The organism is Rhizobium sp. AN68, assembly GCF_030758035.1.
Taxonomy (GTDB): Bacteria; Pseudomonadota; Alphaproteobacteria; order Rhizobiales; family Rhizobiaceae; genus Agrobacterium; species Agrobacterium tumefaciens.
In genome coordinates this window covers 2,717,450-2,775,120 of record NZ_JARWMI010000003.1, presented here as the reverse complement: position 1 = coordinate 2,775,120, position 57,671 = coordinate 2,717,450, and the positions used below count along the sequence as shown (strand labels likewise).

Annotated in this window: 52 protein-coding genes, 2 pseudogenes and 1 riboswitch (2 of these 55 running past the window's edge); of the genes and pseudogenes, 30 read left to right on the top strand and 24 right to left on the bottom strand. The window is 57.5% G+C overall.

Annotation, left to right across the window (positions count from 1 at the left end; all coding sequences use genetic code 11):
• Both addA and trxA read left to right on the top strand, forming a co-directional pair.
• Positions 1-1,451 carry the end of a double-strand break repair helicase AddA gene (addA, locus tag RBH71_RS26415; RefSeq protein ID WP_003516333.1) on the top strand. Its footprint begins 2,107 nt before the window's first position, so 1,451 of the gene's 3,558 nt are visible here — the last part of the coding sequence; its start codon lies off the left edge, out of view; the stop codon is at positions 1,449-1,451.
• A 77-nt stretch (positions 1,452-1,528) separates the two neighbouring features.
• The gene (trxA, locus tag RBH71_RS26410; protein ID WP_003516334.1) at positions 1,529-1,849 is read left to right on the top strand and encodes a thioredoxin; all 321 of its coding nucleotides are present in this window, start codon (positions 1,529-1,531) and stop codon (positions 1,847-1,849) included.
• A gap of 49 nt (positions 1,850-1,898) precedes the next feature.
• Here trxA and RBH71_RS26405 read toward each other — a convergent pair whose 3' ends face one another.
• The 8 genes from RBH71_RS26405 to RBH71_RS26370 all read right to left on the bottom strand — a co-directional run bounded on the left by RBH71_RS26405 (position 1,899) and on the right by RBH71_RS26370 (position 10,152).
• Complete coding sequence (locus RBH71_RS26405) at positions 1,899-3,278, bottom strand: bifunctional folylpolyglutamate synthase/dihydrofolate synthase (protein WP_173739217.1); 1,380 nt, start codon at positions 3,276-3,278, stop codon at positions 1,899-1,901.
• An 85-nt stretch (positions 3,279-3,363) separates the two neighbouring features.
• Entirely contained in the window at positions 3,364-4,257 is an 894-nt protein-coding gene (gene accD / locus RBH71_RS26400) for an acetyl-CoA carboxylase, carboxyltransferase subunit beta (protein ID WP_003516336.1), read from the bottom strand.
• 27 nt (positions 4,258-4,284) lie between these two features.
• Positions 4,285-5,124: a tryptophan synthase subunit alpha gene (trpA, locus tag RBH71_RS26395; RefSeq protein WP_003516338.1), complete on the bottom strand. Its 840-nt coding sequence runs from the start codon at positions 5,122-5,124 to the stop codon at positions 4,285-4,287.
• A 4-nt stretch (positions 5,125-5,128) separates the two neighbouring features.
• Positions 5,129-6,349: a tryptophan synthase subunit beta gene (gene trpB / locus RBH71_RS26390; RefSeq protein ID WP_003516339.1), complete on the bottom strand. Its 1,221-nt coding sequence runs from the start codon at positions 6,347-6,349 to the stop codon at positions 5,129-5,131.
• A 1-nt stretch (position 6,350) separates the two neighbouring features.
• Positions 6,351-7,013: a phosphoribosylanthranilate isomerase gene (locus RBH71_RS26385; protein ID WP_003516340.1), complete on the bottom strand. Its 663-nt coding sequence runs from the start codon at positions 7,011-7,013 to the stop codon at positions 6,351-6,353.
• Between the two features lie 102 nt (positions 7,014-7,115).
• A complete protein-coding gene (locus RBH71_RS26380; protein ID WP_003516341.1) occupies positions 7,116-7,883 on the bottom strand; it encodes a M48 family metallopeptidase in 768 nt (255 codons plus the stop codon).
• Between the two features lie 68 nt (positions 7,884-7,951).
• A complete protein-coding gene (locus tag RBH71_RS26375; protein WP_003516342.1) occupies positions 7,952-9,184 on the bottom strand; it encodes a polyhydroxyalkanoate depolymerase in 1,233 nt (410 codons plus the stop codon).
• Positions 9,185-9,309: 125 nt separating this feature from the next.
• Positions 9,310-10,152: a fumarylacetoacetate hydrolase family protein gene (locus RBH71_RS26370; protein ID WP_003516343.1), complete on the bottom strand. Its 843-nt coding sequence runs from the start codon at positions 10,150-10,152 to the stop codon at positions 9,310-9,312.
• Between the two features lie 127 nt (positions 10,153-10,279).
• Here RBH71_RS26370 and RBH71_RS26365 point away from each other — a divergent pair, with 127 nt between their 5' ends.
• Positions 10,280-10,882, top strand: coding sequence for a nitroreductase family protein (locus RBH71_RS26365; RefSeq protein WP_111802475.1), 603 nt, complete (start codon positions 10,280-10,282; stop codon positions 10,880-10,882).
• A 103-nt stretch (positions 10,883-10,985) separates the two neighbouring features.
• Here RBH71_RS26365 and gyrB read toward each other — a convergent pair whose 3' ends face one another.
• The 5 genes from gyrB to RBH71_RS26340 all read right to left on the bottom strand — a co-directional run bounded on the left by gyrB (position 10,986) and on the right by RBH71_RS26340 (position 16,312).
• Complete coding sequence (gene gyrB / locus RBH71_RS26360; RefSeq protein WP_003516345.1) at positions 10,986-13,421, bottom strand: DNA topoisomerase (ATP-hydrolyzing) subunit B; 2,436 nt, start codon at positions 13,419-13,421, stop codon at positions 10,986-10,988.
• 155 nt (positions 13,422-13,576) lie between these two features.
• The gene (locus RBH71_RS26355; RefSeq protein ID WP_003516346.1) at positions 13,577-13,942 is read right to left on the bottom strand and encodes a helix-turn-helix domain-containing protein; all 366 of its coding nucleotides are present in this window, start codon (positions 13,940-13,942) and stop codon (positions 13,577-13,579) included.
• Entirely contained in the window at positions 13,939-14,508 is a 570-nt protein-coding gene (locus RBH71_RS26350; protein ID WP_003516347.1) for a Smr/MutS family protein, read from the bottom strand. Before RBH71_RS26350 ends, RBH71_RS26355 begins: the two co-directional genes overlap by 4 nt.
• Positions 14,505-15,617: a murein transglycosylase A gene (locus RBH71_RS26345; RefSeq protein WP_003516348.1), complete on the bottom strand. Its 1,113-nt coding sequence runs from the start codon at positions 15,615-15,617 to the stop codon at positions 14,505-14,507. The genes RBH71_RS26350 and RBH71_RS26345 overlap by 4 nt, the downstream gene beginning before the upstream one ends.
• Positions 15,614-16,312 carry a Tim44/TimA family putative adaptor protein gene (locus RBH71_RS26340; RefSeq protein WP_003516349.1) on the bottom strand — a complete coding sequence of 233 codons (699 nt, stop codon included), beginning with the start codon at positions 16,310-16,312 and terminating at the stop codon, positions 15,614-15,616. Before RBH71_RS26340 ends, RBH71_RS26345 begins: the two co-directional genes overlap by 4 nt.
• 141 nt (positions 16,313-16,453) lie before the next feature.
• Between RBH71_RS26340 and RBH71_RS26335 the strand changes: the two genes are divergently transcribed.
• Together RBH71_RS26335 and secB are read left to right on the top strand one after the other, a co-directional pair.
• On the top strand, positions 16,454-17,011 hold the full coding sequence (locus tag RBH71_RS26335; RefSeq protein WP_003516350.1) for an FxsA family protein: 558 nt from the start codon (positions 16,454-16,456) through the stop codon (positions 17,009-17,011).
• A 99-nt stretch (positions 17,012-17,110) separates the two neighbouring features.
• On the top strand, positions 17,111-17,593 hold the full coding sequence (gene secB, locus RBH71_RS26330; RefSeq protein WP_003516359.1) for a protein-export chaperone SecB: 483 nt from the start codon (positions 17,111-17,113) through the stop codon (positions 17,591-17,593).
• Positions 17,594-17,713: 120 nt separating this feature from the next.
• Here secB and dnaQ read toward each other — a convergent pair whose 3' ends face one another.
• Genes dnaQ through RBH71_RS26305 form a run of 5 tightly spaced genes read right to left on the bottom strand, consistent with a single transcriptional unit; the run spans position 17,714 to position 21,321 of the window.
• Positions 17,714-18,415 (bottom strand): DNA polymerase III subunit epsilon, encoded by a 702-nt coding sequence (gene dnaQ, locus RBH71_RS26325; RefSeq protein WP_003516361.1) that lies wholly within the window; start codon positions 18,413-18,415, stop codon positions 17,714-17,716.
• The gene (gene coaE, locus RBH71_RS26320) at positions 18,408-19,016 is read right to left on the bottom strand and encodes a dephospho-CoA kinase (protein ID WP_003516365.1); all 609 of its coding nucleotides are present in this window, start codon (positions 19,014-19,016) and stop codon (positions 18,408-18,410) included. The genes dnaQ and coaE overlap by 8 nt, the downstream gene beginning before the upstream one ends.
• The gene (locus tag RBH71_RS26315; protein WP_003516366.1) at positions 19,016-19,876 is read right to left on the bottom strand and encodes a shikimate dehydrogenase; all 861 of its coding nucleotides are present in this window, start codon (positions 19,874-19,876) and stop codon (positions 19,016-19,018) included. The genes coaE and RBH71_RS26315 overlap by 1 nt, the downstream gene beginning before the upstream one ends.
• Positions 19,869-20,468, bottom strand: a complete 600-nt coding sequence (locus tag RBH71_RS26310; RefSeq protein WP_003516368.1) for a Maf-like protein — start codon at positions 20,466-20,468, stop codon at positions 19,869-19,871. The genes RBH71_RS26315 and RBH71_RS26310 overlap by 8 nt, the downstream gene beginning before the upstream one ends.
• Positions 20,469-20,499: 31 nt before the next feature.
• The gene (locus tag RBH71_RS26305) at positions 20,500-21,321 is read right to left on the bottom strand and encodes a pyruvate, water dikinase regulatory protein (RefSeq protein WP_003516369.1); all 822 of its coding nucleotides are present in this window, start codon (positions 21,319-21,321) and stop codon (positions 20,500-20,502) included.
• Between the two features lie 407 nt (positions 21,322-21,728).
• Here RBH71_RS26305 and hemE point away from each other — a divergent pair, with 407 nt between their 5' ends.
• From hemE to RBH71_RS26265, 8 genes and pseudogenes are all read left to right on the top strand, one after another.
• Entirely contained in the window at positions 21,729-22,763 is a 1,035-nt protein-coding gene (gene hemE / locus RBH71_RS26300; protein WP_111802466.1) for a uroporphyrinogen decarboxylase, read from the top strand.
• Complete coding sequence (gene hemJ, locus RBH71_RS26295) at positions 22,760-23,305, top strand: protoporphyrinogen oxidase HemJ (protein WP_003516373.1); 546 nt, start codon at positions 22,760-22,762, stop codon at positions 23,303-23,305. The genes hemE and hemJ overlap by 4 nt, the downstream gene beginning before the upstream one ends.
• Positions 23,306-23,490: 185 nt before the next feature.
• Positions 23,491-24,756, top strand: a complete 1,266-nt coding sequence (gene rho, locus RBH71_RS26290) for a transcription termination factor Rho (RefSeq protein ID WP_013637014.1) — start codon at positions 23,491-23,493, stop codon at positions 24,754-24,756.
• Positions 24,757-24,841: 85 nt separating this feature from the next.
• Positions 24,842-26,172, top strand: a pseudogene (gene mnmE / locus RBH71_RS26285) (tRNA uridine-5-carboxymethylaminomethyl(34) synthesis GTPase MnmE).
• 62 nt (positions 26,173-26,234) lie between these two features.
• Positions 26,235-28,118, top strand: a complete 1,884-nt coding sequence (mnmG, locus tag RBH71_RS26280; protein ID WP_111800716.1) for a tRNA uridine-5-carboxymethylaminomethyl(34) synthesis enzyme MnmG — start codon at positions 26,235-26,237, stop codon at positions 28,116-28,118.
• An 11-nt stretch (positions 28,119-28,129) separates the two neighbouring features.
• Positions 28,130-28,747: a 16S rRNA (guanine(527)-N(7))-methyltransferase RsmG gene (gene rsmG / locus RBH71_RS26275; protein ID WP_003516381.1), complete on the top strand. Its 618-nt coding sequence runs from the start codon at positions 28,130-28,132 to the stop codon at positions 28,745-28,747.
• A gap of 19 nt (positions 28,748-28,766) precedes the next feature.
• Positions 28,767-29,561, top strand: a complete 795-nt coding sequence (locus RBH71_RS26270) for a ParA family protein (protein WP_003516382.1) — start codon at positions 28,767-28,769, stop codon at positions 29,559-29,561.
• A 31-nt stretch (positions 29,562-29,592) separates the two neighbouring features.
• Complete coding sequence (locus RBH71_RS26265; protein WP_003516383.1) at positions 29,593-30,474, top strand: ParB/RepB/Spo0J family partition protein; 882 nt, start codon at positions 29,593-29,595, stop codon at positions 30,472-30,474.
• Positions 30,475-30,536: 62 nt separating this feature from the next.
• Here RBH71_RS26265 and RBH71_RS26260 read toward each other — a convergent pair whose 3' ends face one another.
• Positions 30,537-30,737 carry a DUF1674 domain-containing protein gene (locus RBH71_RS26260; protein WP_003516384.1) on the bottom strand — a complete coding sequence of 67 codons (201 nt, stop codon included), beginning with the start codon at positions 30,735-30,737 and terminating at the stop codon, positions 30,537-30,539.
• A gap of 119 nt (positions 30,738-30,856) precedes the next feature.
• Between RBH71_RS26260 and htpX the strand changes: the two genes are divergently transcribed.
• From htpX to purH, 4 genes and pseudogenes are all read left to right on the top strand, one after another.
• Positions 30,857-31,822 (top strand): zinc metalloprotease HtpX, encoded by a 966-nt coding sequence (htpX, locus tag RBH71_RS26255; protein WP_065662925.1) that lies wholly within the window; start codon positions 30,857-30,859, stop codon positions 31,820-31,822.
• The gene (locus tag RBH71_RS26250; protein WP_323687550.1) at positions 31,819-33,204 is read left to right on the top strand and encodes an RsmB/NOP family class I SAM-dependent RNA methyltransferase; all 1,386 of its coding nucleotides are present in this window, start codon (positions 31,819-31,821) and stop codon (positions 33,202-33,204) included. Before htpX ends, RBH71_RS26250 begins: the two co-directional genes overlap by 4 nt.
• Before the next feature lie 151 nt (positions 33,205-33,355).
• Positions 33,356-34,996, top strand: coding sequence for a heparinase II/III family protein (locus tag RBH71_RS26245; RefSeq protein WP_080581008.1), 1,641 nt, complete (start codon positions 33,356-33,358; stop codon positions 34,994-34,996).
• 153 nt (positions 34,997-35,149) lie between these two features.
• Positions 35,150-36,765, top strand: a pseudogene (gene purH, locus RBH71_RS26240) (bifunctional phosphoribosylaminoimidazolecarboxamide formyltransferase/IMP cyclohydrolase).
• Between the two features lie 94 nt (positions 36,766-36,859).
• Here the strand turns inward: purH and RBH71_RS26235 are convergent.
• Both RBH71_RS26235 and RBH71_RS26230 read right to left on the bottom strand, forming a co-directional pair.
• Entirely contained in the window at positions 36,860-38,392 is a 1,533-nt protein-coding gene (locus RBH71_RS26235; RefSeq protein WP_003516393.1) for a UxaA family hydrolase, read from the bottom strand.
• A 43-nt stretch (positions 38,393-38,435) separates the two neighbouring features.
• Positions 38,436-39,128 (bottom strand): FadR/GntR family transcriptional regulator, encoded by a 693-nt coding sequence (locus RBH71_RS26230; RefSeq protein ID WP_003516394.1) that lies wholly within the window; start codon positions 39,126-39,128, stop codon positions 38,436-38,438.
• Between the two features lie 254 nt (positions 39,129-39,382).
• Between RBH71_RS26230 and RBH71_RS26225 the strand changes: the two genes are divergently transcribed.
• The 9 genes from RBH71_RS26225 to RBH71_RS26185 all read left to right on the top strand — a co-directional run bounded on the left by RBH71_RS26225 (position 39,383) and on the right by RBH71_RS26185 (position 48,755).
• Positions 39,383-40,948, top strand: a complete 1,566-nt coding sequence (locus RBH71_RS26225) for a sugar ABC transporter ATP-binding protein (protein WP_162632421.1) — start codon at positions 39,383-39,385, stop codon at positions 40,946-40,948.
• A gap of 8 nt (positions 40,949-40,956) precedes the next feature.
• A complete protein-coding gene (locus RBH71_RS26220) occupies positions 40,957-41,979 on the top strand; it encodes an ABC transporter permease (RefSeq protein ID WP_003516396.1) in 1,023 nt (340 codons plus the stop codon).
• Positions 41,980-42,053: 74 nt separating this feature from the next.
• A complete protein-coding gene (locus RBH71_RS26215) occupies positions 42,054-42,995 on the top strand; it encodes an ABC transporter substrate-binding protein (protein ID WP_003516397.1) in 942 nt (313 codons plus the stop codon).
• 121 nt (positions 42,996-43,116) lie between these two features.
• Positions 43,117-44,130: an aldo/keto reductase gene (locus RBH71_RS26210; protein ID WP_003516398.1), complete on the top strand. Its 1,014-nt coding sequence runs from the start codon at positions 43,117-43,119 to the stop codon at positions 44,128-44,130.
• A 4-nt stretch (positions 44,131-44,134) separates the two neighbouring features.
• Positions 44,135-44,956, top strand: coding sequence for an amidohydrolase family protein (locus RBH71_RS26205; protein WP_003516399.1), 822 nt, complete (start codon positions 44,135-44,137; stop codon positions 44,954-44,956).
• A gap of 3 nt (positions 44,957-44,959) precedes the next feature.
• Positions 44,960-45,970, top strand: coding sequence for a zinc-binding alcohol dehydrogenase family protein (locus RBH71_RS26200; protein WP_003516400.1), 1,011 nt, complete (start codon positions 44,960-44,962; stop codon positions 45,968-45,970).
• Positions 45,967-47,100 (top strand): mannitol dehydrogenase family protein, encoded by a 1,134-nt coding sequence (locus RBH71_RS26195; protein WP_003516402.1) that lies wholly within the window; start codon positions 45,967-45,969, stop codon positions 47,098-47,100. Before RBH71_RS26200 ends, RBH71_RS26195 begins: the two co-directional genes overlap by 4 nt.
• A gap of 11 nt (positions 47,101-47,111) precedes the next feature.
• Positions 47,112-47,441 carry an L-rhamnose mutarotase gene (locus tag RBH71_RS26190; protein ID WP_003516404.1) on the top strand — a complete coding sequence of 110 codons (330 nt, stop codon included), beginning with the start codon at positions 47,112-47,114 and terminating at the stop codon, positions 47,439-47,441.
• Between the two features lie 36 nt (positions 47,442-47,477).
• Positions 47,478-48,755, top strand: a complete 1,278-nt coding sequence (locus RBH71_RS26185; RefSeq protein WP_003516405.1) for an L-fuconate dehydratase — start codon at positions 47,478-47,480, stop codon at positions 48,753-48,755.
• On the opposite strand, the gene cobD is transcribed toward RBH71_RS26185, so the two are convergent.
• Positions 48,737-49,783: a threonine-phosphate decarboxylase CobD gene (cobD, locus tag RBH71_RS26180; protein ID WP_003516407.1), complete on the bottom strand. Its 1,047-nt coding sequence runs from the start codon at positions 49,781-49,783 to the stop codon at positions 48,737-48,739. The two genes, RBH71_RS26185 and cobD, sit on opposite strands and share 19 nt — an antisense overlap.
• Here cobD and cbiB point away from each other — a divergent pair.
• Complete coding sequence (cbiB, locus tag RBH71_RS26175; RefSeq protein WP_003516408.1) at positions 49,782-50,747, top strand: adenosylcobinamide-phosphate synthase CbiB; 966 nt, start codon at positions 49,782-49,784, stop codon at positions 50,745-50,747. The two genes, cobD and cbiB, sit on opposite strands and share 2 nt — an antisense overlap.
• Here cbiB and RBH71_RS26170 read toward each other — a convergent pair.
• Positions 50,734-52,191: a cobyric acid synthase gene (locus RBH71_RS26170; protein WP_003516410.1), complete on the bottom strand. Its 1,458-nt coding sequence runs from the start codon at positions 52,189-52,191 to the stop codon at positions 50,734-50,736. The genes cbiB and RBH71_RS26170 overlap by 14 nt on opposite strands.
• 1 nt (position 52,192) lies before the next feature.
• The gene (gene cobO / locus RBH71_RS26165) at positions 52,193-52,810 is read right to left on the bottom strand and encodes a cob(I)yrinic acid a,c-diamide adenosyltransferase (RefSeq protein ID WP_035252400.1); all 618 of its coding nucleotides are present in this window, start codon (positions 52,808-52,810) and stop codon (positions 52,193-52,195) included.
• 127 nt (positions 52,811-52,937) lie between these two features.
• Positions 52,938-53,153, top strand: a riboswitch (cobalamin riboswitch).
• A 154-nt stretch (positions 53,154-53,307) separates the two neighbouring features.
• Between cobO and RBH71_RS26160 the strand changes: the two genes are divergently transcribed.
• The 3 genes in view from RBH71_RS26160 to cobN are tightly spaced (at most 5 nt apart) and all read left to right on the top strand, a layout consistent with a single transcriptional unit that may run on beyond the window.
• Positions 53,308-53,694 carry a DUF1636 family protein gene (locus tag RBH71_RS26160; RefSeq protein ID WP_003516414.1) on the top strand — a complete coding sequence of 129 codons (387 nt, stop codon included), beginning with the start codon at positions 53,308-53,310 and terminating at the stop codon, positions 53,692-53,694.
• Positions 53,691-54,728, top strand: coding sequence for a cobalamin biosynthesis protein CobW (gene cobW, locus RBH71_RS26155; protein ID WP_003516415.1), 1,038 nt, complete (start codon positions 53,691-53,693; stop codon positions 54,726-54,728). The genes RBH71_RS26160 and cobW overlap by 4 nt, the downstream gene beginning before the upstream one ends.
• 5 nt (positions 54,729-54,733) lie before the next feature.
• Positions 54,734-57,671, top strand: partial view of a cobaltochelatase subunit CobN gene (gene cobN, locus RBH71_RS26150; RefSeq protein WP_003516420.1) — the 5' portion only. It continues 413 nt past the right edge of the window; only the first 2,938 of its 3,351 coding nucleotides appear in the window; the start codon lies at positions 54,734-54,736; its stop codon lies off the right edge, out of view.

Genomic DNA, 57,671 nt, shown 5'->3' with positions numbered 1-57,671 from the left:
CGCTTTCGCAAGACGAGAACGGCCGCTTCTTCGCAGTCGCCAACAAGCTCAAGAACTTCATCGCGCTTTCGAAAACGGCAACGGTGCATGATTTCTTCGCTGCGGTTCTGACCCTGCATGACGGGCGCAAAAAGTTCCTGGGTCGTCTCGGCAACGAGGCGAGCGATGTTCTGGACGAGTTCCTGTCCTTTGCGCTTGACCATGAAAGGACCGGCTTGCCCGGCCTGCAAGCCTTCCTATCCGTTCTGGAAACGGATTCGCCGGAGGTGAAACGCGAACAGGACAAGGATCGCGGTGAAGTGCGGATCATGACCGTGCACGCCTCCAAGGGTCTAGAAGCGCCGGTTGTTTTTGTGGTCGATGGCGGTTCGAAAGCCTTCAACCACAGTCATGTCCCGAAACTGCGCTTCGTTGAAGCAGACGGGGATGCCTTCCCCGTCTGGCTGCCTGGCAGCGGTTTTTCCAATCATCTCATTCGCGCCGATGAGGAACGCCTGAAGACGGCCGCGGAAGACGAATATCGCCGGCTGCTTTATGTCGCGATGACACGCGCTGCCGATCATCTGGTCGTTTGCGGTTATCGCGGCCAGAAGGAAAATCCCGAATGCTGGCATGCCATCGTCAAGGCAGCACTCGCCGACAATGAAAAGCACTGCCAACCGCAACAGTTTATGGCCGATGGTGAAGAGTGGCAGGGGCTTGTCTGGCGCAAGTCCGATATTCGTTCGACCCCCGCTCCGCAAAGGCTGCCTGAACCACAGACGCAAGAAGAATATGCTCTTCCGGCGGGGCTTCTTACCCCCTTGCCCGCCCTGCCATCATTGCCGAGGCCACTCAGCCCTTCCGGCGCGGGCACCATCATTGATGACGGTGCGGACGATCTTGCCGTGCGTTCGCCGCTTTTCGGCGAAAAAGCCGATGTCTCCTCGCTGGCATTGCAACGCGGTCGGCTGGTGCATCGCATGCTGCAGGCCCTGCCGGATTTTGCCGAGAGTGAGCGGGAAGAGGCAGCCCGCCGCTATGCCGAACGTGCCGCACGGTTCTGGCCGTCTGCCGAGCGCGAACATCTGATACGGGCGGTTTTGCGGGTCATGTCCGAACCATCTGTACAGCCGGCATTTTCGCCCAATAGCCGCGCAGAAGTTTCCATTATGGGGACCATGACGATCGGCAGGCAGCATTATGCGGTTTCCGGCCGTATCGACCGGCTGGCAGTGGATGGCGACCGCGTCATTCTGGTCGATTACAAGACGAACCGCGTGCCGCCGCGCGACGCGCACGAGATACCCTTCTCCCACACGGCACAGCTTGCCATCTATCGCGAAATTCTGTCACCGCTTTATCCCGGCAAGGAATTTGTCTGCGCGCTGATTTATACGGAAAATGCCGCTTTTATGACGGTTGGTGACGATGCCATGATGCAAGCCCTTGCCGCAATAAAGACAAAGTGAGATACCGGGGCATTGAAATTTCGACGCGCCCGCATCACATCGATAGTGGAAAAGATTCACTGAAAGGAGAGCCAGATATGGCTACCGTAAAAGTCGACGCCGCCAACTTCCAGTCCGAAGTCCTCGAATCCTCCGAACCAGTCGTAGTGGATTTCTGGGCCGAATGGTGCGGCCCGTGCAAAATGATCGCGCCGAGCCTCGAAGAAATTTCGTCCGAGCTTGCCGGCAAGGTCAAGGTCGCGAAGCTCAACATCGACGAAAACCCGGAACTGGCTGCCCAGTTCGGCGTTCGCTCCATCCCGACTCTTGCCATCTTCAAGAGCGGCGAAGTGGCTGACATCAAGGTCGGCGCTGCGCCCAAGACAGCGCTTTCGGCCTGGATTTCCGGCGCCGCGTAAGCGACTTTCCATGGAATAAAGAAAAGCCCGGCAGCGATGCCGGGCTTTTTTATTCGGGAACCGTACCATTCAATGCAAGCGCGTTTCCGGCAAGATAAAGCGAGCCGCCGATCAGGATGCGCGGCGGCGGCCCTTCGGGATCGAAGCGACGCGATAGCTCGTCCAGCGCCTCGGTCAGCGAAGATGTAGGCGCCGCAACCAGACCGGCATCAAAGGCCGCATGGGCAAGCACGACGGGATCGATTGCGGCATCAGTGCCGCCGATTGGAACCGTGAAGACATACTCCGCGATATCGGCGAAAGCCTTGAAATAGCCCACCGGATCCTTGGTGTTGATCATGCCGGCAATGATGAACAGCGGGCGCGGTGTCTTTTCTTCAAACCCCGCCATTGCCTCGGCAATGACTTCGCCCGCGCCTGGGTTGTGACCACCATCGATCCAGATTTCCGCATCCTTCGGAGCGATTTCAGCGATTTTTCCGGTTAGGACACGCTGAAGACGGCCGGGCCATTCCACTGTTGTCATGGCCTTTTCGATCATCCGCTCCGTCACCTCAAAACCGGCAGCCTTGACGGCCCGGATCGCAGCAGCGGCATTGGCAAGCTGGTGTCGACCGGGAAGACGTGGCAGCGGCGCGTCGGTCAGGCCGAATTCATCCTGGTAGACCATACGGCCGAATTCTTCATGGGCGGAAAAATCCTGCCCATAGACTGATGCCGGGCAACCAAGACGCTCAGCCGTGGAAACGAGGGTATCCAGCGCCGCATCATACTGCTGATGACCAATGACGACAGGGGAACCCGACTTCATGATGCCGGCCTTTTCAGCGGCAATCAGTTCCACCCGGTCGCCGAGATAGGCCTGATGATCGAGCGATATCGGCATGATAACGGAAACGGCCGGGTTGTTGATCACATTGGTCGCATCGAAGCGCCCACCGAGCCCAACCTCGACCACGGCAGCATCTGCCGGATGCTCCGCGAAGAGCAGAAACATCGCGGCGGTCAGAATTTCGAAAACCGTTATCATCTGGCCGCCGTTGGCAGCTTCGATGCGGCGCAGCGCATCCGCAAAGACGGCATCATCGACATAACGGCCTTTTTCGCCGGAAACGCCGATGCGATAACGTTCATGCCAGTTCACGAGATGCGGAGAGGTGTGGACGTGCACGGAAAGTCCTGCCGCCTCCAGTAATGCGCGGCAAAAGGCCGTAACCGAACCCTTGCCGTTGGTGCCTGCGACATGAATAACCGGCGGCAACCTTTTCTGAGGGCTGCCTAGTTTTTCCAGAAGACGGGAAATTCTGTCCAGTGAAAGATCAAAACCCTTGGGGTGAAGCTGCATCAGCTTTTCTATGATCTGTTCGGCCTCGCCGATTGCGGGCTTCGTCATATCTTCTGTTCGCCTTTCAGGCGTTGTATTGGCCATTTGTCCGCCGCACCCGAGATGAAATCATGCAACGTATAACGTCATCCCGAAGGCGCTTCCCGCCTCCGGGCGACATATTTTTCCGTCAGGCCGAAGCCGCGAGCGGAATGACCGCGTTTGCTTCTGCCGGAGCCTTCGTCATGATCTTGAGAAGGCTTGCCAGCGTATCGGGAATTTCGCGGCGATCGATCACCATATCCACCATGCCGTGCTCCAGCAGGTATTCCGATGTCTGGAAGCCTTCCGGGAGCTTTTCGCGAATGGTCTGTTCGATCACGCGCTTGCCCGCAAAGCAGATTTCGGCGCCCGGCTCGGCGATATGCACGTCACCCAGCATGGCGTAGGAAGCAGTGACACCACCCGTCGTCGGGTTCGTCAAAACCACGATGTAGGGCATGCCTGCTTCTTTCAGCATATTGACAGCAACCGTGGTGCGCGGCAGCTGCATCAGCGACAGAATGCCTTCCTGCATGCGGGCGCCACCGGAGGCCGGGAACATGACCAGCGGGCAACGCTCTGAAATGGCGCGCTCGAACGCCTTGACGATGGCTTCGCCGGCCGCGATGCCGAGAGAACCGCCCATGAACTGGAATTCATGCACAACGGCAACGATCTTCAGGCCTTTCAGGAGACCAACGCCGGCAAGGATGGTATCTTCCTGCTCGGTCTTCGTGCGGCTGTCGCGCAGACGATCGGTGTATTTCTTGGAATCGCGGAACTTCAGCGGATCCTGCGCTACCTTCGGCTGCGGCAAGGCCTCATAGACGCCACCATCGAAAAGATCGCCGAGACGCGCCTTTGCCGGCATCTTCATGTGGTAACCGGAAGCCGGAATGACCCACTTGTTATCTTCCAGATCCTTATGGAAGACCATCTCGCCCGTTTCCGGGCACTTGATCCACAGGTTCTCAGGAACCTCCGGGCGGCGGCCAAGCATGGAATTGATCCGGGGCCGTACGTAATTGGTGATCCAGTTCAACTGACTACTCCTGACTGGGCCGCGCGCTTATTCCGCAGCGGCAAGGCGCGACGCACGCACGCCCGTTGAAAGTCCTTTTACCAGCGTCGTGACGGATGGCACGGTATCGGCGGTTGCCTGCCCGTCCTTCGTCAGACTGCCGGCGATCTGGTTGACGATGGCCGAACCGACCACCACGCCATCCGCCACGGCACCGATCGCTTTGGCATGATCGGCCGTCTTGACACCAAAACCGACGCAAACCGGCAGTTCCGTATGCGCCTTGATACGACCGACCGCGCCAGAGATCAACGACGGATCGGGCAGTGCGGAACCGGTAATACCGTTCATCGATACGTAATAAACGAAACCTGAGGTATTTTTAAGAACGGTCGGCAAGCGCTTGCCATCCGTCGTCGGCGTGGCGAGACGGATGAAATTCACGCCGCGCGCCAAGGCGGGCACGCAGAGCTCATCATCCATTTCAGGCGGCAGATCGACAACGATCAGACCGTCGACGCCAGCCGCCAACGCATCGTCCAGAAATTTGTCGACGCCGTAGATGTAGATCGGATTGTAATATCCCATCATCACGATCGGGGTCGCGTCGTCTTCCTTGCGGAACTCGCGGGCGAGATCGAGCGTGGTTTTCAGCGTCTGGCCGCCTTTCAGCGCGCGCTGTCCTGCCAGCTGGATCGCCGGGCCATCCGCCATCGGGTCGGAAAACGGCATGCCGAGCTCGATAACGTCGGCGCCTGCTTCCGGCAGGGCCTTCATGATGCCGAGCGAGGTTTCGAAATCCGGGTCGCCGCCCATGAAATAGGTAATCAGAGCCGGGCGGTTTTCAGCGCGCAGATCGGCAAAGCGCTTGTCCATACGTGCAGTCATGGCCTTACATTTCCATTCCGAGGAACTTGCTGACGGTGTGGACATCCTTGTCCCCACGACCCGAAAGATTCATCAGGATGATCTCATCCTTGCCCATCTTCGGTGCGCGCTTGATGACTTCCGCCAGCGCGTGGCTTGGCTCCAGAGCGGGAATGATGCCTTCGAGGCGCGTCAGCATCTGGAAGGCGTCCAGCGCCTCGTGGTCCATGATCGGTACATATTCCACGCGGCCGATATCGTTCAGCCAGGAATGCTCAGGGCCGATGCCGGGATAATCGAGACCTGCGGAGATGGAATGGCCTTCCTTGATCTGGCCATCCGCATCCTGAAGAAGGTAGGTGCGGTTTCCGTGCAGAACCCCCGGCGAACCGGCCGTGATTGAAGCGCAATGCTCCTCGCCCGAAAGACCCCTGCCGCCAGCCTCGACGCCGACGATACTGACACTCTTGTCATCAAGGAAAGGATGGAAGATGCCGATGGCATTCGAGCCACCGCCAACAGCCGCAATGACCATATCCGGAAGACGGCCCTCCGCCTCCAGCATCTGTGCCTTTGCTTCCTCACCGATGACGGCCTGGAAATCGCGAACCATTTCCGGATAAGGATGCGGGCCGGCAGCTGTGCCGATCAGGTAATAGGTGTCATCGACATTGGTGACCCAGTCGCGCAGCGCCTCGTTCATGGCATCTTTCAGAGTGCCGTGGCCAGCCGTTACCGGCTTTACCTCAGCGCCCAGAAGCTTCATGCGGAAAACATTCGGCGCCTGACGGGCAACATCCGTCGCGCCCATATAAACGACGCAGGGCAGGCCGAAGCGTGCGGCGACGGTCGCCGAGGCAACGCCGTGCTGGCCGGCACCGGTTTCGGCAATGATACGGGTCTTGCCCATGCGCTTGGCAAGCAGGATCTGGCCAAGGCAATTGTTGATCTTGTGCGAGCCGGTGTGATTCAGCTCTTCGCGCTTGAAATAGATCTTGGCGCCGCCCAGTTCGGCCGTCAGGCGTTCCGCGAAATAAAGCGGGCTCGGGCGGCCAGTGTAATGAGCGCCGAGATATTTGAGTTCTGCCTGAAATTCGGGATCGGTCTTTGCCTTCTCCCACTCCGCCTGCAAATCCAGAATAAGCGGCATCAGCGTTTCGGCAACGAAGCGGCCTCCGTAAATGCCAAAACGGCCGTCCTCATCGGGACCGGCGCGGAAAGAATTGGGTGTTGGCGCGTCGTTCACTTCAAGCTCCCTTTGGGCCTTTCGACCAATCATTCACCACATCGAAGAATGCATCAATCATCGCAAGATCCTTGACGCCCGGCGCGCTCTCCACACCGGACGACAAATCCAGTCCGCCAGCTCCGGTTTCGGCCAGAGCCTCCGCGACATTGTCCTTGTTCAATCCCCCGGAAAGCATGTAATCGATACTTCCGTCAAGAGAGCGCAGGATGGTCCAGTCGAAGGTTACTCCGTTGCCGCCCGGCAAATCGGAACCCGCAGGCGCCTTGGCATCCAGCAGGAAACGGTCGGCTATACCTATATAGGGATCAATCTTGGCAAGATCAGCGGCGTCGCGAACGGAAAGCGCCTTCATTACCGGAAGTCCGTAGAGTGCTTTGATGTTCAGCACCCTCTCCGGGCTTTCACTGCCGTGCAATTGCAGAATATCCGGTCTCAGCAGATCGACGATCTCGTCTAAATCATCATTGTCGGCATTGACGGTAACGGCGACAACCTTTGCGGCGCCACGGGCGGCTTCTGCCAGCCTGCCGGCGATATCGGGCTCGATGTTGCGGGGGCTCTTTTCAAAGAAAATAAAGCCGACATGGGAGGCGCCGCGCCTGACGGCACGCTCCAGCGCTTCCGGTGTCTTCAATCCGCAAATCTTGATATCCGGTTTCATACCCGCGACCTGACACGAAATGCGACAAGAGTCGAGCCAAATCGCACCCGTTTTCCATGGAATGTTTCACGTGAATCCAGATGGCGATGCACGCCTCCACTTTCAATCAAAATCGATGGCGTGGAGTTTAGAGCCGTGACGTTTCAGCCATTCCTTGGCTTCCTGCGTATGCGGGCAGAGTTTTTCGCACAGGGCCCAGAATTTCGGGCCGTGGTTCATTTCCCGCAGATGCGCAACCTCGTGGGCTGCGAGATAATCGATGACCTTTTCCGGAGCCATGACGATACGCCACGAGAAACTCAGATTTCCATCATGGGAACACGATCCCCAGCGGCTGCGGGTGTCCTTCATGCTGATGGATCGCACGGGCTTTCCGGCCGCGCTCGCGTGAACCGCAACAAGCCTCTCCAGATCAGCCTTCGCTTCCTTTTTCATAAACATGGCCACCCGTCTGCGCAGGTGTTCGGGCGCTCCGCTGACTTTCAATACCGCCGTGCCGTCCTCGTCTTTGGAGATATGAGTCAGGCCACGCAGGCTGCCAGTGTGATGGATACGATGGGATACGCCGCGAATATCAACCGACGCACCATGACACAAACCGTCATCTGGGGTGATTTTCGAAAGCTTGCCTTCAATCCAGCCCTGATGCCTTTCGAGAAAATCATCCACCTGGCCATGGTGAAGCCCCATCGGGATCGTCAGCTTCAGAGCCCGGCCGCCGGGTTCGATGCGCAAGGTGATGCGCGTGGCGCGCGGATTTTCCTTCACCGTAATGGGCACATGACGGCCAGCCACCTCGACGGTGCGCTGGCTGGGCGCTACCTTTTTCGGCGCAGGCGACTTCACGGATTTTCTGAGGAACGAAAACATGGACTGTTCATAGCCGATTCGACACCGGCTTGGCCACGCAAATGCGCGGCATCGCCTGGCTTCCAGCGCTAGTCAGTCTGGTTCTTGCGGATGAATTCCACCATGCGCGGCACAATCTCCTTGCGGAAACGCGACCCGTTGAAAACGCCGTAGTGACCGACGTCGGGCTGCATGTAGTGCCCACGCTTTTCATCGGGGATGTTCCGGCAAAGATCGTGTGCGGCTTTGGTCTGGCCCACACCGGAAATATCGTCGTTTTCGCCTTCCACGGTGAACAGCGCGACGTTACGAATGGCAGCGGGATCGACCGCCCTGCCCCTATGCTGCATGTTTCCCTTGGGAAGCGCGTGTTCGATGAAGACGGTTTCCACCGTCTGCAGGTAGAACTCCGCCGTCAAATCCATCACGGCCAGATATTCATCGTAAAAATCGCGATGCTTCTCAGCGGAATCGCCGTCGTTCTTGACGAGGTTCAGGTAGAAATCCTTGTGTGCCGTCATGTGCTTGTCGAGGTTCATGGACATGAAGCCGGATAATTGCAGGAAGCCGGGATAGACATTCCGGCCAAAAGCCGGCTGCGGCCACGGTACCTGCATGACGACATTGTCGCGGAACCATTCGATTGGCTTGGCCGTGGCCAGACCGTTGACAGCTGTGGGATTGATGCGCGTATCGATCGGACCGCCCATCAGCGTCATGGATGCAGGCGCGAAACCGTCACCATCGGCTTCCATCAGGGACACTGCGGCCAGAACCGGAACCGAGGGCTGACAAACAGCGACCACATGGGCGCCGGGCCCGATCTCGCGCAGCATATCGATGACGTAGCTGATGTAATCGTCGAGATCGAATGTCCCTTCGGTGACTGGCACCATGCGGGCATCGATCCAATCGGTTATATAGATATCCGCCGATGGCAGCAGCGCCTCGACCGTTCCCCGCAGCAATGTGGCGTAGTGGCCTGACATAGGCGCCACCAGCAGCACCTTCGGATCTGGTTTGCGGGCCGCATCGAGTTCTTTTTTGAAATGAACGAGATTACAGAAGGGACGCGACCAAATGATCTCTTCAGTGACGGCAACGGTCCGGTCATCGACGGTGGTAGTCGCCAAACCGAACTCCGGCTTGATGTAACGGCGCGTCAGGCGCTCGAATACCTCAAAGCCTGCGTCGAGGCTTCGCCCGAAGGCGGTGCTGGAAAGCGGGTTCAAAGGATTGCTGCATGCCTGGCGCATCATATCGGCACCGGCGCGCAGTGGCGCCATCGCCGCATGGTTCATTTCATAGAGGTGGTAGAACACTGATTACGCCTCCTCGCGGATCAAGCTCTTTTTTTGACCATAGCAGCTTTTCGCAACTGCACAAAATCGAAGGCGCCGGTGGTTTCCCTCCGGCGCCTCAATTTCAGTTGAACGTTTGTTGATAATCAGATGTCGGCAACGAAGGTCTGTTTCTGGGAACCGAGGCCTTCAATGCCGAGTTCAACGACATCGCCGGTCTTGAGGTAACGCGGGGGCTTCTGGCCCATGCCGACGCCCGGAGGCGTGCCGGTGGAGATGACGTCGCCGGGATGGAGAGACATGAACTGGCTGAGATAGGAAACGACATGCGCGACGCCGTAAACCATGGTCTTGCTGGAGCCGTCCTGCATTGTCTGGCCGTTGACCTTCAGCCACATTCCGAGGTTCTGCGGATCGGTGATTTCGTCCTTCGTGACCAGCCAGGGGCCGATCGGACCGAAAGTGTCGCAGGATTTACCCTTGGTCCACTGTCCGGCACGCTCCGTCTGGAACGCCCGCTCAGAAACATCGTGCGAAACGCAATAACCGGCGACGTAGTCGAGAGCATCGGCCTCAGATACATATTTCGCGGTCTTGCCGATGACGACGCCGAGTTCGACTTCCCAGTCGGTCTTCTCAGAACCGCGCGGAATGACAACATCGTCGTTCGGACCGACGATTGCCGAGGTCGCCTTCATGAAAATGACCGGTTCCGGCGGTACGGTCGCACCGGTTTCAGCGGCGTGGTCAGAGAAATTGAGGCCGATGCAGATGAATTTTCCGGTTCCGGCAACACAAGCGCCAATGCGCTCTTCGGAGATTACGGGAAGAGTGCCGAGGTCGATGGCGGCAATCTTCTTCAGGCCTTCCGGAGAAATGGCTTCACCGCCAATGTCTTTGACATGAACAGACAGATCGCGGACTTTTCCTTCCGCGTCGAGGATCGCAGGTTTTTCCTGGCCAGGCTGGCCAACGCGCATCAATTTCATGGAACTCTCTCCCGGTTGTCAGACAAGGTGATGCATATATGAACGATACATTCATACTTGTCACCCCTTGACTGCTTCGACTTTCGAAAAATACCTTTTCCCTCCCGACAATCAAAAGGACACGCCCGTGACAAACAGCAATTCCCGGCAATCCGAATATCCCGTCGATCCACTCTTCCTCGATCGCTGGTCTCCGCGCGCATTCGATGGAGATGCGATGCCAAACGAGCATCTGCTGACCATTCTCGATGCCGCGCATTGGGCGCCATCGGCATCCAACCAGCAACCGTGGCGGTTTGTCTACGCGCACAAGGATAGCGAGGATTGGCCGCTCTTCGTGGAACTGCTGATGGAAGGAAACCAGCGCTGGGCAAAAAATGCCTCGGTGCTACTCTTCGTCCTTTCCCGCGACCACAATATTTCACGCGCGGGTGAGAAAAAGCCTTCGGCGACGCATTCCTTCGATGCCGGTGCGGCATGGTTTTCACTCGCCATGCAGGCGCATCTGCTCGGTTACCACGCCCATGGCATGGCAGGCATATTTAAAGATCAGATCGTGGAAAAGCTTGACGTTCCGGATGGATATAAGGTGGAGGCCGCAGTTGCCATCGGCACATTGACCGACAAGGCTGTTCTTCCTGACGATCTGGCAGAACGGGAAGTACCCAGCAAGCGCCTCCCCCTTTCGGACGTAGCTTTCAAGGGGCGGTTCACCGGCAAGGCCGATTGATATCCGACAACACAGATGACAAAAGGCCCGGCGGAAATTGACCGCCGGGCCTTTCGTTAAAGTTTCGTTTCACGTGAATCGTCACGCGAGACGTCCCACAGGATTAAATGTCGAGATTGGCAACGCTGAGCGCATTTTCCTGAATGAAGTCGCGGCGCGGTTCCACCTCATCACCCATCAGGCGCGAAAACAGGCCGTCGGCATCCGTCGCATCGTTGACCTTGACCTGCAGCAGCGAACGCACATTGGCGTCGAGTGTGGTTTCCCACAGCTGCTCGGCGTTCATTTCACCGAGACCCTTGTAACGCTGCATGGAAAGACCCTTGCGGCCAGCGGCGAAAATAGCATCCAGAAGCGCACGCGGTCCGGCCAGTTCCATGGTGCCGTCCTTGCGTTGCAGAACCGGCGGAGTGACGTAAATATCGCGCGTGCGGGCCGCGAGCTGATCGATATGACGGGCATCGACCGAACCGATCAGGCCCATATCGAGCGTCGAGATTTCCTTGACACCGCGTACCATGCGCTCGAAGCGCAAGCCGCCATCTTCCAGCACCATGCCGGACCAGCCGCGTTCGGTTTCTTCCGCGATCATGTCCAGACGCCGGGCCACTTCGGCAACGGTTTCCTGGGCACGGGCAGCATCGGCCGAAAGCTCGGGGTTCAGGGCGCCGGCAATGGCGGCCTGTTCCACGATGGAGCGGCTGTAGCGGGAATGCAGACCGTCGATCAGCGTGCGCATGCGCACCGCATCGAGAATGACCTCACGAAGGTCAGCGCCGATGCGTACTTCGCCGGAGCCGAGCGTCAGCGACGTATCCTCGATGCCCATCGAGATCAGATATTCTTCCAGCGCCTTCTCATCCTTGAGATACTGCACGGATTTGCCGCGCGTCACCTTATAAAGCGGGGGCTGCGCGATATAGAGATGGCCACGCTCGATCAGTTCCGGCATCTGGCGGAAGAAGAAGGTCAACAGCAGTGTACGAATGTGGGCGCCATCAACGTCAGCATCCGTCATGATGATGATCTTGTGGTAGCGCAGCTTGTCTGCGTTGAATTCGTCCTTGCCGATCGACGTGCCGAGCGCGGTAATCAGCGTGCCTATTTCCTGGCTGGACAGCATCTTGTCGAAACGGGCGCGCTCAACGTTCAGGATCTTACCGCGTAGCGGCAGGATGGCCTGCGTTTCGCGCGAGCGGCCCTGCTTGGCCGAACCGCCTGCGGAGTCACCCTCGACGAGGAAGAGTTCGGATTTCGCCGGATCGCGTTCGGAACAATCGGCGAGCTTGCCGGGCAGAGAGGCGATATCGAGCGCACCCTTGCGGCGCGTCAGTTCGCGCGCCTTGCGGGCGGCTTCACGGGCAATGGCCGCTTCCACCACCTTGCCGACAAGAATCTTGGCGTCGGACGGATGTTCCTCTAGCCAGGTGGACAGGGCCTCATTGACGAGACTTTCCACGACAGGGCGCACTTCGGACGAAACGAGCTTGTCCTTCGTCTGCGAAGAAAACTTGGGGTCGGGAACCTTGACGGAAAGAATTGCAGTCAGTCCTTCGCGGCAGTCCTCACCCTGCAAGCTGACCTTTTCCCTTTTCATGATGCCGGAAGTCTCGGCATAGGATGTCATCTGACGCGTGAGCGCCGCGCGGAAGCCAGCCATATGGGTGCCGCCGTCGCGCTGCGGAATGTTGTTGGTGAAGCAGAGCACATTTTCGTGGTAGCTGTCGTTCCACCAGAGCGCGACCTCAACCGTGATGCCGTCCTTTTCGCCATGAATGGCCACCGGCTTGTCTACCAGCGGTTTCTTGGCCCGGTCGAGATAACGCACGAAGGCTTCAAGACCGCCATCGTAGAGCAACTCTTCCTGCTTGATATCAGAATGACGCTTGTCGGTGAGCACGATACGAACACCGGAATTCAAAAACGCCAGTTCGCGCAGGCGATGCTCCAGCGTACCAAAATCATAATCCGTCATGGTGAAGGTGTCGGGGCTCGCCAGGAAGGTGACTTCCGTGCCGGAGCGGCCTTCATATTCGCCAATGACCGAGAGCGGAGCATCGGCAACCCCATGGGTGAAGCCGATTTCGTGCAGCTTGCCATTGCGGCGGATTCTGAGCTTCAGCCAAACCGAAAGCGCATTTACGACCGAAACGCCCACGCCATGCAGACCGCCGGAAACCTTGTAGGAGTTCTGGTCGAATTTTCCGCCCGCATGAAGCTGCGTCATGATGACTTCCGCGGCGGAAACGCCTTCGGAAGAATGGATATCAGTCGGAATGCCGCGTCCGTTGTCCGTTACCGTCACCGAACCGTCGGCGTTGAGCGTCACCGTCACCAGATCGGCATGACCCGCAAGCGCCTCGTCGATGGCGTTGTCGACCACCTCGTAGACCATGTGATGCAGACCGGAGCCGTCATCGGTATCGCCGATATACATGCCGGGCCGTTTGCGCACCGCATCAAGACCCTTCAGGACCTTGATCGAATCGGCTCCGTATTCAGTGTTGGCGCCGACTTCGCTTGACGATGTTTCGGTCATAAGTACTCTTTCCAAAATTTCCTGGCCAAGTTTTCAGTGAGAAGGCCTGAAGCCCGCGAATCACTCAAATCCGACATACGACTATAGAAATTCTACACTCAATCCCAAAGGCCACATGCCTCAGAACGCTGCATAAAGCAGGGGATAGAGGGGTTTCAATCGCAAGAACGGCTTTTTTGTAGCACCGCTGACAGTTCCTCTATCACACTCAGCGGCAGCTTGCGAATATCCCGCGCCAGCCGATTGGCAAAAGCCGTATATTGCGGCGGCAGACCGACCGTGTCGATCGCCACCTTGGGGTCGGAGGAGCCGGCGAGAAAGAACAATTCCTCCGCCTCATCCCAGATGATGTTGAAATATCCGGCGATGCGCTGGAGGAGATCGAAGCTCGGTTTGCCGCGTTTGCCGTGCTCCAGTGCCGAGAGATAAGCGGGGGAAACGCCGATTGCCGCTGCCATCTCCTTCTGTGTCACGCCCTTGCGCTCACGAAGCAGCCGCACGGCTTCTGCAAAGGGCGTCATGATTTTTCACCCTTGCGGCGCGCCAACCGGACATAGAGAGCGCCATCGCCGCCGTGATTGGCGGATGCGTCCTCATAGGATGAAATCAAATAACGATATTCCGGTTTGGCGAACCACATGGGCACGGCCCTTTTCAGCGCACCATCGCTGCCGATGGAGCGACCCTTGCCGGTTATGACGAGCACGTGCCGGAGGCCCCGTTCGTGCGCCCGCAATAGAAAATCGAGCAGAACCGCATGGGCTTCGCTCTGAAACATGCCGTGCAGATCGATACGGCCTTCCAGCGGCAACCGCCCGCGCGTCAACTTGCGCTTAACCGGCTTTTCCATCGGTTGATGAATTTTTGGCTTCTTGTCCGGCGTAAAGGTCGAAACGTCCACCGGCTCCGCGAGCATCCTTGGGAAGACGGCGTTTGCCGTTTGCGGGACGACAGGTTCCGCCGCGGCTTCCTCGATATCGTCGAAAGCCAGCAAATCTTCCAGCCTGCCGGAGATGGGTCTGGCTGTTCTTGCGACCTTACCCCACAGAATGCGTTCTTCCTTGCCAAGCTTTCGACTGCCCTTCATCGCCGATACCTTTTCGCAGCAACATGCGGCAGCAGCATATAGAAATCGGCGTCGTTGCGCACCGTGCCTGCAAGTTCCCCGGCTTCGAAACCCGAGCCGGTGAAAATGTCGCCGCGTGCCGGGCCAACGATGGCCGAGCCGGTATCGAGCGCCAGCATCAACCGCGCGAAGGGCTTGCCATTATCCAGGTGGGTCAATGACGGCGCATGGATAAAGAAGGGAAAACCGAAGGTGTGGATGAGCCTGTCCACCGCAAGCGCCCGCCCCGCGACCAGCGGCACCTTGGCGGCGGCGATCGGTCCCATATCCAGGCCGGCAACATCAGCCTCCCGGAAAAAAATATAGGAGCGATTATGCCATAGCACCCCATCCACCTCATCCGGATGGTCGGCGAGCCATTTGCGAATTGTCTGCATCGAGATCGTTTTCGGATCCAGTTCCCCACGATCCAGAAGCAACCGACCGATCGGCGAGAACGGATGCCCGGCCTTGGCGGCATAGGTGATGCGTTTCACCTCTCCATCAGGAAACAGAAGACGGGCAGCACCCTGAACGTGGACGAAAAACAGATCGACCTTCGATCTCGCCCAGGCAATCTCAAGCCCCCTGCCCTGCAGATATCCTTCGTCGATCGCGCGGCGATCGGGAAAATAGGAAATGCCGTCCTCGCCCTCTCTACCAAAAGCATAGGACAGATCAAAACCGCTCGGGCGATTTTCGTCGTCGATATCCACCAGCTCCGGTGGGCGGCGGTAGACCGGATACTTCCAGACATCGTCGCGGACTGACGATACCTCAAGCTCCGGTTCATAAAAGGCAGTTACAAAACCGCGTTTTCCGCCGGGTGGTGAAATTTTGAAAGGCACACAATTCGTCTCGAAAAACCGGCGGGCCTGCTGGGGACTATCCGCTTGTTCCTCATCGGCCAGTTCCAGAAGCGAGGCCAGTTCGCCGGCGGTGAGACCCAGCGCGCCGGTCCTGTAGGGTTTTGAATTCCGAAGATGTGACAGGATCGTCCGCATCGCCGGAAACAGCTTACGCGGATCATCCTCCTGCCATCCCGGCAGATCACCGAAAGAAACTTCTTCGAACGAAAAGGGCGTGTTCATTGCTCGGATTCAGTGGCGATCAGCTTCCAGTTGGGATCGCGCGAGCGGACATCACGCGAGAAGGTCCAGATGTCGTCCACTTCCGCAACCGCATCGGGATCGCCGTCCACCAGCTTGCCATCCTTGTCATAGGTGGCCGAAATCAGCTGGCTGACTATTCTGAGCGTGATCTGCTCTTCGGAATCGCGGATACCGGCCTGGGTGATATCGGCCTTCTCTATTCCCACGAAAGTGGACTTGACCACCTCGCCGCGACTTTCCCGCTCGGAAATGGCCGCCTCGAACCCGTCGAAAACTTCCTTCGACAGAAGGTTCTTCAACGTCTTGCGGTCACCATCGGCAAAACCCATGACGATCATCTCATAGGCCATGCGGGCGCCGTTCAGGAATTCCTTGGGGCGGAAGGTCGGGTCCTTGGTCATCAGCTCGCGCAGGGATGTATTCAAGGCAGTATCGACGGGTGCCAGAGCATCCGCCTCGGCAAAGCGGTTTTCGTCCTCCGCCTCAGAGCGTTTGGGCAGGGTCACGACCTTGTTATCGTCCGTGACGGGGCCTTTCGCGACATCGCGCGGCGTGTAAGGGTCGAATGGCGGCTTCTCATTGCCGGTTCGGCGACCAAGAACGCTGCGCAGCTGAAGAAAGATCAGCACCGCTGCAACGAGAAAAAACAATGTGATAAAGTCGCTAAAGCCCATCTTTTACCAAAACCGCCATTTAAATTCAAAAACCTGAACATCATATAGTCTGCATCTTATCATCATTCAAATGTGCAGATTCAATCATCGGTGTTCTCGGGGACCGGCAATCTGCCAGAGATGCACACGCAAGGCTAGAAGATGCGTTTTTCCTTTCTCCCCATTGTCATCCTGATGATGCCAATCCTGGAAATTGCCGGTTTCATCATCGTCGGCAAGACAATCGGCCTGTGGCTGACATTGGCGCTCGTCCTGTTCACGTCGTTTCTGGGGTTGCTGATCCTGCGGCTCGGCGGCATCGGCATGGTGAGAAATCTTCAGGCCGCAGGGCGCACCGGCGCCCAGCCTGCCGATGAGCTGGTCAATGGCGCCATGCGCGTCGTGGCGGGCATCCTGCTGTTCATCCCGGGTTTCATCACCGATATACTCGGTCTCCTGCTTTTGTCGAAAACGGTGAGACGTTTTTTCTGGAAGATCCTCGGACCCCGCGTCGTCGTGGCCGGTTCTTTTCGCCAGTCGGGTCAACCCGGCGGCCAGACCGGGCCGCAACCCGGTGACTTTTCCGGGTTCAGCAATGGTCAGGGAAATAAGGGTAGCTCCAAGGTCGTGGACCTCGACGAAGAGGAGTTTCACCGCGAAGGGCCCAAGGATTCTCCCTGGTCCCACAAGCCGGATGATCGCAACCTGCCCAAACCCTGAAGCACGGCAAAGGGTTAGAGAGGCGAGAGCACGAGGGTTGTAAGGCTCAAGTCGAAATGATAGACCGCCTTCCACGAAATCACGCCGCGAGGAAACGTAATGACCGCTGAAAATGGCGCACAGGGCGCAGTTAGTCCTTCCCTCAACATTCTTACCCAGTACATCAAGGATCTTTCTTTCGAAAATCCGGGTGCTCCTCGTTCGCTTCAGGCTCGTGACAATGCGCCGTCGATCAACATCAATGTCAATGTCAACGCAAACCCGATTTCTGGTTCGGATTTCGACGTTGTGCTGACGCTGAATGCCGAAGCCAAGGATGGCGACAAGGTTCTGTTTGCTGCCGAGCTGGTTTATGGCGGCGTGTTCCGCATTGCCGGTTTCCCGCAGGAACATATGCTGCCGGTGCTGTTTATCGAGTGCCCGCGCCTGCTGTTCCCCTTCGCACGCCAGATCATCGCCGATGTCACCCGCAATGGTGGCTTCCCGCCGCTGATGATCGATCCGATCGATTTCGCGCAGATGTTTTCGCAGCGCGTTGCCGAGGAACAGGCCAGAGCCAAGGTTCAGGCCGTACCGAACTGAATTGCACGCGACGCCGCTCTTTTTAGAGTTCAGACAAAACAAAACCCGGGTTCATCGCCCGGGTTTTTTATTTGACGGTTCTCGTCATTTTTCAACGGCGCATCTAAGCGCCAGGCGCACTTAATTCTGGTAACGGTTCCAGATCGCCTTGTCGCCCATGCCGAGAACGAGCTTGCCGTGCGCCGCGATGGTCTCCGCATCCAGTCTTGATGGTAGAGGATGCGGTCTTTGCAACGGCTCATTCGGGACATCATCATCCTCAATAGTGACCGCTTGCTGTTTGGAGCCGGAACCGAAACCGAGCGCTGTCTGGCGCCCACCAATCATTTCTATGTAGACTTCGGCGAGCAGTTCGGAGTCGAGAAGCGCGCCGTGTTTGGTGCGGTGGGAGTTGTCGATCCCGTAACGCCGGCAAAGTGCGTCGAGGGAATTCGGACCCATCGGGTGCTTGCGGCGTGCAAGCGAAAGCGTATCCGTCACCAATTCAGATGAGACCGGCGCAATGCCGAGGCGGGCAAATTCCGCATTGATAAAACCCATGTCAAATGTCGCATTATGCGCCACCCATCGGGCACCTTCAAAAAATTCGCGGATTTCGTCGACGACTTCGGCGAATTTCGGCTTGTCTTTCAGGAAGTCGTCGGTGATGCCATGCACCGCAAGCGCGTCCGGGTGAACCTTGCGATCTTCCGGGTTGATATAAATATGCAATGTGCGGCCGGTCGGAAAATGATTGTTGAGCTCGATTCCGCCGATTTCGATCACGCGGTCCAGTTTCGATTCAAGGCCTGTGGTTTCCGTATCGAAAATGATCTCACGCATTTTTCTCTCCGTTGCCCGAACCGGCACTTAGTCTCTGCAGAATTTCTCTTACCTGATCCCGCGCAGCTTCGACACCATTTCCGCTATCGATGATAAAATCGGCGCGCCGGCGCTTTTCGGCATCGGGCATCTGCCGGGCCAATATCATTTCGAATTTCTCTTCCGTCATGCCGGGACGGGACAAAACCCGCTGGCGCTGTATTTCCGGCGCGCAACTAACAACGACTACTTTATCGACCCTCGTTTCCGCGCCGGTTTCAAACAGCAGCGGGATATCGAGAACGGCGAAATTTTGATTTTCCTCTCTCGCCTTACGGAGAAAAGCTTCCTGTCTTTCACGAACAAGCGGATGGACGATTGCTTCCAGCTTGCTAAAATTAGCCGGATTCTCCCTGAGGATGTTACCGAGTTCAAGACGGTCGACCGTGCCGGAAATGGTCGTGCCCGGAAAGGCGGCTTCGATCATCGGCACGGCTTCTGCTGAATAGAGGTCGTGCACAACCGCATCAGAATCGAGAACCGGTATCCCTTCCGCGGCAAACAGTTTCGCCGTGGTCGTTTTTCCCATTCCGATCGAGCCGGTGAGACCGATGACGATCATCAATGTTTCTCCATATCCTCAATGATGAGGCAACGAAGAGTGTCATCAACTTCCGGCGTTTTGCCGAACCATTTTTTAAAGCCGGGTTTTGCCTGATGAAGGAGCATGCCAAGCCCATCGACCGTCGCAATACCCTGCGTCTGCGCCATCTGGAGGATGGGGGTTCTCAACGGCACATAGACGATATCGGTTACAACAGCACTTGCAGCGAGCGGCGAAAAATCAATCTCGGGCGCTTCCGTTCCGTCCATACCCAGCGATGTCGTGTTCACAAACAACCCGGCGTCCTGCATGACTTCATGAAGCGCGCCCTGAGGATGAGAAAAAACCCGTGCACCGAAACGGTCGGCCATTTCACGGGCACGTTCGACCGTGCGGTTCAGGACATGGATTTCGGCAATGCCGCGGTCCCGCAGCGACTGAACGACGGCCCTGCTTGCACCGCCGGCTCCGAACACCACCGCCCGGTCGGTTTTCTCCCATCCGGGATGGCGCTCATCGAGATTGGAAACGAAGCCATAGCCATCCGTGTTGGTGGCATGCAGCCTGCCCTCTTCCATCCAGACGGTATTGGCTGCACCCAGTTCCTCCGCCAGCTCGTCGGGACTATCCGCCAACTTAAAGGCCGCTTCCTTGTGCGGGATGGTGACATTGCCACCCACCGCTGCACCAGGTCCCTGTTCCTTTAGTGCCGTGATGAAATCGGGGAAGTCATCGGGGGCAACCTCAATGGCCTTATAGGAGCCGGGTATCCCGAATTTCTTCAGCCAGTAGGAATGGATGATCGGTGACCGGGAGTGCTTGATCGGATAACCGACAACGAAGGCGTTTATAGTTAATGTTTCACGTGAATCAGCCATCGATGACATCCATGTCGCGCAGTTTCATTAAGAGAGGCAGAAGCGGCAGGCCAAGAATGGTGAAATAATCCCCCTCTATCGAAGTAAATAGCTGGATTCCTTCGCCCTCGAGCTGATAGGCACCGACACTGCTCAAGGCCTTTTCACCCACGCGTTGCAGGTGGCGGGAGACGAATTCGGCGCTCAAAGTTCGCACCAAAAGCTCGGCACTGGAGATCGTCTGCCATACGACATCACCCCCGCGGGCAAGAACGGCTGCACTGTTCAGGCGATGAACCTTGCCGGATAATGAGAGCAGATGTCCTTCGGCTTCGGCCATGGTTTTTGGCTTGTGGTACACCCGGGCACCGAGCGCCATCGTCTGGTCGCATCCAAGAACGAGTGCTCGCGGATGCAGGGCACTTACCGCAAGCGCCTTGGCCTTGGCCAGTTCCAACGCAACCTCTTCCGGCTTTGCGCCATTTTTTTCCAGCTGCTCGTCGAGCGCGCGCTCGTCAATATCCGCCGGGATTGCCGAAAATGTCAGCCCCGCATTGCGCATCAACATCTGACGGGATGCGCTGGACGAGGCGAGGATCAACTCTTGTTTCATCGACTGTCTGCTCCGAATGTTGCGATCCGGATTATCGTGTCCTCGGGCGGAGGGCAAGGATTGCCGCGGCCGTTTCCTCTATGGAGCGGCGTGTAACGTCGATCAGCGGCCAATTGTTACGGGCACAGAGCGCACGCGCATATTTCAGCTCTTCCATGATGGTGGCGCGATCCGTGTAGCGCCCGCTGTCAAATCCACCGGTCGTGCCGAGTTCCCGGTTTTCACGTACCTGCGATATGCGGTCCGATGTCGCGACGAGACCAACGATCAAAGGACGGGTGGCGGCATAAAGGCTTTCCGGCAACGGCACGTTTGGAACGACCGGTATATTGGCGGTCTTTATGCCTCTGTTGGCGAGATAGATGCTTGTCGGTGTTTTCGACGTTCGACTGATCCCAATGATGACGATATCGGCTTCGTCATAGCTTTCCGGCATTTGCCCGTCATCATGGTCCATCGCAAAATTGAGCGCTTCGATCCGCGCGAAATAATCCGCGTTCAGCGCGTGCTGCGCCCCGACCCGCCGTCTCGAAGGTGCGCCGAGATAGGTCTGGAAAATGCCGATGATCGGTTCGAGGACGTTGACGCAGGGCACCCCGATCGCGTGACAGCGCAAATCCAGGAACTCGGCCAGCTGCTGATCCACGATCGTATAAAGAACGATGCCCGGTTCCTTGTCGATCAGATCCACCACCTGGGCGAGCTGCTTCTGGTTCCTGATCATCGGATAAACATGTTCCACCGGCATCGAAGCGTGGAACTGCGCCGAGACGGCACGACCGGCCGACATGAGAGTCTCTCCGGTTGAGTCCGAAATCAGGTGCAAATGGAAGAAACTTTTTTTGTTCTCCACGCTGTTTTTCTCTCGCTGTTGATAAACCGGGACAAACTTCCGAATTATTCCGCGGGCCGAGCCGCCTCGTGGATAAAGTGGGTTTTTTCCACAATCCGCAAGTGGCGTCCTTGCTATCAGGCATGCCTGTGAATTGTCTGGAAACTCTGAACTTGTTCAAAACTGTCCACAGATGATCCACAGGCAACGGCTTCAGAGGATAGAACTTAAATAGCTGAAACTATTATATAAATATCTATTATCCCATTTATTGCGATGAAGCGATGAAATGCCGTGTTCAGGTCTTGGCGCTTACACCCGACTGCGGCATATCGACTGGAAAGATTTTAATCCTTGCTACTCACCGACTCTAAGAAATAGAAAATCTTTTAAATCTCTTAGATTTTATTTTTTGGAAGTTGGGTGGCATGAGCGAGCGTAAGGTTTTAAAGGTGTTGAACGGGCAGACGGTCACACCTCCGCCCATATGGCTGATGCGGCAGGCAGGGCGTTACCTTCCGGAGTACAGGGAAACGCGAAAGAACGCCGGCAGTTTCCTCGATCTCTGTTATAATCCCGAACTGGCAACCGAAGTGACCCTTCAGCCCATTCGCCGGTTCGGTCTTGATGCAGCTATCCTCTTTTCCGATATTCTGGTGATACCGGATGGGCTTGATCGCAATGTTTCCTTCAGCGAGGGAAAGGGTCCGGCCATGGATCCGATCGACGCGGATGGCATCGACAGGCTGGATGCGAGCAATGTCATTGCGCATCTTTCGCCCGTTTTCGAAACCGTCTCACGCTTGCGCCAGACCTTACCGGATGAGACGACGCTTCTCGGTTTTTGTGGTGCGCCCTGGACGGTTGCAACCTACATGATTGCCGGCCACGGAACGCCTGATCAGGCGCCGGCGCGGTTGTTCGGTTATCGGGAGCCGGCAGCCATGGAAAAGCTTCTTGCCTTGCTGGCTGAGGTTTCCGCCGACTACCTTGTGGCGCAGATTGATGCCGGGGCCGATGCGGTGCAGATTTTCGATTCCTGGGCCGGGGTGCTTGGCGAGAAGGAATTCGAGGAATACGCGGTAAAACCGGTCGCCCGTATCATCGCTTCGGTGCGCGCTCGCCGCCCCTCCGCGAAGATCATCGCCTTTGCCAAGGGGGCCGGTTATCTTTTGAAGGATTATCGCCGCAAAACGGGCGCAGACGCCATCGGGCTCGACTGGTCGGTGCCACTCGGTTTCGCAAGGGACTTGCAGAAGGAAGGCCCGGTACAGGGCAATCTGGACCCCATGCTGATGGTGGCGGGTGGCAAGGCTCTGGAGGACGGTATCGACGCTGTGCTGCAGGCTCTGGGACAGGGACCGCTGATCTTCAATCTCGGCCATGGCATCACGCCGCAGGCCGATCCGGAAAACGTTGCAAGGCTGGTGCAGCGGGTGCGTGCCGGCGGAGCCGGGGCATGAGCGGCGAGAAGCAGACCTCCGCCCGCTCAGGAAACAGGGCTGCCCTTCGCGCAGGTATGGCGCTCGGTGTCTTTGCCGCTTTTGTCGCGCTGTTGTTTTACGCCGATCCGGCCGATCTCTATCTGTGGATCAAGGCGCTTCATATCATCGCGGTGATTTCCTGGATGGCGGCGATTTTTTACCTGCCGCGCCTGTTCATTTACCACACCGATGCACCTATCGGTTCGCAGCAATCCGAAACCTTCAAGGTGATGGAACAGCGGTTGATCAAGGTCATCATGAACCCGGCGATGATGATCAGCTGGATATTGGGGCTTTATCTCGCATGGTCGGTTTATGGTTTTTCCGGCGGCTGGCTACATGCGAAAATCGCACTGGTGGTGCTACTAACCATCGCCCACGTCTATTTCACCCGCAGTGCCAAACGGTTCGCCCGGGATGAAAATATCAGGCCTGCCCGTCACTGGCGGTTGATGAACGAGGTTCCGACGGTACTGATGATCCTCATAGTCATACTTGTGGTTGTGAAACCCTTCGGTTAAGAGGTCGCAACGATAAATTTCGCGGAATTCGTGCTTTCCTCTTGCAGTAGCCCTATTCAATCGCTATTTTCGGACCACTCATCTCGTGGCATGTGAATTATTCAGTCATCTGCGGCTTCTCCCTCAGCATCTGATTCGCGAACACGCCCTCCCCCGACATTACATTATCAAACGGTCTTTCCTTCATGGCTGAAATGAAGCTTCAGGAACTTAAGAGCAAATCGCCTACCGACTTGCTAACTTTTGCTGAATCCCTGGAAGTTGAAAATGCGAGCACCATGCGCAAGCAGGAGCTTATGTTCGCAATCCTCAAGGTTCTCGCGAGCCAGGACATCGAAATTATCGGCGAAGGCGTCGTTGAAGTCCTGCAGGACGGTTTCGGTTTTCTACGGTCCGCAAATGCAAATTATCTGCCGGGTCCGGACGATATCTACATTTCGCCCTCGCAAATTCGCCGTTTCTCTCTGAAGACCGGCGATACTGTCGAGGGGCCGATCCGTGGACCCAAGGAAGGCGAACGTTATTTCGCGCTTCTCAAGGTCAACACGATCAACTTTGACGATCCTGAAAAGATCCGTCACAAGGTTCACTTCGATAACCTGACGCCGCTTTATCCGAATGAGCGGTTCAAGATGGAGCTGGAGCTTCCGACATCGAAGGATCTGTCGTCGCGTGTGATCGATCTGGTCGCGCCACTTGGCAAGGGCCAGCGTGGATTGATCGTCGCGCCGCCGCGTACCGGTAAAACTGTTCTCTTGCAGAACATCGCGCATTCCATCACGGCTAACCATCCGGAATGTTACCTGATCGTGCTTCTGATCGACGAACGTCCGGAAGAAGTCACCGACATGCAGCGCTCGGTCAAGGGTGAGGTGGTGTCGTCAACCTTCGACGAACCAGCTGTACGCCACGTCCAGGTGGCCGAAATGGTCATCGAAAAGGCGAAGCGCCTTGTCGAACATGGCCGCGACGTCGTTATCCTGCTCGATTCCATCACCCGCCTCGGCCGAGCTTATAACACGGTCGTTCCGTCTTCCGGCAAGGTCCTGACCGGTGGTGTGGATGCCAACGCGCTGCAGCGGCCGAAGCGTTTCTTCGGTGCCGCACGTAACATCGAAGAAGGTGGTTCGCTGACGATTATCGCGACCGCGCTGATCGACACCGGCAGCCGCATGGACGAAGTCATCTTTGAAGAATTCAAGGGTACGGGTAACTCGGAAATCGTGCTTGACCGTAAGGTCGCTGACAAGCGTATCTTCCCGGCGCTCGATATTCTCAAGTCCGGTACACGTAAGGAAGACCTGCTCGTGCCGCGTCAGGATCTCCAGAAGATTTTCGTGCTTCGCCGCATTCTCGCGCCGATGGGAACGATGGATGCCATCGAGTTCCTGATCGACAAGTTGAAGCAGACCAAGACCAATTCGGATTTCTTCGAATCGATGAATACCTGATCCGGAGTTTTACCGGTCCCATCGACAAAGCTTTAAAGCCGCATCCGTTCATTCGGATGCGGCTTGACTGTTTTAACCGAGGTGAATGATGCCAGCTTCCGCCGATACCATTTATGCGCTCTCCAGTGGAGCATTGCCGGCCGGCGTCGCAATTATCAGGATCAGTGGGCCCGGCGCGTTCGAAGCCTTTGTGACGTTGACCGGTCGTGACCTTCCCGCACCGCGGCAGGCGGTTTTGTGTTCGATCGAAACCGAAACAATGAGATCATCGACCAGGCGCTGATGGTCGTTTTCCCTGGACCCAATTCCTTTACGGGTGAGAACTGCATCGAAATCCACAGCCACGGCAGCCGTGCGGTTGTCGCATCAATTTTTGCCGAGCTCGAACTGCTCGAAGGATTTCGGCCGGCGGATGCCGGCGAGTTCTCCCGCCGCGCGTTTGAAAACGGGAAGATGGATCTTCTCGAAATTGAAGGTCTGGCGGATCTGCTGCAGGCTGAAACGGAGATGCAGCGGCGGCTGGCGGTTGAGCAGAGCACTGGTAAGCTGTCAGCGCTCTACGATGGCTGGGCAGGCCGGTTGACGCGTGCTCGCGCCCTGATCGAGGCGGAGCTGGATTTCGGCGACGAGGAAGATGTGCCGGATTCAGTTGCCGCGCAGGTGTGGGACACGATGATGCAACTTCATAGCGAAATCACCAGCCATCTCCAGAACGGCGGAAGCAGTGAGATTATTCGTGACGGGTTCAAGGTGGCGCTGGTAGGGGAGCCTAACGCTGGCAAGTCCACGCTTCTTAATGCTCTGAGCGGCCGTGACGTTGCTATTGTCACTGACATTGCTGGTACGACCAGAGACGTGCTGAGCGTCGATATTAATCTCGACGGTTACCTGGTCCGCATATTCGATACGGCCGGAATTCGGGAGACGCAGGATGTGGTCGAAAAGGAAGGCGTAAGGCGGGCCGTTCTGACAGCGGAAACCGCGGATTTTATTTTGGTATTGCAAGATAACGATTCGACTCCGAAACAATCGATCATTTCGCTGGAAAATGCTCGCCATTTGCATCTACGGACGAAAACCGCGATTTCCTCTTCTACAGTTGACGCTGTTTTTGATCTCGCCATCTCCGCCAGGGAAGGCGTCGGTCTCGACGAATTGCGTCTATTGATCAAGCGAGAGATTGAAAGCAGGGTTGGTGTTGCACAGACATTGGTCCCTGCCCGCGCCCGGCACAAAAAACGACTTGAAGAGACGCTGAACTATGTTAGTGATGCGCTCAATTCCGAGACCATGGACCTTGCGATAAGGTCTGAATATTTGAGACTCGCAGCAACATCGCTTGGACGCATTACTGGCCGCGTCGATGTGGAAGATTTGCTAGGCGTGATCTTCTCGGAATTCTGCATAGGAAAATGATTCACGTGAAACATTGGTGGCCAATACGGCAAAGCCGATGATTTGGGATAAGGCGCGGAGATATGCACCAGTCATTTGATGTCATTGTTATCGGTGGTGGACATGCCGGCAGCGAAGCTGCGGCGGCCGCTGCGCGACGTGGCGCTAAAACCGCTCTCGTTACCCATAAGCGAGAGACTATTGGGGTGATGTCCTGTAACCCGGCAATCGGTGGTCTCGGTAAGGGACACCTGGTCCGCGAAATAGATGCGCTGGACGGTTTGATGGGCCGGGTTGCTGATGCAGCGGGAATTCAATTCCGTATGCTCAATCGCAAAAAAGGCCCCGCCGTCCGCGGGCCGCGCACGCAGGCTGATCGGCGGCTTTATCGCGAGGCAATGCAGCGGGAAATCAATACGATTGAAAACCTGACTATTATTGAGGGTGATGCTTTCGATATTGAAATGGCGGATGATAAGGTCTCCGCCGTAATCATGGCAAACGGTAGCCGGATTCCTTGTGGTGCTGTTGTGTTGACGAGCGGCACTTTTCTACGCGGCCTTATTCATATCGGCTCCGAAAAGATTCCCGCAGGCCGTGTTGGTGAAAAGCCGTCTGTCGGTCTTTCCGAAACACTTGCCCGCCTCGGCCTTGCCATGGGGCGATTGAAGACTGGCACCCCTGCCCGTCTTGATGGTCGCACGATCGATTGGGAAGGCGTGGATCGGCAAGCGGCCGATGAAGATCCCGTTCCGTTCTCCTTTATGACGGATCGCATTGTCAATCCACAGATCGAATGCGGCGTAACCCGAACGACGCCGGCCGGACACAAGATCATTCAGGATAATATTCATCTGTCAGCGATGTATTCGGGACAGATCGAGGGTGTTGGTCCGCGCTATTGTCCGTCGATTGAAGACAAGATTACACGCTTCGGTGAACGGGACGGTCATCAGATATTTCTGGAACCAGAAGGCCTTGATGACCACACAATTTATCCAAATGGAATTTCGACGTCGCTTCCTGCCTCAGTTCAGGAGCAGTTTATCCGCACCATCCCCGGCCTTGAGCAAGTCAACATCATTCAGCCCGGCTACGCGATTGAATATGACTATGTCGATCCGCGTGAGCTGAAGCCTTCTCTGGAATGCCGGAAAATTCCGGGATTGTTCCTGGCAGGGCAGATCAATGGCACGACGGGTTATGAAGAGGCAGGTGCCCAGGGTCTGGTTGCCGGATTGAATGCGTCGCTATATGCAGGCGACGCAGACCCTATCCATTTCAGTCGTACCGAATCCTATATCGGTGTGATGATCGACGATCTCACCTCCAAGGGTGTCAGCGAACCCTATCGCATGTTTACGTCAAGAGCCGAATATCGGCTTTCACTTCGCGTTGACAACGCTGATCTGCGACTTACACCTATTGGTCAGATGGCCGGCATTATCGGGCATGACCGCCAAAAACGCTTCGCAGATTTTATCTCCGATCTGGATCGGGGTCGCGAGCTGATGAAGAGCATTTCCATCAGTCCCTCCCAGGCTGCTAAACAGGGATTGAAACTCAACCAGGACGGTCAGCGTCGTTCGGTTTATGAAATGCTCGCCTACCCCGATATCACAATGGAAACTCTTACCGCTCATTGGCCGGAACTACGGGCGCTTAATACCAAGGTCGCTGAGGTTTTGGAAATAGAAGCGAGTTACGCTGTCTATATGCAGCGCCAAAGCGCGGATATTGTCGATATCAAGCGCGATGAAGACAGAAAAATTCCCAATGATTTCGATTTTCAGTCTTTGTCCGGTCTCTCCAACGAACTGAAACAAAAGCTGGAAAAGGCACGTCCAGAGAACATTGCCCAGGCTGCGCGTGTTGACGGTATGACACCTGCTGCGATATCGCTGCTTCTCGCACTTCTGCGGAAAGGCTCCGCATCAGGAAGTGAAAAATTGCGCGTGCACCAATAGCGAGTCGGACCATGAAGATAAACGGCCAGAGTGTTTCACGTGAAACAGAGGAGAGGCTCGAACATTTCGTCGAGCTTTTCAAGAAGTGGAACAAAACCACAAATCTGGTTGCGCCTTCGACTCTCACTGAGCTCTGGAGCCGGCATGTGGCGGACAGTGCACAGATATTTCAGCTCGCCCCTCAACCGCAAAAATGGATTGATCTGGGAAGCGGCGGCGGTTTTCCGGGCGTCATTACAGCGATTTTTCTCGCGGAACTGGGTGATGGTTGGGTCGATCTGGTAGAGAGCAACAATAAAAAGGCTGCGTTTTTGCGAATTGCGCTGAAGGAAACCGGCGCAAGAGGCGCGGTTCATCCAGTCAGAATTGAAAAAGCGCCTGAAACCGTTGAAAATTGCGATGCGATTTCGGCGAGAGCCCTCGCCGAGATGAATTTACTTTTCGAATATATTTACCCGTGGGCGCAGAATAATCCAAATCTCAGGGCATATTTCAATAAAGGCAGGGATTATGAATCCGAACTGCAGAAAGCGCATGGCCGCTGGCAGTTTGATCTGATAAAACACCAGAGTGCCATTGAGGCAGATTCTGTTGTTCTTGAAATCAGTAACCTCACTAAGAGGCACTGACGAGCTGGTCAGGTGCGGTATGACTTCTGAAAAAAACCGGATTATCGCAGTCGCAAACCAGAAGGGTGGCGTTGGCAAAACAACGACGGCCATCAATCTGGCTACTGCATTGGCGGCTATTGGTGAGCGGGTGCTGATCATTGATCTTGATCCGCAGGGTAATGCCAGCACAGGTTTGGGAATCGACCGCAAAGAGCGCAAGCTTTCTTCCTATGATCTTCTGGTGGGTGATCATAACGTTGCCGAAGTTGCGGTTCCGACAGCAGTTCCGAACCTCGATATCGTCCCGTCAACGATGGATCTTCTGGGCTTTGAGATGCAGGTTGCGAATGTTGCCAACCGCGTCTTTCTGTTGCGTACCGCCATGGAGACGCAGGAAGCCAGAGACTATTCCTATATTTTGGTAGATTGCCCGCCCTCTTTTAATCTTTTGACGATGAATGCCATGACCGCCGCTCATTCGGTGCTGGTACCGTTGCAGTGCGAGTTCTTTGCGCTGGAAGGCCTCAGTCAGCTGCTGGATACGGTTAGCCAGATACGCGGCTCCGTCAATCCGCAGCTTGATATTCAGGGTATCGTTCTCACGATGTTCGATGCGCGCAACAATCTTGCGCAGCAGGTGGTTTCCGATGTGCGGATGCATCTGGGAGAAAAGGTTTACCACACTCTCATTCCGCGCAATGTTCGGGTTTCCGAAGCGCCGTCTTATGGTAAACCGGCAATTCTTTATGATCTGAAATGCGCTGGCAGCCAGGCTTATTTGCAATTGGCTTCCGAAGTGATCCAGAGAGAGCGTCTGCGCAAGGCGGCCTGACGTTTTGCCGGAGTATATGGAGTAATATCTTATGAGTGATGATCTTTCCAAGCGTCGACTCGGACGCGGTCTCGCGGCGTTGATCGGCGAAATGGATCAGCCTGTGCCGGTGGGTGAACCGCAGCGCGCCGTTAGTGCGGATCGCGCCATCCCGATCGAGTTCATCGCTCGCAGCCAGAGAAACCCACGTCGACACTTTGACGAAAATGAGTTGCAGGATCTTGCCTCGTCCATTCGTCAGCACGGGATTGTTCAGCCTGTGGTCGTGCGAACGATTGGCGTCAACCGCTACGAGATAATCGCTGGTGAACGGCGCTGGCGCGCGGCACAGCTGGCCGGTTTTACGGACGTTCCTGTCATCGTTCGGGATGTAGATGACCGAACGGCTCTGGAGCTGGCTATCGTCGAAAACGTCCAGCGTTCCGATCTCAATCCGCTTGAAGAAGCGATGGGCTATGAGCAGTTGATCGCCGAACATGGCTACACTCAGAACGACCTCGGTGAAATCATCGGCAAGAGCCGAAGCCATGTTGCAAACAGCCTTCGTCTTTTGAAACTTCCCGATCCGGTTCGGGACATGTTGGCGGATGGTTCGCTTTCCGCTGGCCATGCGCGCGCACTTGTTTCCACTTCCGATCCGTCAGGTCTGGCTCGGACTATCGTTTCCAAGGGTCTTTCGGTGCGTGATGCCGAGCGCCTGGCGCAAAACGACATCAAGTCGCAGGGTGACGTTTTGGAGAAGCGGCCTTCGCCTGAGAAGGATTCCGATACGGTCGCGCTTGAACGCAGCCTCTCGGATGCTCTCGGTCTGGACGTGAAGATCAGCCACAAAGGCGGATCGGGACAAATCCGCATCGGATACCGCACGCTAGAGCAGCTGGAAGCCGTGTGCCGCCTTCTAGAGCAAAAATAAGCAAGTATCGGTTTTAATTGATAAAATACCCGCGTTTAGCGGGTATTTTTATGCTGTGGTGCTCAAAAGTCGATAGCGCGGCCGTTTATTTCGTAGTCACCGAAACGAACAGGTTCCGCGCCGCCGCGACCGCCGGTTTCCTGCGGCAATTGAAGATCCGCCTGTTGTTTGCGCCGTTCTTCCGCTTCCTTCAACGCACGTTCCGCCGCCGGCGAAAGCCGCTTGAGCATTTCTGCGCCGTTGTCATTATCCGCATCCTGCATGAGTAATCCTCCCTATGACGGGATATTGAAATATGTTTGCCGTTCACCAGATTATATAAACAGATGGGCTTTATAAACCCCGGAATATTTCCTGAGTGGTAACAAGGAGAATTTGACATATGAACATGATGCGCACGGCAATGCTTCTGGCCTTCATGACGGCATTGTTCATGGGTGTCGGTTTTCTGATCGGCGGTAAGGGCGGCATGATGATTGCCTTGCTTATTGCCGCTGGTATGAATCTTTTCTCCTACTGGAATTCGGACAAGATGGTCCTGTCGGCCTATCGTGCACGCGAGATCGATGAGGCGAATGCGCCTGAATTTTTCCACATGATCCGCGATCTCTCGCATAATGCCGATCTTCCGATGCCCAAGGTTTATATTTATGACAGCCCGCAGCCGAACGCCTTCGCGACGGGAAGAAACCCGCAGAATGCCGCTGTCGCCGCCTCGACGGGCCTGCTGGAGCGCCTCACCCCTGAAGAAGTGGCTGGTGTCATGGCGCATGAGCTGGCCCATGTGCAGAACCGAGATACGCTAACGATGACTGTGACCGCGACGCTGGCAGGCGCCATCTCGATGCTCGGCAACTTCGCGTTTTTCTTTGGTGGCAATCGTGAAAACAACAATAATCCGCTGGGCTTTATCGGCGTACTGGTTGCGATGATCGTGGCGCCGCTCGCCGCGATGCTGGTGCAGATGGCCATTAGCCGTACGCGAGAATATTCTGCCGACCGGCGGGGAGCGGAAATTTGCGGCAATCCGCTCTGGCTCGCTTCGGCACTGCAGAAAATTTCGGGCATGGCGCAGAGCATTCATAATGAGGATGCGGAGCGTAACCCGGCGACGGCGCATATGTTCATCATCAATCCCCTGTCCGGTGAGCGCATGGACAACCTGTTTTCTACGCATCCGAATACGGAAAACCGGGTGGCGGCACTTCACGCCATGGCGCAGGAGTTTTCCCCGCGAGGATCGACGCGAACGCCATCGGGTGATAGACCTCAGCGCAAATCAGGCTCCGTTCCCAATACGGGCTGGGGACGAGGCAAAGAAAACGAGCGCAAGGGACCGTGGTCTTGACATCCGATACTCAAAATAAGCCGTCGCGGTCTAAAAAACCGGGACAGGACCATGCAAGGGGCCGCGAAGACGGCCCTTCGTCTTTCCAGGATAAACCCGGCCTTGCTGCACGCGTTGCCGCAACCCGCATTCTGGCGGCCGTTCTGGAAAAGAAAACCTCGCTGGACGGTATGCTGGACAGCGAAAACGGCAATCCCGTCTATCGCGCGCTATCCCTTGCGGACCGGGCGCTGGTGAGAGCGATCGTCAACAGCGCGCTTCGCCACCTTCCGCGTATCGAAGCCGCCTTGTCGATGCTGCTTGACGGACCGTTGCCGCAGGGCGCCCGGTCGCTTCATCACGTCCTTGTCGTTGGTGCAGCGCAAGTGCTTCACCTCGATGTCCCCGATCATTCTGCGGTCGATCTTGCCGTGGAACAGGCACACCGCGATCCGCGCAACAGACGTTTTGCCAAGCTGGTGAATGCCGTCCTCAGGCGATTGGGCCGGGAAAAAGCAGAAATCGAAAAGGCGATCGCGGATGTGCCCGTGCTGCCGGACTGGTTCTACGCTCGGCTTGTTTCGGCTTATGGAGATGAGGTTGCCAAACGGATTTCCGAAGCGCAGCTGACGCCCTCTTCCATCGATCTCACGGTGAAGAAGGATCCGGCTGTCTGGGCGGAAAAGCTGGGCGGTACGGTTTTGCCAAATGGCAGTGTCCGTCTCGGTGAATTTGAAGGCCAGATTCCCTCGCTTGAAGGCTTTGCCGAGGGTGCCTGGTGGGTTCAGGATCTCGCGGCCAGCATGCCTGTGAAGCTGATGGGCGATATTTCCGGAAAACGTGTTGCCGATCTCTGTGCAGCTCCGGGCGGCAAGACTGCCCAGCTCGCGCTTGCCGGCGCGAAGGTGACTGCCCTGGACCAGTCCGGCAATCGTCTTCGCCGCCTCAGGGAAAATCTCGACCGGCTTGGTCTTCACGCCGAAACCGTTGAAGCCAATATGCTGAAGTGCCAGCCGGAACAGCTTTTCGACGCCGTTCTTCTGGATGCCCCCTGCTCGTCTACCGGCACGTTGCGTAAACATCCCGATGTCTGCTGGACGAAGGACGAGAATGATATTGCCAAGCTTGCCGCTCTTCAGGGACAGATGTTGCGACACGCGCTCACGCTGGTGGGAGCTGGCGGCATTGTGGTGTTTTCCAATTGCTCGCTCGATCCCTCTGAAGGGGAAGCGATGATTGCAAAGGTCCTGGCGGAAAACCCGGACTTCGAGCGTGTTGCCGTTCGCAAGGACGATTGGCCAGGAATGGAAGCCGCCGTCACTGCCGAAGGCGATCTTCGTACAACGCCGGATATGTTCGGCGGCATCGACGGGTTTTTTAGCAGTGTCTTGCGTAAGAAGTAGAAAAAAGCCAAGCTTCCGCGAATCATTGGATAATTGCCGATACGTTCCGATCATCACGGTTCACTCATAAAAACAAAACATGTGAAACGGGAAACACAGCTTGTCAGGGTCCTTTGCAGGCAGCATCAATGCCGCCGGTCTTCTCTCGCGGATGGCGTATCGTCATCTGTGTGTGGGCCTTGCTCCTTTGCGCCTGCGCATATCCCGGTTTGCCAATCGCGTTCCCGATGGTCTGGTGGCGGCGCCGACTGATCTGAGGGCAATCGATCCGTATTTTGCCGAGGAATTGCTGCGGGGCCGGATTGCGCTCGCCGGCCGCGTCGTCGAAACCGGCGGTCTATCGCCATTTCAGGTGGACTATCCTTCGCTGGTTTTTGAAGAGCGGCTGCATGCATTTGGTTGGCTGCGGCATATCCGTTCCGATAGATCGAGTGAGGCAAGCAAGCGGGCGCGCCGTATCGTCGCCGAATGGATGACTATTCACGGCAAGCGGGTTGCGGGGATTGCCTGGTCTCCGGAGATCGCGGCACAGAGGCTGATTGCCTGGCTGTCCCATTCTCCCGTCGTTTTACATGAGGCCGATGCGGGTTTTTATCGTCGTTTCCTGAAAAGTCTTGCGTTTCACGTGCGTTATCTCGACAGGATCGTCAAACATGCGCCGGATGGCGAAGCGAGGCTGCGGATCAGGATTGCGCTGGCCGTCGCGTCCATCGCCATGCCGACCCGCCTTTCCCATATTACTCGGCACGGAATGAAGCTGGCGCAGGAAATGGAACGCCAGATTCTTCCAGATGGCGGGCATGTTTCCCGCAATCCGAGGGTCATGCTGGATTTGCTGCTCGATCTTTTGCCGCTTAGGCAAAGCTACATCAATCTCGGTCACGATCTGCCCTCGGGGCTGGTGCCGGCGATTGACAGGATGTTTCCGGCCATCCGGTTTTTCCGCCACCAGGGCGGTGATCTGGCGCTGTTCAATGGCGCCACCGCCACGCTTGCCAATGAACTTGTGTCGGTACTTCGTTATGATGAGACAGCCGGCCGGCCGTCCAAAATGCTGCCGGATGTCAATTATCATCGTCTTGCAACCGATGAGACGGTCATCATCGTCGATACTGGTCATCCAGGCTCGGCGGAGCTTTCGCGTAACGCCCATTCGGGCTGCCTGTCCTTTGAGATGTCCTGTGGCAAGAGCCGGTTCATCGTCAATTCGGGCTTCCCGAAAAACGCAGCACCCGAATATCAGCGGGCGAGCCGCTCGACGGCGGCCCATTCAACGGTCACGCTCGCCGACACGTCGTCTTGCAGACTTTCCCGCTCGAGACTGCTCGGGCCGATCATGATTTCCGGTGTCAGTCAGGTGGAGAGCCGCCGCGGAACGGATGCAAATGGCAATGATGTCCTGTGGGCGTCGCATGACGGTTATTTGCAGAATTTCGGTTGCTATCACGATCGGGAAATTGAGCTGAATGTTGCCGGTACGAAGATAAAGGGCCGTGATCTGCTTCGTGCCGACGAGAATGTGGTGAAGGCGCAATTGCAATCCATATCGGCTGTATCGCGGTTCCATATCCACCCCCACATCCAGCTATATCAACAGGACGAGGAGTCGGTTTATCTGGAGGCAGCGGATGGAACGACCTGGCTGTTTTCGGCGCCGGGACTGGAGCTTTTCGTGACCGAGGATGTTTTTATGGCGGATGCATCCGGCATGCGGCCTTCGCAGCAGATCGAGCTGCCATTCAATCTGGCGAATACTCGGGAAATCCGCTGGATCATCGAACGCAAGGCGTAGAGGATTCCTGGCGAGTTTCAGGCAAAAACCGCCATAGTTTTCGCCGTTCCGCGTCCCCGCTGTTTATTAATATGGCAAGCTGTGTTAACGCGGCGGCAATTGCTGGATCAATCCCAGTCCAGCCTGTCCTCCCCGTTAAACGGAGTATGCCCGATGGCTGTCGTTTCCAAAAAAATCCCCGCTCCCGATAAAGTCAAAATCCGTACAGCCCTTCTTTCCGTTTCTGACAAGACGGACATTATCGAGCTGGCGACTGTCCTGTCCAAGCTTGGCGTCAAGCTGCTGTCGACGGGTGGCACGGCAAAGGCCATCGCTGACGCGGGACTGCCGGTAACGGATGTTTCCGATGTGACCAATTTCCCGGAAATTATGGATGGTCGCGTCAAGACCCTGCATCCCAACGTGCATGGTGGACTTCTGGCTATCCGGGATGATGCTGATCACGTCGAGGCAATGAAGGCTCACGGTATCGAGGCGATCGATCTCTCCGTCATCAATCTCTATCCCTTCGAGGAGGTTCGCGCCAAGGGTGGCGACTACCCCACGACGGTCGAGAATATCGATATTGGCGGCCCGGCAATGATCCGCGCTTCGGCCAAGAACCACGCCTATGTCACTGTTGTCACCGATCCGTCCGACTACCCTGCGCTGGTGGAAGCCCTGCAGGCCGATGACGGTCAAACCTCCTACGCGCTGCGCCAGACCTTCGCCGCCAAGGCATATGCCCGCACCGCCGCTTATGATGCGGTGATTTCCAACTGGTTTGCTGAGGCGCTGGCTATCGAAACGCCGGATTATCGTGCCATCGGCGGTGCGCTGAAGGAAAAAATGCGTTACGGCGAGAACCCGCACCAGAGCGCCGGTTTTTACCTGACCGGCGAAAAGCGCCCCGGTGTTTCCACGGCGACGCTTCTTCAGGGCAAGCAGCTTTCCTATAACAACATCAATGATACGGATGCAGCCTACGAGCTGGTAGCGGAATTCCTGCCGGAAAATGCGCCGGCTGTAGCGATCATCAAACACGCCAACCCCTGTGGTGTTGCGACGGGTCCCACACTTGCAGAAGCCTACCGGCGCGCGTGGCATGCGATTCCGTTTCGGCCTTTGGCGGCGTCATCGCCTTGAACCGCACGCTCGATGCGGAAACGGCAGAAGAGATCGTCAAGCTCTTCACCGAAGTCATCATTGCACCCGATGTGACGGAAGAGGCAAAGTCCATTATCGCCCGCAAGCCCAATCTGCGACTGCTGGCAGCTGGTGGCCTGCCAGATCCGCGCGCTGCCGGCATTACGGCCAAGACGGTTTCCGGCGGTCTTCTGGTTCAGAGCCGTGACAACGGCATGGTCGAGGATCTGGAACTGAAGGTGGTCACCAAGCGTGTGCCGACACCTCAGGAACTTGAAGACATGAAGTTCGCCTTCAAGATTGCCAAGCACGTAAAGTCCAATGCGGTGATCTATGCCAAGGACGGCCAGACGGCAGGTATCGGCGCCGGACAGATGAGCCGGGTGGATTCCGCCCGTATCGCCGCCCAGAAGGCGGAAGATGCGGCCAAGGCACTCGGCCTTGCTGAGCCGCTGACGCGCGGCTCTGCTGTGGCTTCTGAAGCGTTTTATCCCTTCGCCGATGGTTTGCTTGCAGCTATTGCAGCAGGTGCCACCGCAGTCATTCAGCCTGGTGGTTCCATGCGCGACCAGGACGTGATCGATGCGGCCAATGAGCACAATGTGGCGATGGTCTTTACCGGCATGCGTCACTTCCGCCATTAAGCAGAAACGGCGCACAGAATTTAAAAGGCCCGGAAAGTGATTTCCGGGCCTTTTGTTTCACGTGGGACAGTCCGATGCACATATTGGAAGCGGGTCAGGTAACCGCGCCCACCTGCCACGGCACAAATTCATTGTCGCCGTAGTCGTAAATCTCACTGACGGTCTTGTCTCCCGAAGCGACTGCAAGAATGTGCTCGAAAATTCGTTTGCCGGATTCCTCGATGGTTTCCGCGCCGGTAACGATCTCGCCGCAGTTGAGGTCCATGTCTTCCTTCATGTGTTCATACATTTCGGAATTGGTGGCAATCTTGATGCAGGGTGCCGGCTTGAATCCCGATACGGAGCCGCGGCCGGTGGTGAAACAGATGACGTTACAGCCGCCGGCGACCTGGCCGGTGACGGCAACAGGATCGTAACCGGGCGTATCCATGAAGACGAAGCCCTGCTCAGTAACGGTTTCCGCGAATTCGTAGACCGCTTTCAGTGGCATGGAGCCACCTTTGGCCACTGCGCCCAGCGATTTTTCCAGAATGGTGGTCAGTCCACCAAGCTTGTTGCCGTGCGATGGGTTGTTGTTCAGCTCATCGCCGTTGCGAGCGGTATAATCCCGCCACCAGTCGATGCGCTGCAAAAGCTTTTCGGCAACAGCAGGCGTGACGGCACGCTTCGTCAGCAGGTGTTCAGCACCGTAAATCTCCGGCGTTTCGGCAAGAACCGTTGTACCGCCGTTGCGGACGATGAGGTCTGATGCATATCCCAGGGCCGGGTTTGCCGATATTCCGGAGTAACCATCCGAACCGCCGCATTCTAGCGCGACCTTCAGTTTTGAAAGCGGCTGTTCAGAGCGCTGGGCAGCATTGACCATTGGCAGCATCGCCTTGATCTCGGCAATGGCGGCATCGATCGTTTTGCGTGTGCCGCCGTGCTGCTGGATCGTCATGGTGCGCAGCCGTTCGCCCTCCTCCATCTTGTAATGTTCGAGGATGGGGGCGATCTGGTTGGTCTCACAGCCGAGGCCGATCAGCAGAATACCGCCGAAATTCGGGTGGCGGGCATAACCCTGAATGGTGCGGATCAGAAGACGATAACCTTCCGATTTCGTATTGAGCGCGCAGCCGCCGCCATGGGTCAGTGCCACAACGCCGTCGACATTGTCGAACCCTACAAGGCCGCCCTGCTTGTTGAAATAATCGGCGATGTAACGCGACACGGTGGCGGAACAGTTCACGGATGCGATGACGCCGATGTAGTTGCGTGTGCCAACGCCACCGAGACCCCGGTCAAAACCCTTGAAGGTCCGGCGCTCGCCCTCGGGCAGCATGCCTTTTTCCTCGATATCGACACTGAACTGATGCGTGTGTTCGGAAGGCACCATGGCGAGATTGTGCAGATGCACATGCCGGCCAGGCTCGATATCCTGTGTCGCGATGCCGATCACCTGTCCGTATTTCAGGACCTCGTCTCCGGATCTGATAAACGTCAGGGCCACCTTGTGGCCGCGTCCGATCAGCTCCCGGGCTGTCAGATCGCCTCTGCCCGTCGCACCACCGGCCGGTATCGACCGGCGTGCCACCGCGACATTGTCGTTGGCGTTCAGCAAAATGGTTGCCTCGGAATTCTCACTCACGGGTTTTTCTCCTCCCCGGTACATTGCCTGCTATGTTTTAAATTTAGCCGTCTACCCAGCGTCTCTTGGAACCTTCCAGATGGGTATGCATGGCCGCCTGCGCCAGCAGCGGATCTTTCAACTCCAGGGCCGCCAGAATCGCTTCGTGCTCCTGAAGGGCGTGGGTCCAGGTATCGCGATCCTCAAATTTCACACGCAATTGTGCCGAAATCGGGCTGTGGCGCTCATCGAAGAGGTTTGCCACCAGCCGGGCCAGAACGCTGTTACCGGATTGTTCGGCAATGGTGACGTGGAAAAGCCGGTCCTGATCGAGAGGTTTGCGCGCGGCCTCGATTTCCTGCTGCATCGTGTTGAGAATCTGGCGAAGGTTTGCAATCGTTTCATCGGTCATGCGGCTCGCCGCCAGTACGATTGTCGCGCCTTCCAGCGCTGCGCGCGCCTGCATCAGTTCGGAGGGGCTGTCGCCCAAGGATTTGGTGTTGTGGGTTGTCTGAAGGGCCTCGGCGGAGACATAGACACCGGAACCCATGCGGATTTCGACGGTGTTGTCGATTTCAAGCGCAATCAGTGCCTCGCGCAGTGATGGTCGCGAAACCCCGAGCTTCTGTGCCAGTTCCCGTTCGGCGGGAAGTCGTGTTCCAGGCAGAAACTCTCCCAGATCGATCAGCTCGCGTATCTGGTCCGCAATCTGCTGATAAAGCCTGCGTGGTTCCGCTATTTTGGCCTGACCATTCATGTGTTTTCTGACGAACCTTGTCTGTTATCTGAATTTGGCCTTACCGTAGCGCCAAGCGCATCAATACGCAAGAAATTACTTAAACGCATGAATTTACAGTATTATTTCAAGAAGTCTTTTGAGATGATTTTGCGTGTACCAGACGCGGGATTCAAATTTTGGGCTAATTGGCTTGACCATTTTAAAAAAGCGGCCTAACCATTTGGCTCATTATTGCCCCCGGTGGAGCGGGGAGCGCGGGTGGAGGTTTCTTGATGTCGCAGGGCGCATCGACAATTCGAGGCGATTTTTCGCCTGAGGAGACGGCGCGCGGCCTTGGTTCAGGCCTCCTGCGTCTCGAAAACATCAGCAAGGAATTTCCGGGCGTCAAAGCGTTGTCGAATGTGCATTTCGACTTGCGCAGCGGCGAGGTTCACGCTGTTTGCGGCGAAAACGGTGCCGGAAAATCCACCCTGATGAAAATCATCAGCGGCGTTTACCAGCCTAGCGACGGAACCATCCTGCACAAGGGCGTCAAAGTGCAATATGCATCGCCGCTGGAATCCGAAGCCGCCGGCATCGCCATCATCCATCAGGAACTCAACCTCGTTCCGCATCTTTCCGTTGCCGAGAACATCTATCTCGCCCGCGAGCCGCGCCGTGGTTTCCTCGTTGACCGCAAGAAGCTGCGGCTTGATGCAAAGCGCTGTCTCGATCGGCTGGGCGTCGATATCGACCCTGACCAGATTGTCCGCGGCCTCTCGGTCGCGCAATGTCAGATGGTCGAAATTGCCAAGGCGCTTTCCCTGGATGCTGAAGTCCTCATTATGGATGAGCCGACCTCCTCGCTGACCGAGCAGGAAACGCGGCTGTTTTTCAAGGTGATCCGCGATCTCAAGGCTTCTGGCGTCGGCATCGTCTATATTTCCCACCGGCTCGATGAAATGGCCGAAATCGTCGACCGCGTGACGGTTTTGCGGGACGGGCGTTATATTTCCACCGACGATTTTGCATCGATCACCGTTGACGATATCGTCACGCGCATGGTCGGGCGTTCGCTGGAGGAGAAGTTCCCGGAACGCACGTCGCGCCCTACGGATGATGTTATTTTCTCTGTGGAAGGGCTGACGCGCAAGGGTGTGTTCCACGATGTCGGTTTCTCGCTGCGGCGCGGTGAGATTCTCGGCTTTGCCGGACTGATGGGTGCGGGTCGCACGGAAGTCGCACGGGCAATCTTCGGTGCCGATCCTCTGGATGCTGGCAAGGTCGTTTTCAACGGGCGGGAGCTTTCCATCAGTTCCCCGCGAGATGCCATCGAAGAGGGTATCGCCTATCTGTCCGAAGACCGCAAAAGCGATGGTCTTGCGATCAAGATGTCGGTTGCGGCCAATACGACGCTTGCCAATATCGGCGAGGTCTCCAACCGCTTCGGGCTGATCGACTTTAAGAAGCACGACGATGTCGCCAGACGTTACGTCGATCTCCTCAACATCCGTACCCCTTCGATCGAACAGACGGTGCGGCTGCTTTCAGGTGGCAATCAGCAGAAAATCATCATTGGCAAATGGCTGTTCCGGCAGTCGCGCGTGCTGTTTTTCGACGAGCCGACGCGCGGCATCGATGTCGGCGCAAAATTCGCGATCTACAAGATCATGGACGAGCTGGCCGCACAGGGCATCGGCGTCATTCTCATCAGTTCGGAACTGCCGGAAATTCTGGGACTGACGGATCGTATCGCCGTTTTCCACCAGGGCCGGATCACGGGCGTGCTTGAGACCGCCAAGACCAATCAGGAAGAAATCATGCGGTACGCGTCCGGTTACGGCCGGGCCGCGCAGTGAGGAACGACATGGCTAATATTGCAGAACCCAAGAAGAGCTTCGCTTTCAGCGACCGCCAGAAGGACATCATCCAGAAGTTTGCGGCTCTTGGCAGTCTCGTTGTGCTGGTTATGGTGTTTTCCGCCACCAGCAGCGCCTTCTTCTCCGTCAACAATGCCATGACCATTGCGCTTCAGGTGACCTCCATCGCCCTTCTCGGCATTGGTGCGACCTGCGTCATCATCACCGGCGGCATTGATCTTTCCGTTGGTTCGGTGCTTGCTCTGGCCGGCGTCGTTGCCGCGCTTGCGGTGAAGGAGTTGGGTATGCCGGTGCCGGTCGGCATGCTGCTTGGCATTCTGACGGGGTCGCTTTGCGGTCTCATCAATGGCCTCATGGTCACGCGCTTCAAGCTGCCACCGTTTATCGCGACACTCGGCATGATGCTGATCGCCCGTGGTGTGGCACTGCAGATCACCGGCGCGCGAGCGGTTTCCGGCCTCGGCGAATCCTTCGGTGAACTCGGCAACGGCGCCCTCTTCCGCATCGTCAATATTGGGGATGACGGTTTTCCGAACGTGGTGTTTCCGGGCATTCCCTACCCCGTCATCCTCATGGTGGTGATTGCGCTGGCTGTTTCCTTCATGCTCAACCGCTCCATCCTTGGCCGTCACATCTATGCCGTCGGTTCGAATGCGGATGCTGCGCGTCTGTCCGGCGTAAACGTCGCACGCGTCACCAATTTCACCTACATCCTGTCCGGTACGCTCGCCGGGTTGACCGGTTGCGTGCTGATGTCGCGCCTCGTCACAGCCCAGCCGAATGAGGGCGTGATGTATGAGCTGGACGCCATTGCCAGCGCCGTTATCGGCGGCACATCGCTCATCGGCGGCGTGGGCACGATTTCAGGCACGGCAATCGGCGCCTTCGTCATCGGCATCCTGCGCAACGGGCTCAATATGAATGGCGTGTCCGCCTTCACGCAACAGATCATCATCGGTCTTGTCATTCTGGTCACCGTCTGGATCGACCAGCTGCGCAACCGCCGCTGATACAGGGCTGCGGACCCTATCCGCAAACAAGATCGGCACGGGAGGCCCGGTATGCCGACATCACGGAGGAAGAAATGAACAAGCTTACGACCGCCCTTCTGACATCCGCAATCGCGCTGTGGAGCGTCTCCACCGTGCAGGCCGGCGAAATCGCCGTCATCGTCAAGACCGTCAACTCCACCTTCTGGCAGAACGTTCAGAAGGGCGCCGATGCGGCGATGAAGGACTCTGCCGGCAACACCATGACCTTCCAGGGTCCGGCTTCTGAATCGGCCATCGCCGATCAGGTCAACATGGTTGAAAACGCTGTAAACCGTAAGGTTTCGGGTATCGTTCTTGCTCCTTCCGATCCTGATGCGCTGGTTCCGGCTGTCAAGAAAGCCTGGGAAGCCCGCATTCCCGTGGTTCTGATCGACTCGCAGCTCGCCAAGGGTTCCGAGCAATATTATCAGTCCTTCCTGGCGACCGATAACAAGAAGGCCGGCGAACTGGCTGCTCAGGCGCTGATCGACAAGGTTGGCAAGGAAGGCAAGATCGCCGTGATGTCCTACGTCGCCGGTGCCGGTTCGGAAATCGGACGCGTTGGCGGTTTCACCGACTATATCCAGATGCATTCCAACCTTAAGATCGTAGGTCCGTTCTATTCGCAGTCGCAGATGGCGACGGCGCTGAACCAGACAACCGACGTTCTGGCCGCCAATTCCGATCTCAAGGGCATCTTCGGCGCCAACGAACCCACCGCAATCGGTGTAGGCCGCGCGCTCGCCCAGGCCGGTAAGGCAGGCAAGGTTGTCGGCATCGGCTTCGACGGTAACCAGGACCTTCAGGGCTTCGTCAAGGACGGCACGCTGGCCGGCATCGTCGTTCAGGGTTCGTATCAGATGGGCGAAAAGGGCATCCAGACCGTTTCCAAACTCATCAGCAAAGAAAAGGTCGAAAAGTTCGTCGACACTGGCGTTGTTGTTGTCACCAAGGACAATATCGAGAAGCCGGAAGCCAAGAACGTTCTTTATTAACGTATGCCGGCGCGCCGCTCATTGAGCGGCGCGCCTCACAAATTTCAGAAGCGGGATTTCAGTCAATACCGCATACGGTTTTCAACATCCGCTCTACCGAAAAATTCAGGAAGCCCTTGCGATGAAAGTCTCCGATACACGTAAATTGCCGCGCCGTGCCGTTGAAGTCACGATCATGGGTCTTGGTTGCGCGCAGATGGGTAATCTCTACCGCGTTACGCCCTACGAGGAATCCAAAGGCGCGTTTGACAAGGCATGGGAAAGCGGCATTCGCTATTTCGATACCGCACCTTTTTACGGTTACACGCGTTCGGAGCGTCGTCTTGGAACCATGGTGACGGAGCATGACCGAAGCGAATACACACTCTCCACCAAGGTCGGTCGCGTCATGGTTCCTGATGAAACTGTGGGCCCGGAAGAAGACGCCTATATTGCGCCGCTGCCTTTCCGCCCGGTCTATGATTATTCCTATGACGGTATTCTACGCTCCTTCGAAGCGAGCCAGCAGCGGCTCGGCGTTCTGAAGCCGGATATTCTCTATGTGCACGATATCGGCTCTTTCACGCATGGCGAAAAGCACCAGCACTACTGGGAGCAGCTGACCACCGGCGGCGGCTTCCGGGCACTCGGCAAGCTGCGCGAGGAAGGGTCGACGGGTGCTATCGGCCTCGGCGTCAACGAGTGGGAAATCGTCGGCGACGCCATGGATGTTTTCGACATCGACGTTGCCATGCTTGCCGGCCGTTATACGCTTCTGGAGCAGCAGAGCCTTGCCTTCATGAACCGCTGCGCGGAAACCGGCGTTGCGATCGTGGTCGCCGGTGCTTTCAATTCAGGCATTTTGGCAGGCAACCGCAAATTCAACTATGCCGATGCGCCTGCCGACATCATCACGCGGGTGGATGCGCTTCAGGGCGTTTGTGACGACGTTGGTGTTTCGTTGCAGGCGGCTGCGCTGCAGTTTCCGCTCGGGCATCCGGCTTCGGTCACGGTCGTATCCGGCGCGCGCAATGCGCAGCAACTTGCCGCAAACATCGAATGGTTCGAACAGGTTGTTCCGGACGAATTCTGGTCGGAGCTGCAAAAGCGTGGCCTGATTTCCGAAGGCGCACCTGTGCCTGGCACAAAGGCCTGAAGCGATGATCATCGATGCCCACCAGCATTTCTGGCTGATGAAGGATCGTGCCGGGCAATGGCCGCCACCGTCTATGGCTGCCATCTACCGGGATTTTCTTCCGCAGGATCTGTCTCCTCTGCTGGCAAAGGCCGGAGTTTCCGGAACGGTGCTGGTGCAGACGATGGAAAGTGCGGCCGATACGGATTTCATGCTCGATCTGGCTGGCAGCACCGATTTCATCAAGGGCGTGGTCGGCTGGGTGGACATGAAGTCCGCGGACGCTGCGGCGGAAATCGCCCGGCGGGCAACAAATCCGGACTTCAAGGGCGTACGGCCGATGCTGCAAGGCATGGACGATGTGACCTGGATCGACGATCCCGCGCTCGATGCCGCTGTGGATGCGCTGGTGAAACATGCACTGGTGTTCGATGCGCTGGTCCTGCCGCCGCATCTGTCGCATCTTCTCGCCTTCGCGCGCCGTCATCCGCAATTGCCTGTTGTCATCGATCACGGGGCGAAGCCGCTTATCGCCACGGGCCAATATGGGGACTGGCGCAGGGACATGGCAGCTTTGGCGGCCCTTCCCAACCTCCATTGCAAGCTGTCCGGCCTTTTGACCGAGCGTGGCGAGCAGAGACCGGAAGCCGTCAGGCCCTATGCCGAAACCATTCTGGAACTGTTCGGCGGCGAACGCGTGATCTTCGGCAGCGACTGGCCGGTATTGCGGCTGGCTGGCGACTATCAGGAATGGCTGGACTTCTGCCGCGAAATCGTGCCTGAGCACGACCATGCGGCCGTCTTTGGCGGCAACGCCGTTCGTTTTTATTCCCTTCCCAACAGGTGATGCATGCTGGCGATTTTCTGCGAGACCCCCGGTCAACTTGTCCCCAAGGAACTACCAAAGCCGGCCCGTGGCGAAGGTGAAGTGCTGGTGCGTATTCGTCGCATTGGTGTCTGCGGCACGGACCTGCATATTTTCACCGGTAATCAGCCTTATCTTTCCTATCCGCGCATCATGGGCCACGAGCTTTCCGGCACGGTGGAAGAGGCGCCGGAAGGCAGCCATCTTTCGGCGGGCGATGTGGTTACCGTCATACCCTATATTTCCTGTGGTGAGTGCAGCGCCTGCCGTAAAGGAAAAAGCAATTGCTGCCGCAACATCGGCGTGCTTGGCGTTCATCGCGATGGCGGCATGGTCGAATATCTGAGCGTTCCGCAGCAATTCGTGCTGAAGGCGGAGGGCTTGAGCCTCGATCAGGCGGCAATGACCGAATTTCTGGCGATTGGCGCGCATGCCGTGCGTCGTGGGTCGGTGGAAAAGGGTCAGAAGGTCCTGATCGTCGGCGCCGGTCCGATCGGCATGGCGGTTGCGGTTTTCGCCGTTCTCGATGGCGGCGAGGTGACGATGATTGACGGGCGCACCGACCGGCTGGATTTCTGCAAGGACCATCTCGGCGTTGCCCATACGGTGACGCTTGGCGAGGGCGACAAGGATCGCCTGTCGGATATCACCGGCGGCGATTTTTTCGATGCCGTTTTTGATGCGACCGGTAATCCTAAAGCCATGGAGCGTGGCTTTTCCTTCGTCGGCCACGGCGGTTCCTATGTGCTGGTTTCCATCGTTGCCAGCAACATCTCCTTCAACGATCCGGAGTTTCACAAGCGCGAAACCACGCTGCTCGGCAGCCGCAACGCCACGCCGGAGGATTTCGAGCGGGTGTTGCAGGCGCTGCGGGAAGGCAAGGTACCGGAGGCACTCATCACTCACCGCATGACACTTGCCGATGTGCCTTCCAAATTCGCCGGGCTGACCGATCCGAAAGCCGGAGTCATCAAGGGCATGGTGGAGGTCGCATGACGACCGACACACCCATCCTGCAATTCGGTACCAGCCGCTTTCTTCTGGCGCATGCGGATTTGTTCATTTCGCAGGCGCTGGAAAAAGGCGAGGCTCTCGGGCGCATCGCAATAGTCCAGACGACCGGCAATGCGGAGAGCCTGAAGCGTGTGGCAGCATTGAACGATGGCACGCCCTATCCGGTGCGCATTCGCGGCATTCGCGACGGGCAAGAGGTGGATGAGGAAATTCCAGGTAAGGCTGTCGCGCGCGCGCTGACGGCGGCGGCCGACTGGGCCGAGGTGAGGCGCATCGCCTGCGGGGCAAGGGTCATTCTGTCCAATACGGGTGACCGCGGTTATGAGCTGGATTCGTTCGACGGTCCGGGTCTTGCCGACGACTTCACGCTTGTACCAAAGAGTTTTCCGGCAAAGCTCTGCCTGTTGCTGCTGGAACGTTTTCAGACCAATCCGGAAGCCCGTGTATCGATCTTTCCTTGTGAGCTTGTTCCGCGCAACGGCGACCGGTTGAAAGACGTTGTTCGCCAGCTTGCCGACGAATGGCAGCTGCCGGCGGGTTTCGGCTTCTACCTGAATGAGAAATGCCGTTTTGCCAACAGCCTTGTAGACCGCATCGTTTCCGAGCCGATCGATCCGGTTGGCGCAGTTGCCGAGCCCTATGCGCTTTGGGCAATCGAGAAGCAGGAGGGCCTTGTTTTGCCCTGCACCCACCCTGCGGTGGTGCTGACTGATGATCTCGACCGCTATGAAAAGCTGAAGCTGTTCCTGCTCAATCTTGGCCATTCCTATCTGGCGGAGCGATGGTTGCGGGATGCCCGTGAGAAAGACGAGACGGTGCGGCAGGCAATGGCCGACGATGCGCTTTCGAGAGATCTGGAAACGCTCTGGCGGGACGAGGTTCTGCCGGTCTTTGCCGCAGAAGGCATGGGAGAAGAAGCGCAAGCCTATATCCGTGCTGTGCGGGAGCGTTTCCTGAACCCCTTTCTCGCCCACCGGCTCGCGGACATTTCAGGCAATCACGATGAAAAGAAACGCCGTCGTTTTGTCCCGGTCATCGCTGCGGCGGAACGTCTGGGGTTAAACGCGCCGCAGCGGAAACTGCGTGCGGCGCTCGCCACCATCAAGCAATAACGGAGTTTTGTATGCAGCGCATGGGAATGGTCATCGGCGTCAAACCGGACATGATTGCGGAATATAGAAGACTGCACGCCGCCGTCTGGCCCGAAATTCTGGCACTCATCAGCGATTGCAACATCCGCAACTACACGATCTTCCTGCGCGAACCGGAAAATCTGCTTTTCGGATATTGGGAATATCACGGCACCGATTTCAGCGCCGATATGGCGAAGATGGCGGCAAGCCCAAAGAACCAGGAATGGTGGTCTTTCACCATTCCCTGCCAGCAACCACTCGAAAGCCGCAAGGAAGGCGAGTGGTGGGCCATGATGGAAGAAACCTTCCACCACGACTGAACGATTTCCTTTGACACTGACCGCGAGTGAACGGCCATGACCAAAATTACTGATCTGCGAGTTTTCGACCTGCGTTTTCCGACCTCCCAGAGCCTTGATGGTTCGGATGCGATGAACCCCGACCCGGATTATTCGGCGGCTTACGTCATTCTCGACACCGATGAACCGGAACTGAAAGGCCACGGGCTGACCTTCACCATTGGCCGCGGTAATGAGATTTGCTGCATGGCCATCAAGGCGATGCGCCATCTGGTGGTCGGAACCGATCTGGCGACGGTGACCGAGAACCCCGGCAAATACTGGCGCCACCTGACTGGTGATAGCCAGCTGCGCTGGATCGGCCCGGACAAGGGCGCGATGCATCTCGCCACCGGCGCTGTCGTCAATGCTGTCTGGGATTTGCTGGCCAAAAAGGCGGGAAAGCCGGTCTGGCAGCTTGTTGCCGATATGAGCCCGGAAGAAATCGCCGATATCGTCGATTACCGTTATCTGACTGACGTGCTGACGAAGGACGATGCACTTGCGATCCTCAAAAAAGCCGAAAGCGGCAAAAAGGAACGTATCGAGACGCTGAAGAACGAAGGCTACGCCTGCTACACCACATCAGCCGGCTGGCTCGGTTATGACGACGCCAAGCTGCGCCGTCTTTGCCAGGAAGCGATCGATGCCGGTTTCAACCATGTAAAGATGAAGGTTGGCCGTGATCTCGAAGACGATATCCGCCGCCTCACCATCGCCCGCGAGGTGATCGGCCCCGACCGTTATCTGATGATCGACGCCAACCAGGTGTGGGAAGTGGATCAGGCGATTGAATGGGTCAAGCAACTTGCCTTCGCCAAGCCCTTCTTCATTGAAGAGCCGACCAGCCCGGACGATGTCGCCGGCCATCGCAAGATCCGTGCAGCCATCGGCTCCGTGAAGGTGGCAACCGGCGAAATGTGCCAGAACCGTATCATGTTCAAGCAGTTCATCGCCGAAGGTGCAATCGACGTCGTGCAGATCGACAGCTGCCGCATGGGTGGTCTCAACGAGGTGCTGGCGGTTCTGTTGATTGCTGCCAAATACAATTTGCCGGTCTGGCCGCATGCCGGTGGCGTCGGCCTTTGCGAATATGTGCAGCATCTGTCGATGATCGACTATCTCGTGGTTTCCGGCACCAAGGAAGGCCGCGTGATCGAATATGTCGACCATCTGCACGAGCATTTCATCGAACCCTGCGATATTCGCAATGCCGCGTACATGCCGCCGAAGCTGCCCGGTTTCTCCATTGAAATGAAGCCGGATTCTATTGCGACCTACACGTTCAAGGGATGATTGAAGGATAACAGCGCTTCCATGAGGCGCTGCCACTCCGCTTCGCTGCCGGGAAGGCCGAAACGCATGTCGTTCGGCCTTTCATCAAAAATGCGCACCAGAATGCCGTGCAGGCCAAGGTGATCGAACAGTTCTTTGGCCCGGTGGTCCCGCACCAGGGTAAACAGGGACGTACCGCCGGCAATCTTCAGGCCCACTTTTTCCAGCAATTCACTCATACGCTGTGCTTCTGCCGCAAGCCGGAGGCGCATGGCTGATTGCCATTCCCTATCCGCTAAAGCCTGCGTCGCGATATTGAGCGCCGGCCCGGATACTGCCCAGGGGCCAAGCCTTGCCTCCAGCTCGGCAGCGATGTCGGGATGCGCAAGCGCAAAACCGAGCCGGACCCCTGCCATGCCATAGAACTTGCCGAAGGATCGCAGTACCACCAGCGCGTCGCGCCCTGCGGCATTCGCAAGACTTTCCGTATGTCCTGTCTCGATAAAGGCCTCGTCTACGACGAGCAGGCCGCCTTTGCGGCGCATCGCCTCGGCCAGCGACCACAAAGCTTCTCGATCAGTGACGCGACCATCGGGGTTGTTGGGATTGACCACCACCGCATAGTCGTACGCTGACAGATCACCGATATGGTCTACCTCGGTCACGGTCAGTCCGGCCATGCGCGCGGTTCGGGCATGTTCGGCATAAGCGGGGGAGAGCACGGCTCCGCTTTTCGCTCCGCGTTCGAGTGCCAGGTGAGCCAGCAGTGGCATCAGCATCTGGGTGCCGGGGGACAGAGCCACATGCCCGGCTGATGGTGCGCCGAAAGAGGCGACGGCCAGCCTTTTCAATTCTTCGGCCGCGTCAGGCTCCGGCAGGCGGGCAAATGCGCTGGCGGGAACGGGAGAATGCGGGTAGGAGTGCGGATTGATCCCGGTCGACAGGTCGATCCACGGTTCCGGCGCTTCAGGAAACATCAGGCGCGCCTTGCCGAGATTGCCGCCGTGACGGATCGCAGCCTGCGCTTTTTCCGGTACCTTATCGCCCATGTTCTTCGCTCTCGCTTTTCTGTCGCTCTTGATCGAACGCCTGACTGGATATCCGGACTGGCTGTTCAAACGCATCGGTCATCCCGTCACCTGGATCGGTTCGCTTATCGCGCTGCTGGACAAAAAATGGAACCGGGAGAGTGCTTCATTTTCACAGCGCAAGGCGGCAGGCATCGTGGCGCTTTCCGTTTTTCTGGTGCTGACGGTGCTTGTTGCATGGTTAGTGCAATCTGTTCTGCTTTTATTGCCCCTTGGTCTGTTGCTTGTTGCGGTGCTTGGGGCGTCACTTCCGGCCCAAAAAAGTCTGGAACAGCATGTGGAGGCCGTCGCCATTGCGCTGGAACGCGAGGGGATTGACGGCGGGCGCAAAGCTGTCTCCATGATCGTCGGGCGCGATCCGCAGGCGCTGGATGAGGCGGCAATCTGCCGGGCGGCGATTGAAAGTCTGGCTGAAAATTTCTCTGACGGCATTGTCGCCCCTTCCCTCTGGCTTGGTATTCTGGGGCTGGCAGGCGGTGCGGGTTATAAGGCAATCAACACGGCCGACAGCATGATCGGTCATCGCTCGCCACGCCATGAGGCCTTTGGTTGGGCGTCGGCCCGGCTGGACGATCTGGTCAATTTGCCGGCATCGAGACTGAGCGGCGGTCTTTTCGTGGTCGCCGCGTTTTTCGTGAAGGGTGCATCACCGAAAGGGGCAATTGCCGCGATACGCCGCGATGCGCGGCATCACCGCTCTCCCAATGCCGGCTGGCCGGAGGCGGCACTGGCCGGGGCACTGGGCTTTGCGCTGGCCGGGCCGCGCTCCTATGGCGGGCAGATGATCGACGCTCGTTTCATGGGCGAAGGCGGAAGAGCGACACTGGTTGCTGGCGATATTCGCACAGCGCTCAGGCTGGCGAGGATCGCAGACTTCCTGCTGATCGCGCTGTTCGGATTGCTGGCAATCCTTATCGCGCTATAGAAAGCAGTCTGTCGAGATCGAGGTGGTTCTCCATATGGGCCGCCAGGCGATCAAGAACGGCATCCACCTGCGCATCATAGTTCAATTCAGTGCCCCACCCACCAAGCCGCTCAAGCCACGCCCCGCGTTGGCGGTCATCCGCAAACAGGCCGTGGATATAGGTGCCTAAGATGCGGCCATCGGGCGAAATTGCGCCATCGGCATGCCCGTCAATGGTCGAAAATGGCAGGTTGCACGCAGCACCCGTCGTCTCGCCAACATGCATTTCATAGCCGGATAATGGAATTCCGTCGAAACTCTGTCCCTGCACGGAAACGAGCCTCTTGTCGCCCGTCAAAACCGTCGTCACATCCAGCAGGCCCAACCCCTCGACCGTCATTGGTGGTCCTTCGATGCCGTCAGGGTCGGCAACGGTTTTTCCAAGCATCTGGTATCCGCCGCAGAGACCGAGAACATAACCGCCGCGGCGCACATGTGCCTTGATGTCGATGTCGAGGCCTGCATTTTTCAGCACGGTCAGATCAGCTATGGTGGATTTCGAACCGCAGAGCAGAACCAGCCGGCAATCGGCGGGAATGGTCTCGCCCGGCCGCACTCGGATCAGTTCCACATCCGGCTCCATGTCGAGCGGATCCAGATCGTCGAAATTGGAGATATGCGGCAGGATCGGCACGGCAATGCGGATTTTCGCGCCGGGCTTTTGTTGCGCCGGGCCGGTAAGCCCAAGGGCGTCCTCCGCCGGCAATTTCGCAGCATCGGAAAAATGCGGCAATAGCCCGATGGACGCCCAGCCGGTCTTTTCCGCGATCATCCGCATGCCGTCTGAAAACAGCGTAGGGTCACCGCGAAAGCGGTTCACGATGAAGCCCTCTATCATCGCGGCATCATCGCGTTCGAGAACGGTTTTTGTGCCCACGAGGCTGGCGATGACCCCGCCCCGGTCGATATCGCCGATCAGAATCACGGGAGCATCTGCGGCGCGGGCAAAACCCATATTGGCGATGTCGTTGGCGCGGAGGTTGATTTCGGAAGCACTTCCCGCCCCTTCCACCAGCACCAGATCGGCCTGTTGTTTCAGGTGCTCGAAGCTCTCCAGCACACGCGGCATCAGCCCGGCTTTCATGTGCTGATAATCGGCAGCCTTGGCATTGCCGACAATTTTACCCTGTACGACGACCTGTGCGCCGGTTTCGCTCTGCGGCTTTAAAAGCACCGGGTTCATGTGAACCGACAGCGGAACGCCTGCTGCCCGCGCCTGCAGCGCCTGCGCGCGACCGATCTCGCCGCCATCGGCAGTGACCGCCGCATTGTTCGACATGTTCTGCGGCTTGAACGGCATGACGGACAGGCCACGCCTGACGAAGGCGCGGGCAAGGCCAGCCACCATCAGCGATTTGCCGACATCCGAGCCGGTTCCCTGAAACATCAGCACACGTGCAGTCATGTCAGTATTCTATCCCGGCCTGCGCCTTTACGCCCGCCTTGAAGTGATGTTTGACGAGGGTCATTTCCGTCACCATGTCGGCAGCGTCGATCAACGGTTGTTTGGCGTTGCGGCCGGTAACGATGACATGCAGATCGGATCTACGGTTGGAAAGCGTTTCGACGACCTCTTCCAGCGGCAGGTAATCATAGCGGAGCGCAATGTTCAGTTCGTCGAGAACCAGCAATCCGATCGTCTCGTCGGCCATCAGTGCTTTCGCTTCCTCCCAGGCCTTTGTAGCTGCCGCGACATCGCGCTTCAGGTCCTGCGTGTCCCAGGTAAACCCCTCGCCCATAGTGCGCCATTCCACCCTGTCGCCGAACAAAGTCAGGGCCTGCTGTTCACCCGTCGACCATGCGCCCTTGATGAATTGCACGACGCCGACCCGCCGCCCTGTGCCGAGCATGCGCAGGGCAAGGCCGAAAGCGGCCGTGGATTTGCCTTTGCCAGGGCCGGTATTGATCATCAGCAGACCTTTTTCGATGGTCTTTTCCGCGACTTCGGCATCCTGAACCGTCTTGCGGTTGACCATTTTCTGCCGGTGGCGTTCGGCTTCGCTGTCGCTGATATCGCGTGTCATCGCGTTTTCCTTCTCGTCCAGCGGCGCGGGACCGTATGCCCCCGCCATTCGGAGCGGCGACTATACTCAATTTGCCGCACCCGGCAATCGACAAGCCGGCAGCATTGACCGTCACGCCCGTTCAGCCTAAGGGTAAGGCACTGACGGTCTTTTCCCGGCAACGGGAAAAGCTAAGAGGGAACACGGTTCCACCCCATAACGGGTCATTCCGTGGCTGCCCCCGCAACTGTAAGCGGTAAGCCCGCACTATGAAGCCACTGGACCATAAAATTGGCCCGGGAAGGTGGTGCAGGGTGTTTTAAAGCCGCAAGCCAGGAGACCTGCCGTTTCAGGAAAAAACGTCTCCCGGGCGGGGTGCTCCGGTCAGCCGGTCGAATTGATTTGCAGCCGCGCTTTTCAGTGCGCTGTTTTCGACATCCGCACCCCGATGAGTTTAAAGGCGCGGAAAGCGGAACGGTTTGGATATTACCACAACATCTTCTTGTGCGGACGGGACAATGGAAGCCAACACAGCTTCTGGCGTGGTCGTTTTTGTCTGCCGAAGCTGTCGCGACGACACCGATCCCAATGCGGAGCCGCGCCCCGGCACCATCCTTGCGGAAGCTGCCATCGCAAAAGCGCGTGACTCCGGCATCGATGTTCGCTCCGTCAATTGCCTTGCCAATTGCAAACGAGGCCTCAGTGCCGTGCTGCGCGGTGCCGATGGCTGGTCCTATGTATTCGGCGGGCTGACGCCCAACGACGCGGAAGACCTGCTCACGGGCGCGCAAATGCTGGCCGCCTCCGCAGATGGCCTGATGCCCTGGCGCGGCCGCCCCGACACATTGAAGCGCGGCATGGTGGCGCGCATTCCCCCATTCGATTTTACCGAGGAGAGATCATGAGCACCCTTCTGGACCGCGTTCCCTGCACCATCGTCACCGGCTTTCTGGGGGCTGGAAAAACCACGCTGCTGCGCGGTCTCCTCGAAAAGCTTGATGGCAAGCGGCTTGCCATCATCGTCAACGAATTCGGTGATATCGGCATCGATGGCGATATCCTCAAGGGATGCGGCATTGAGAGCTGCCCGGAGGAAAACATCGTTGAGCTGGCCAATGGCTGCATCTGCTGCACGGTGGCGGATGATTTCCAGCCGGCCATCGAACAGATTCTAAGCCGGCAGCCGAAGGTGGAGCATATCCTCATCGAGACCTCCGGCCTTGCCCTGCCCAAGCCGCTGGTGCAGGCATTTCAATGGCCGGCCATCAAGAGCCGCGTGACGGTTGACGCTGTGGTTGCCGTGGTGGATGGCGCTGCCCTTGCCGAGGGTCAGGTGGCGCATGACATGGAAGCCCTTGCCGCCCAGCGCGCAAATGACGAAGCCCTCGATCACGACGATCCGGTCGAAGAGGTTTTTGAGGACCAGATCGCCTGTGCCGATCTTATCGTGCTGACCAAGGCGGATCTGCTCGATAGCGCCGGTCTGGACAAGGCGAAGGCTCATATTCTCGAGCATTTGCCGCGGGCCGCAAAGATCGTCGTCGCCTCGAATGGCGTCATCGATCCGGCCGTGCTGATCGGCCTCGGTCTTGCGGTTGAAGAGGATATCGAAAACCGCCGCACCCATCACGATGGTGAACTCGACCACGAACATGACGATTTCGACAGCTTCGTCATCGACCTGCCGGCCGTGACCGATCCGGAAGCGCTGGCGGCTCGTATCGCCGAGACGGCGGCTGCGGAAAATGTTCTGCGCATCAAAGGTTTCGTCGAAGTATCCACCAAGCCGATGCGCCTGCAGGTGCAGGCTGTCGGTAGCCGCGTCAACCATTATTATGACCGTCCCTGGGCGGCCGGTGAAGAGCGCCGCAGCCGCCTCGTCGTCATAGGCGAAAAAGGCCTCAACCGCGAAAAGATCGAACAGATGCTGGCCGCCTGATAGAAATGCACATTCTCGCCACCACATCTTCGTCTCTGGACGACCTGATCGAGCCGGTTGATCTCAACCAGCCGCGATCGGATGTGGTGATGCTGTCTTTTTCGGCAAGCGATCTTGCCGGGCTGGAACAGGCATGGCGGCAGGCAGATGGCGCGCTTCCGTCCCTGTCTGCCGCCAACCTCTCCGAGCTTCGGCATCCGATGTCGGTCGATCTGTGGATTGAAAAGACGGCCGAACATGCCCGTGTCATCCTTATCCGGATTCTCGGCGGCGCGGAGCGCTGGCGCTATGGCGTTGATCAGCTCAGCACGATGGCGCGGCGGCGTGGCATAAAACTTATGCTCCTGCCGGGTGAATGCAGTGAGAGAGACGAAAAGCTCGAAGCAGCCTCGACCGTTGATCGCCAGACGTTGGCGTCCGTCCTCGCCTTCTTCCGCGAGGGTGGGCGGGAAAATATGGACCGGCTTGCCATTGGTCTTGCTGCCCTTGTAAGTGGTGGCGCATGGCCAGATATCGAGGCTCAACCGCTGCCGAAAGCCGGCTTTTACCGGCCGGGTAAAGGCGTCGTGGATCAGGCGGAAGCCTGCGCCGGTTTTCCCGCCGGTGCAGCTGTCCTTCCCATTCTCTTTTACCGCTCCATGCTTCTTGCGGCCGATGCGGCGCCCGTGGATGCGCTTTTTAACGCGCTCTCTCAGCGTGGTTTTGCGCCATTGCCGATTTTCGTCAGCGGCCTCAAGGATGGGGAGGCGATCCGCTTTCTCGAAACCGTACTGCCCGAACTCCAGCCCGCCGCCATCGTTGCCGCCACGGCTTTTGCCAGTCAGATGGACGACAGCGGTAAAACCCTGTTTGATCGCCTCGGCGTGCCGGTGTTTCAGGTGGTTATGGCGACGACGCGACGGGACGGCTGGGCGGAAAATGCGCGCGGTCTCAACCCTTCCGATCTTGCCATGCATGTGGTTCTGCCGGAACTCGATGGCCGGATTCTTGCTGGCGCAATCTCGTTCAAGCAGGTGCGGACTGATGGCGGTATCAGCCTCATCAATGTACCGGAGGCTGATCGCGTCGAACAGGTGGCAAACCGAATCGCTGCCTTTCTGCAATTAAAACAGTCCACGCCACAGGAACGGCGGATCGTCATTCTGATGCCGGATTATCCCGGTGCTGCGCCGGGGCGCACGGGTTATGCCGTTGGTCTCGATGTGCCGCAAAGCGTGCTTGAAATGCTGCGCGATCTGGCCGCGGCAGGATATGTGGTTTCGGATATTCCCGAAACGGCGCGGGCTTTGCTGGATTGTGTCGAGCAGCAGGAAGCGGCTGTCGGACTTTCAGACTATCGTGATTTTCTTTTGGGTTTGCCTGAAGAGGTTGCCGCCTCCGTGGATAGCACGTGGGGTTCGGCCGAACAGGACGACGCACTAGCCGACGGCGCATTCCGTTTTCGCGTCGCCCGTTTCGGTCAGATATTCGTGGCCCTGGCACCGGATCGTGGGCGAAATGAGGATCGGCGGGTGGATTACCATGACCCTGCCCTGCCGCCACGTCATGCGTTGGTCGCTTTCGGCGCCTGGATGCAGCGTGTCGCAGGGGCGCATGCCATTGTGCATGTCGGTGCGCATGGCACGCTGGAATGGCTGCCCGGCAAGACAGTTGCGCTTTCCCGCGATTGTTTTCCTGAAATCGTCACCGGGTCTTTGCCGGTGGTCTATCCGTTCATCGTTTCCAATCCGGGCGAAGCGGCGGTTGCCAAACGGCGGATCGCTGCCGTCACGATCGGCCATGTTCCGCCTGTGCTGGTAGATGCCGGGCTTTCGCCGGAACAATCGGCTCTGGAACAGCTCGTCGACGAATATGCGCAGGCGGATGGGCTCGACCGTCGCCGCCGCGACCGGCTGGCGAAACTGATCGTAGAGAAGGCGCTGGAAACCGGTCTTGCGGCGGATGCCGGTGTCGGTGCAAAGGACGATGCCGATGCGGCGCTGTCGCGCATCGACGCCTTCCTCTGCGATCTCAAGGACTTCGCCATCAAGGATGGCCAGCATGTTTTTGGCCGCAGCCCCGAAGGCGAGACCGATCTTCTGAGGCTTGAAAGTGCTGCGGCGGAAAAAACAGCGCTGCTTACCGCGCTCGATGGCCGCCATATTGTCCCCGGTCCTTCCGGCGCACCCGCGCGCGGGCGTCTCGATGTCCTGCCGACGGGCCGCAATCTTTATGCTGCCGATCCGCGCACCATGCCGACGCCGACGGCTTTCGAGCTGGGCCGCATGGCGGGCGAAGAAGTGCTTCGGCACCATCTGCAATCCCATGGCGACTGGCCGAAACATCTGGTTTTTGATCTCTGGGGCAGCGCCAGCCTGCGCAATGGCGGCGAGGATGTGGCGCAGGCGCTGCATCTGATGGGAGCGAGACCGATCCATGACCCGGGGACGGGCCGCGTCACAGGCATCGAGGTTCTGCCGCCGGCCAGTATCGGGCGGCCGCGTGTCGACGTCACATTCCGGATTTCCGGCCTGTTCCGCGACATGTTTCCGGCGTTGATCGCTCTTCTAGACGCCGCCGCCAAGGCTGTCGCGCGGCGGGATGAAGCGCCGGGTGACAATCCGCTGGCGGAAGAAGCGGCGGCACTCGGGCATATACCGGCACGCATCTTCGGCTCCGCACCCGGCACCTATGGTGCGGGCACTGAGGAGAAACTCGCCAGCGGAAAATGGGAAGAACGTGAGGAACTAGGGCAAGCCTATCTGGATGCGGCAAGCCATGCCTTTGGCGGTGCGGATGGGCTTGAGATTTTCGAGGATGCCGGTTTTGTCGAGCTGGTACGCCGTGCCGATCTTCTCGTTCACACCGGTGACGATCCGGGCCGGGATCTTCTCGACGGCTCGTCAGATGTCGCTTTCATCGGTGGTTTTTCCGCCGCAAAAGCACTCCTTGGCGGCGTTGCCG

Coding starts and splice junctions, on each gene's coding strand:
- trxA (WP_003516334.1), top strand. CDS start 1,529: ATGGCTACCGTAAAAGTCGACGCCGCCAACTTCCAGTCCGAAGTCCTC.
- RBH71_RS26405 (WP_173739217.1), bottom strand. CDS start 3,278: ATGGCCAATACAACGCCTGAAAGGCGAACAGAAGATATGACGAAGCCC.
- trpA (WP_003516338.1), bottom strand. CDS start 5,124: ATGACTGCACGTATGGACAAGCGCTTTGCCGATCTGCGCGCTGAAAAC.
- RBH71_RS26385 (WP_003516340.1), bottom strand. CDS start 7,013: ATGAAACCGGATATCAAGATTTGCGGATTGAAGACACCGGAAGCGCTG.
- RBH71_RS26380 (WP_003516341.1), bottom strand. CDS start 7,883: ATGTTTTCGTTCCTCAGAAAATCCGTGAAGTCGCCTGCGCCGAAAAAG.
- RBH71_RS26370 (WP_003516343.1), bottom strand. CDS start 10,152: ATGAAATTGATGCGCGTTGGCCAGCCTGGCCAGGAAAAACCTGCGATC.
- gyrB (WP_003516345.1), bottom strand. CDS start 13,421: ATGACCGAAACATCGTCAAGCGAAGTCGGCGCCAACACTGAATACGGA.
- RBH71_RS26355 (WP_003516346.1), bottom strand. CDS start 13,942: ATGACGCCCTTTGCAGAAGCCGTGCGGCTGCTTCGTGAGCGCAAGGGC.
- RBH71_RS26350 (WP_003516347.1), bottom strand. CDS start 14,508: ATGAAGGGCAGTCGAAAGCTTGGCAAGGAAGAACGCATTCTGTGGGGT.
- RBH71_RS26345 (WP_003516348.1), bottom strand. CDS start 15,617: ATGAACACGCCCTTTTCGTTCGAAGAAGTTTCTTTCGGTGATCTGCCG.
- RBH71_RS26340 (WP_003516349.1), bottom strand. CDS start 16,312: ATGGGCTTTAGCGACTTTATCACATTGTTTTTTCTCGTTGCAGCGGTG.
- RBH71_RS26335 (WP_003516350.1), top strand. CDS start 16,454: ATGCGTTTTTCCTTTCTCCCCATTGTCATCCTGATGATGCCAATCCTG.
- secB (WP_003516359.1), top strand. CDS start 17,111: ATGACCGCTGAAAATGGCGCACAGGGCGCAGTTAGTCCTTCCCTCAAC.
- dnaQ (WP_003516361.1), bottom strand. CDS start 18,415: ATGCGTGAGATCATTTTCGATACGGAAACCACAGGCCTTGAATCGAAA.
- coaE (WP_003516365.1), bottom strand. CDS start 19,016: ATGATCGTCATCGGTCTCACCGGCTCGATCGGAATGGGAAAAACGACC.
- RBH71_RS26315 (WP_003516366.1), bottom strand. CDS start 19,876: ATGGCTGATTCACGTGAAACATTAACTATAAACGCCTTCGTTGTCGGT.
- RBH71_RS26310 (WP_003516368.1), bottom strand. CDS start 20,468: ATGAAACAAGAGTTGATCCTCGCCTCGTCCAGCGCATCCCGTCAGATG.
- hemE (WP_111802466.1), top strand. CDS start 21,729: ATGAGCGAGCGTAAGGTTTTAAAGGTGTTGAACGGGCAGACGGTCACA.
- hemJ (WP_003516373.1), top strand. CDS start 22,760: ATGAGCGGCGAGAAGCAGACCTCCGCCCGCTCAGGAAACAGGGCTGCC.
- rho (WP_013637014.1), top strand. CDS start 23,491: ATGGCTGAAATGAAGCTTCAGGAACTTAAGAGCAAATCGCCTACCGAC.
- mnmG (WP_111800716.1), top strand. CDS start 26,235: ATGCACCAGTCATTTGATGTCATTGTTATCGGTGGTGGACATGCCGGC.
- rsmG (WP_003516381.1), top strand. CDS start 28,130: ATGAAGATAAACGGCCAGAGTGTTTCACGTGAAACAGAGGAGAGGCTC.
- RBH71_RS26270 (WP_003516382.1), top strand. CDS start 28,767: ATGACTTCTGAAAAAAACCGGATTATCGCAGTCGCAAACCAGAAGGGT.
- RBH71_RS26265 (WP_003516383.1), top strand. CDS start 29,593: ATGAGTGATGATCTTTCCAAGCGTCGACTCGGACGCGGTCTCGCGGCG.
- RBH71_RS26260 (WP_003516384.1), bottom strand. CDS start 30,737: ATGCAGGATGCGGATAATGACAACGGCGCAGAAATGCTCAAGCGGCTT.
- htpX (WP_065662925.1), top strand. CDS start 30,857: ATGAACATGATGCGCACGGCAATGCTTCTGGCCTTCATGACGGCATTG.
- RBH71_RS26245 (WP_080581008.1), top strand. CDS start 33,356: ATGGCGTATCGTCATCTGTGTGTGGGCCTTGCTCCTTTGCGCCTGCGC.
- RBH71_RS26230 (WP_003516394.1), bottom strand. CDS start 39,128: ATGAATGGTCAGGCCAAAATAGCGGAACCACGCAGGCTTTATCAGCAG.
- RBH71_RS26225 (WP_162632421.1), top strand. CDS start 39,383: ATGTCGCAGGGCGCATCGACAATTCGAGGCGATTTTTCGCCTGAGGAG.
- RBH71_RS26220 (WP_003516396.1), top strand. CDS start 40,957: ATGGCTAATATTGCAGAACCCAAGAAGAGCTTCGCTTTCAGCGACCGC.
- RBH71_RS26215 (WP_003516397.1), top strand. CDS start 42,054: ATGAACAAGCTTACGACCGCCCTTCTGACATCCGCAATCGCGCTGTGG.
- RBH71_RS26210 (WP_003516398.1), top strand. CDS start 43,117: ATGAAAGTCTCCGATACACGTAAATTGCCGCGCCGTGCCGTTGAAGTC.
- RBH71_RS26205 (WP_003516399.1), top strand. CDS start 44,135: ATGATCATCGATGCCCACCAGCATTTCTGGCTGATGAAGGATCGTGCC.
- RBH71_RS26200 (WP_003516400.1), top strand. CDS start 44,960: ATGCTGGCGATTTTCTGCGAGACCCCCGGTCAACTTGTCCCCAAGGAA.
- RBH71_RS26195 (WP_003516402.1), top strand. CDS start 45,967: ATGACGACCGACACACCCATCCTGCAATTCGGTACCAGCCGCTTTCTT.
- RBH71_RS26190 (WP_003516404.1), top strand. CDS start 47,112: ATGCAGCGCATGGGAATGGTCATCGGCGTCAAACCGGACATGATTGCG.
- RBH71_RS26185 (WP_003516405.1), top strand. CDS start 47,478: ATGACCAAAATTACTGATCTGCGAGTTTTCGACCTGCGTTTTCCGACC.
- cbiB (WP_003516408.1), top strand. CDS start 49,782: ATGTTCTTCGCTCTCGCTTTTCTGTCGCTCTTGATCGAACGCCTGACT.
- cobD (WP_003516407.1), bottom strand. CDS start 49,783: ATGGGCGATAAGGTACCGGAAAAAGCGCAGGCTGCGATCCGTCACGGC.
- RBH71_RS26170 (WP_003516410.1), bottom strand. CDS start 52,191: ATGACTGCACGTGTGCTGATGTTTCAGGGAACCGGCTCGGATGTCGGC.
- cobO (WP_035252400.1), bottom strand. CDS start 52,810: ATGACACGCGATATCAGCGACAGCGAAGCCGAACGCCACCGGCAGAAA.
- RBH71_RS26160 (WP_003516414.1), top strand. CDS start 53,308: ATGGAAGCCAACACAGCTTCTGGCGTGGTCGTTTTTGTCTGCCGAAGC.
- cobW (WP_003516415.1), top strand. CDS start 53,691: ATGAGCACCCTTCTGGACCGCGTTCCCTGCACCATCGTCACCGGCTTT.